The sequence below is a fragment of the Myroides sp. 1354 genome, assembly GCF_030324495.1.
Classification (GTDB): domain Bacteria; phylum Bacteroidota; class Bacteroidia; order Flavobacteriales; family Flavobacteriaceae; genus Flavobacterium.
In genome coordinates, this window is record NZ_JACAGN010000020.1 from 1 (window position 1) to 43,942 (window position 43,942).

36 protein-coding genes and 1 tRNA gene are annotated in these 43,942 nt (G+C 36.3%); 20 read left to right on the forward strand and 17 right to left on the reverse strand.

Features of this window, described 5'->3' with window-relative positions:
• From HX004_RS15770 to HX004_RS15780, 3 genes are all read left to right on the forward strand, one after another.
• A partial coding sequence (locus HX004_RS15770; RefSeq protein ID WP_286443604.1) for a coiled-coil domain-containing protein occupies positions 1–1,749 on the forward strand: 1,749 nt, incomplete at its 5' end.
• A 19-nt stretch (positions 1,750–1,768) separates the two neighbouring features.
• A complete protein-coding gene (locus tag HX004_RS15775; protein ID WP_353620017.1) occupies positions 1,769–4,183 on the forward strand; it encodes a phage tail-like protein in 2,415 nt (804 codons plus the stop codon).
• A gap of 430 nt (positions 4,184–4,613) precedes the next feature.
• Positions 4,614–4,823, forward strand: coding sequence for a hypothetical protein (locus tag HX004_RS15780; RefSeq protein WP_286443607.1), 210 nt, complete (start codon positions 4,614–4,616; stop codon positions 4,821–4,823).
• 93 nt (positions 4,824–4,916) lie between these two features.
• Here the strand turns inward: HX004_RS15780 and HX004_RS15785 are convergent, their stop codons facing one another.
• Positions 4,917–6,365, reverse strand: coding sequence for a glyceraldehyde-3-phosphate dehydrogenase (locus tag HX004_RS15785; protein WP_286443608.1), 1,449 nt, complete (start codon positions 6,363–6,365; stop codon positions 4,917–4,919).
• Positions 6,366–6,459: 94 nt separating this feature from the next.
• The gene (locus HX004_RS15790) at positions 6,460–7,848 is read right to left on the reverse strand and encodes a trypsin-like peptidase domain-containing protein (RefSeq protein ID WP_286443610.1); all 1,389 of its coding nucleotides are present in this window, start codon (positions 7,846–7,848) and stop codon (positions 6,460–6,462) included.
• Positions 7,849–8,154: 306 nt separating this feature from the next.
• On the opposite strand from HX004_RS15790, the gene dapF reads away from it, so the two are divergent.
• From dapF to mltG, 3 genes are read left to right on the forward strand one after another with little or no spacing between them, the layout of a single operon-like run.
• Positions 8,155–8,934, forward strand: a complete 780-nt coding sequence (dapF, locus tag HX004_RS15795; RefSeq protein WP_286443612.1) for a diaminopimelate epimerase — start codon at positions 8,155–8,157, stop codon at positions 8,932–8,934.
• Positions 8,935–8,936: 2 nt separating this feature from the next.
• The gene (locus tag HX004_RS15800; protein WP_286443614.1) at positions 8,937–9,461 is read left to right on the forward strand and encodes a GNAT family N-acetyltransferase; all 525 of its coding nucleotides are present in this window, start codon (positions 8,937–8,939) and stop codon (positions 9,459–9,461) included.
• Positions 9,462–9,467: 6 nt separating this feature from the next.
• Entirely contained in the window at positions 9,468–10,505 is a 1,038-nt protein-coding gene (mltG, locus tag HX004_RS15805; protein WP_286443616.1) for an endolytic transglycosylase MltG, read from the forward strand.
• A gap of 355 nt (positions 10,506–10,860) precedes the next feature.
• Here the strand turns inward: mltG and HX004_RS15810 are convergent, their stop codons facing one another.
• Together HX004_RS15810 and HX004_RS15815 are read right to left on the reverse strand one after the other, a co-directional pair.
• On the reverse strand, positions 10,861–11,484 hold the full coding sequence (locus HX004_RS15810; RefSeq protein ID WP_286443618.1) for a chloramphenicol acetyltransferase: 624 nt from the start codon (positions 11,482–11,484) through the stop codon (positions 10,861–10,863).
• A 5-nt stretch (positions 11,485–11,489) separates the two neighbouring features.
• Positions 11,490–12,185 carry an HAD family hydrolase gene (locus HX004_RS15815; protein ID WP_286443620.1) on the reverse strand — a complete coding sequence of 232 codons (696 nt, stop codon included), beginning with the start codon at positions 12,183–12,185 and terminating at the stop codon, positions 11,490–11,492.
• A gap of 76 nt (positions 12,186–12,261) precedes the next feature.
• On the opposite strand from HX004_RS15815, the gene HX004_RS15820 reads away from it, so the two are divergent.
• Positions 12,262–12,840, forward strand: a complete 579-nt coding sequence (locus tag HX004_RS15820; protein WP_286443622.1) for a Crp/Fnr family transcriptional regulator — start codon at positions 12,262–12,264, stop codon at positions 12,838–12,840.
• A gap of 153 nt (positions 12,841–12,993) precedes the next feature.
• On the opposite strand, the gene HX004_RS15825 is transcribed toward HX004_RS15820, so the two are convergent.
• Positions 12,994–14,589, reverse strand: a complete 1,596-nt coding sequence (locus HX004_RS15825) for a peptide chain release factor 3 (RefSeq protein WP_286443624.1) — start codon at positions 14,587–14,589, stop codon at positions 12,994–12,996.
• Between the two features lie 342 nt (positions 14,590–14,931).
• On the opposite strand from HX004_RS15825, the gene HX004_RS15830 reads away from it, so the two are divergent.
• From HX004_RS15830 to HX004_RS15840, 3 genes are all read left to right on the forward strand, one after another.
• On the forward strand, positions 14,932–15,807 hold the full coding sequence (locus tag HX004_RS15830) for a hypothetical protein (protein ID WP_286443626.1): 876 nt from the start codon (positions 14,932–14,934) through the stop codon (positions 15,805–15,807).
• Complete coding sequence (locus HX004_RS15835; RefSeq protein ID WP_286443628.1) at positions 15,791–17,164, forward strand: peptidylprolyl isomerase; 1,374 nt, start codon at positions 15,791–15,793, stop codon at positions 17,162–17,164. The genes HX004_RS15830 and HX004_RS15835 overlap by 17 nt, the downstream gene beginning before the upstream one ends.
• A 552-nt stretch (positions 17,165–17,716) precedes the next feature.
• The gene (locus tag HX004_RS15840) at positions 17,717–20,479 is read left to right on the forward strand and encodes a bifunctional aconitate hydratase 2/2-methylisocitrate dehydratase (protein WP_286443630.1); all 2,763 of its coding nucleotides are present in this window, start codon (positions 17,717–17,719) and stop codon (positions 20,477–20,479) included.
• Positions 20,480–20,623: 144 nt separating this feature from the next.
• On the opposite strand, the gene HX004_RS15845 is transcribed toward HX004_RS15840, so the two are convergent.
• Positions 20,624–20,980 carry a four helix bundle protein gene (locus HX004_RS15845; protein ID WP_286443632.1) on the reverse strand — a complete coding sequence of 119 codons (357 nt, stop codon included), beginning with the start codon at positions 20,978–20,980 and terminating at the stop codon, positions 20,624–20,626.
• 143 nt (positions 20,981–21,123) lie between these two features.
• Complete coding sequence (locus tag HX004_RS15850; RefSeq protein WP_286443679.1) at positions 21,124–21,474, reverse strand: four helix bundle protein; 351 nt, start codon at positions 21,472–21,474, stop codon at positions 21,124–21,126.
• Between the two features lie 177 nt (positions 21,475–21,651).
• Between HX004_RS15850 and HX004_RS15855 the strand changes: the two genes are divergently transcribed.
• On the forward strand, positions 21,652–23,913 hold the full coding sequence (locus HX004_RS15855) for an aconitate hydratase (protein ID WP_286443635.1): 2,262 nt from the start codon (positions 21,652–21,654) through the stop codon (positions 23,911–23,913).
• A gap of 282 nt (positions 23,914–24,195) precedes the next feature.
• Here the strand turns inward: HX004_RS15855 and HX004_RS15860 are convergent, their stop codons facing one another.
• On the reverse strand, positions 24,196–25,089 hold the full coding sequence (locus HX004_RS15860) for a LysR substrate-binding domain-containing protein (RefSeq protein ID WP_286443636.1): 894 nt from the start codon (positions 25,087–25,089) through the stop codon (positions 24,196–24,198).
• 94 nt (positions 25,090–25,183) lie between these two features.
• On the opposite strand from HX004_RS15860, the gene HX004_RS15865 reads away from it, so the two are divergent.
• The 3 genes from HX004_RS15865 (at position 25,184) to HX004_RS15875 (ending at position 28,489) form a co-directional block, all read left to right on the forward strand.
• Complete coding sequence (locus HX004_RS15865) at positions 25,184–26,404, forward strand: MFS transporter (protein ID WP_286443637.1); 1,221 nt, start codon at positions 25,184–25,186, stop codon at positions 26,402–26,404.
• 76 nt (positions 26,405–26,480) lie between these two features.
• Positions 26,481–27,797 (forward strand): solute carrier family 23 protein, encoded by a 1,317-nt coding sequence (locus tag HX004_RS15870; protein WP_286443639.1) that lies wholly within the window; start codon positions 26,481–26,483, stop codon positions 27,795–27,797.
• 113 nt (positions 27,798–27,910) lie between these two features.
• Positions 27,911–28,489: a TlpA family protein disulfide reductase gene (locus HX004_RS15875; protein ID WP_286443641.1), complete on the forward strand. Its 579-nt coding sequence runs from the start codon at positions 27,911–27,913 to the stop codon at positions 28,487–28,489.
• A gap of 64 nt (positions 28,490–28,553) precedes the next feature.
• Here HX004_RS15875 and HX004_RS15880 read toward each other — a convergent pair whose 3' ends face one another.
• Together HX004_RS15880 and HX004_RS15885 are read right to left on the reverse strand one after the other, a co-directional pair.
• Positions 28,554–29,177: an HD domain-containing protein gene (locus HX004_RS15880; RefSeq protein WP_286443643.1), complete on the reverse strand. Its 624-nt coding sequence runs from the start codon at positions 29,175–29,177 to the stop codon at positions 28,554–28,556.
• 68 nt (positions 29,178–29,245) lie between these two features.
• A complete protein-coding gene (locus HX004_RS15885) occupies positions 29,246–29,623 on the reverse strand; it encodes a VOC family protein (RefSeq protein ID WP_286443645.1) in 378 nt (125 codons plus the stop codon).
• Between the two features lie 159 nt (positions 29,624–29,782).
• Between HX004_RS15885 and HX004_RS15890 the strand changes: the two genes are divergently transcribed.
• Entirely contained in the window at positions 29,783–30,022 is a 240-nt protein-coding gene (locus HX004_RS15890) for a hypothetical protein (RefSeq protein ID WP_286443646.1), read from the forward strand.
• A 36-nt stretch (positions 30,023–30,058) separates the two neighbouring features.
• On the opposite strand, the gene HX004_RS15895 is transcribed toward HX004_RS15890, so the two are convergent.
• Positions 30,059–30,454, reverse strand: a complete 396-nt coding sequence (locus tag HX004_RS15895; protein ID WP_286443647.1) for a hypothetical protein — start codon at positions 30,452–30,454, stop codon at positions 30,059–30,061.
• A gap of 277 nt (positions 30,455–30,731) precedes the next feature.
• Here HX004_RS15895 and HX004_RS15900 point away from each other — a divergent pair, with 277 nt between their 5' ends.
• The 3 genes from HX004_RS15900 to HX004_RS15910 all read left to right on the forward strand — a co-directional run bounded on the left by HX004_RS15900 (position 30,732) and on the right by HX004_RS15910 (position 33,682).
• Positions 30,732–31,580, forward strand: coding sequence for a helix-turn-helix domain-containing protein (locus HX004_RS15900; protein WP_286443648.1), 849 nt, complete (start codon positions 30,732–30,734; stop codon positions 31,578–31,580).
• Positions 31,581–31,643: 63 nt separating this feature from the next.
• Positions 31,644–32,819, forward strand: coding sequence for a multidrug effflux MFS transporter (locus tag HX004_RS15905; RefSeq protein ID WP_286443650.1), 1,176 nt, complete (start codon positions 31,644–31,646; stop codon positions 32,817–32,819).
• Positions 32,820–33,034: 215 nt separating this feature from the next.
• The gene (locus HX004_RS15910) at positions 33,035–33,682 is read left to right on the forward strand and encodes a hypothetical protein (RefSeq protein WP_286443652.1); all 648 of its coding nucleotides are present in this window, start codon (positions 33,035–33,037) and stop codon (positions 33,680–33,682) included.
• 57 nt (positions 33,683–33,739) lie between these two features.
• On the opposite strand, the gene HX004_RS15915 is transcribed toward HX004_RS15910, so the two are convergent.
• Positions 33,740–34,111 (reverse strand): hypothetical protein, encoded by a 372-nt coding sequence (locus HX004_RS15915; RefSeq protein ID WP_286443653.1) that lies wholly within the window; start codon positions 34,109–34,111, stop codon positions 33,740–33,742.
• Between the two features lie 219 nt (positions 34,112–34,330).
• On the opposite strand from HX004_RS15915, the gene HX004_RS15920 reads away from it, so the two are divergent.
• The gene (locus HX004_RS15920) at positions 34,331–34,555 is read left to right on the forward strand and encodes a CDGSH iron-sulfur domain-containing protein (RefSeq protein ID WP_158962895.1); all 225 of its coding nucleotides are present in this window, start codon (positions 34,331–34,333) and stop codon (positions 34,553–34,555) included.
• A 128-nt stretch (positions 34,556–34,683) separates the two neighbouring features.
• Here HX004_RS15920 and HX004_RS15925 read toward each other — a convergent pair.
• From HX004_RS15925 to HX004_RS15945, 5 genes are all read right to left on the reverse strand, one after another.
• Positions 34,684–34,757 (reverse strand) — tRNA-Arg (locus HX004_RS15925).
• 197 nt (positions 34,758–34,954) lie between these two features.
• Positions 34,955–36,865 carry an efflux RND transporter periplasmic adaptor subunit gene (locus HX004_RS15930; protein ID WP_286443654.1) on the reverse strand — a complete coding sequence of 637 codons (1,911 nt, stop codon included), beginning with the start codon at positions 36,863–36,865 and terminating at the stop codon, positions 34,955–34,957.
• Positions 36,866–36,875: 10 nt separating this feature from the next.
• Positions 36,876–38,330 (reverse strand): TolC family protein, encoded by a 1,455-nt coding sequence (locus tag HX004_RS15935; RefSeq protein ID WP_286443655.1) that lies wholly within the window; start codon positions 38,328–38,330, stop codon positions 36,876–36,878.
• Positions 38,323–42,168, reverse strand: a complete 3,846-nt coding sequence (locus HX004_RS15940) for an efflux RND transporter permease subunit (RefSeq protein ID WP_286443657.1) — start codon at positions 42,166–42,168, stop codon at positions 38,323–38,325. The genes HX004_RS15935 and HX004_RS15940 overlap by 8 nt, the downstream gene beginning before the upstream one ends.
• Positions 42,169–42,439: 271 nt before the next feature.
• Positions 42,440–42,868: a hypothetical protein gene (locus HX004_RS15945; protein ID WP_286443658.1), complete on the reverse strand. Its 429-nt coding sequence runs from the start codon at positions 42,866–42,868 to the stop codon at positions 42,440–42,442.
• 151 nt (positions 42,869–43,019) lie between these two features.
• Between HX004_RS15945 and HX004_RS15950 the strand changes: the two genes are divergently transcribed.
• Entirely contained in the window at positions 43,020–43,730 is a 711-nt protein-coding gene (locus HX004_RS15950; RefSeq protein ID WP_286443659.1) for a class I SAM-dependent methyltransferase, read from the forward strand.
• Positions 43,731–43,942: the final 212 nt, after the last annotated feature.

Here is a 43,942-nt window from a genome sequence, read left to right on the forward strand (position 1 = left end):
ACAGCAGTAACAGTTGATATTCCTGCTTTAGTTGGAGCGAATGAAACGGTAACAACATTAGTAAAAGACGTATCAGGTAACGGTAAATACACTTATACCAATGAGGCTAATGCAACAGTAGTCATCGATATTCCAGCAGACGTTATTCAAAACTTTGAGACAATCATTGGAGATACTAATGTAGAGACTCTTTTGAAACAGTTTATTACTGTTAATGGAGGAGGAGTTCAATTTGATGGAAATGCATTTACTTATTTAGATGCTTCAGGAGATCCTGTAACCGTTACGGTTGAAAGCCTTGTCAAAGATCATGAAACGGTAACTACTTTAGCAAATACAAATGGTGTTTTAACCTATACCAACGAAGCCAATACAGCAGTAACAGTTGATATTCCTGCTTTAGTTGGAGCGAATGAAACGGTAACAACATTAGTAAAAGACGTATCAGGTAACGGTAAATACACTTATACCAATGAGGCTAATGCAACAGTAATCATCGATATTCCAGAAGACGTTATTCAAAACTTTGAGACAATTATAGAAAACACCAATGTAGAGACTCTTTTGAAGCAGTTTATTACGGTGAATGGTTATGTTAAGTTTGATGGGGATAATTTTACCTATATTGATGAAAATGGAGATGTTGTAATGGTAAGTGTTGAAAGCCTTGTCAAAGACCATGAAACGGTAACTACTTTAGCAAATACAAATGGTGTCTTAACTTATACCAACGAAGCCAATACAGCAGTAACAGTTGATATTCCTGCTTTAGTTGGAGCGAATGAAACGGTAACAACCTTAGCAAATGCAAATGGAGTTCTTACCTATACCAATGAGGTTAATGTACCAGTAGTAGTAGATATTCCTGCTTTAGTTAAGTCTAGTGAAACGTTAACGGTTCTTGAAAATATAGTAACGCAAGAAAGCGAGGAGAGTGGAGAGATTGTTGATATTTATACGCTAACCTACAAAGATGAAGCTGGAGATTTACATCCAATTGATATTAAAGTATTAGTGAAAGGAACAGAGACAGTAACTACCTTGGTTTATGATCCTATAGCACACATTTTAACTTATACCAATGAAAAAGGAGAAAAGACAGATCTAAAATTAACGGATTTAGTTGGTGATGGAGAGTCTTTAACCAAGTTGGAATTTGATGCAAATACAAATTCCCTATTGTATACAGATGAGGATCAGATTATTCATACACTCGACTTAGAGTCTATCAACAAACATCCGTGGTATGATTCAGCTACACAAAAAGTAGCTACTTCTAATACGGCTAATATTTATACCAAAGGATGGGTGGGTATTGGATTTACAGAACCTTCTGATGCACCAGGTGAAAAGTTAAGAGTAAATGGTAGTATTACTGCGGTCAATAGTTATTATGCAGATTATGTATTTGAAAATTATTTTGATGGATATTCTGCACTGAAATACGATTATAAGTTCAAAACGTTAGATGTGGTTGAAGATTTTATTAAAGAGAATCGTCACTTACCTGGTATTACACCTATTCATGAATTGAAAAGAACAGAAGAGGGGTATGCAATTAACGTTTCAGAATTATCAGTTCAGCTTTTAGAAAAAACAGAAGAGTTGTACTTACATATGATCGATCAAAATAAGGAATTGGAAGAAAAAGAAGCTAGGATTAAAGAATTGGAGCAGGCAAATCAGGACATTTTGCAAAAAGTTGAACGATTAGAACTCATGCTTCAGAAATTCATGCAAAAGAACTAACTTTTTAAAACTATTAATTATGCATAATAATCATACAAAATATAAGGGAATGAAATACATATTTTCCTTAATGCTGATACTCTTTTTAGGAGTTTTCTCGGGTACTGCTCAGAATCACATGACCAAAATTAAAGATGGTACAATGTCAGGAACTAGTGCTACACCAAATTCCGGTGTCATATTAGAATTGGAAAGTGCAAATAAAGGATTTTTAGCGCCTCGTTTAACAACTCAACAACGCGATGCAATTGCTGTTGCAAATCGCACAGATGGTTTATTTATTTACAATAAAACAACGGGCTGTTTTAATTATTGGAGTACCGCCCAAGACACTTGGTTGAGTATATGTGGAACCCCACCACCAGCTGTATTTGAAATTACAGCGTTACAATGTGACGCATTAACTGTAAACGGAACCTTTAAACAGGGGAGTTATCTAACGTCTTCTAATTATTTGACAGTGCCCGTTACCGTTACACAAGCAGGTACTTATGAGGTTGTCGCAACAACTAATAATGGATATTATTTTACAACCAAAGGAACTTTTCCTTCATCAGGTAATTATACTCTTATTTTAGAAGGGTTAGGAACGCCTAATATGGGATACAATGCTGGCGAAGATGGAGATTTGTTAACAATCTCATTGAACAGTAAAGCAAGTACGTGTATAAATAAACATGTTTTTGTTGAAAATGCAAACGTAAGTTATACAATTGAATGTAGTGATACTGTCGTTCACGATATCTATATGATTGGACAAGCCCTGACAAATTCTCACAAAATGACGTTAATTGTGGATGTACAAACTGTTGGATATTGGAGCATTGCAACCAATACAAGCAATGGATATTCATTTAGAGGGTCGGGTACTTTTAATACTACAGGGGTTCATACGATTGATCTATTAGGAACGGGAACACCAGTTGCTTCAGGAGTGAATTTATTTAGTTTTACAACGAATTCAGATTCGGCTACAAGAGCAACATGTTCAGGAATTGAAGTAAATGTATTGCCAATTAAGTATGCTGTTAATTGTACGCAAGCAATTGTTGCTGGGGGGTACAAACAAGATGAAGCTATGACAGCTTCTAATACAGTAACACTGAAAGTAAACGTACAAGCAACAGGAGAAACTACTATTCGCACAAATACGGTTGGAGGAATTTACTTTACTTCAGGACCGTTATCTTTTGATACACTTGGAGACAGAGATGTCGTATTAACTGCTGTTGGAACACCAACAACTCCAGGTATAAATACCTTTACTCTAGATGCAGTAGCGGGTATGATTGCTACTTGTTCATTTGATGTTACAGTAACGGGACAACCTGTAGCCTATAGTTTGACTTGTTCATCTATCGTTTTAGGAGGGACTTATGCGCCAAATGTTGCCATGACAGCTGCTAATAAAATGACAATTAGTGTTAATGTACAATACCCTGGAGCTTATTCAATTACAACAAATGAAGTAAATGGAGTGACTTTTTCTGCTGTGGGTAACTTTACGCTAACAGGAGTACAAGAGGTAACTCTTGTTGCATCAGGAATGGGCGTATCAGGTGGAACTCACCGCTATACTATTACAACAAATAGTGCTTTAGGAGCCAATACGTGTAACAAAAATGTCGATTTCTTGTATCGAAAAATGAACGTCTTAGGTTTAGGTGGAGGTGCATATCAACCAGCATCAGCCTCTGGTAGCGAATCTTCTAAAGCAATTCTTCAAACAGGAGGTAATTTTGGACCGAATGGAAAAGTACAAGTAGATGGTATTAATATTGTGGAAGGAGCTTATAACCAAGGTAATACGCTTAGAAATCTAATCAATAACAATAAAATTGACATAATTGTTATTGGTTATAATTATACGCCAAATGCAGCTTCTATCACAATATTAAATGATTTTGTGAAGAATAAAAAAGGAGTATTGATTCATTCTCAAGAAAATGATGCGAATGGTGCAAGAGATTTAATTAATGCTATTGCTTATTCTGCAGCTACTGCTGTATCAGGCACAGGAACAACTTATGTGAATCCTAATGAAAGTATTGATGATCCTATTTTGAATGGACCATTTGGAGATGCACGTAGTAAACATGGAGGAAGTGATGTAAATAACTCTTATTACGTGACAGGATTCTCTAGTTCATATACTAGTTTATCTAGTCAGAATGGAACACCATCGCGTTCTTGGTTGTTGAAACATAATTCATTAGGATATGTTTATATTGGAGATGCAGGATGGACTGCAGGAAGTGCTTCTAATAACTCTACTACAATTTGGCCAGCAGCTATTACTGCAGGAGGTACACCAATTACCAAAAACTACAACGCAGGTATTACAGTTTACAATAGTATTATGTATGCCAATACAATTGCTTGGGCTATAAAATATGTACAAGAAAATATCAATGTAGATTATGTAGTGCCATAATAAATAAATTAGAGTAAAAATGAATAAAAAAGAGGGTGTTCTATTGGAATACCCTCTTTTTTTGTAAGATATTCCGTCCCGAAATAGCGATACTTCTTAGAAAAATGGAAAAGATTACATAAGGGATATTTCAAAATATAAAAGAACCTATGCTCTAATTTAAGAAAGAGAAGATTGAATTCCTGTAAAGAAGAAAAGATGAAAGAACTAGATTGATGGAAAGGAAATATCGTTTGTTATATTTCGATAAAAGTTAGGATTAGGTAAAAATAGTGTAAGCAAAAAGAGGATAAACGTCTTGTATTCGGGTTTTTTCTGTTTTGATAATGTCTTTAGTTTAAAAAAATGTAAAAAATGATATCAAATTTGTTTTTTATTTGTTAATAGGTTATTTTTGATTGTTGTTTAATGTGAAAAAGAAATAAATACAATGGAAAACAGATTGATGTTTGATTACACCAAGAGAATATTAGAAAATGTAAGTTTTGATTCTGATTTATTTGTAAAGGAATTTAATAAAGCTTTACTCCAAATGGTGCCTTATGATGTTGATCGCTTAGAGCAATGGGTTGAGAAGTACGTCTTAGATAAACCCATCTTACATCAAAAATTAAGTCAGATAGAAATGCAAGAAGTATAAGAAGTTATTATTCATACAAAAGTAGGTTTTAGTTACAGTTAGTTAAAAAAAAAGAGAGCATATTTGCTCTCTTTTTTGTTCTATCATCTACTATTAATAATAAGTATAACGTCTTACTTGTGCAATGTATTTCGCTAAGCGAATTACTTGGTGGCTATAACCATATTCGTTGTCATACCAAACATATAATACAACGTTTTTACCATCAGCAGAAACAATCGTTGCTTTGCTATCGAAGATAGAAGGAGCCGATGTTCCAACGATATCTGAGGATACTAATTCGTTGTTTAATGAATATTTGATTTGCTCAACTAAGTCACCATTTAAAGCTGCTTTGCGCATTACTTCGTTTAATGCATCAATTGAAGTTTCTTTTTCAATCTCTAAGTTTAATACGACTAAAGATCCGTTTGGAACGGGTACGCGAATAGCATTTGAAGTTAATTTACCAGCTAAAGAAGGCAATGCTTTTGCAACAGCACTTCCTGCTCCAGTTTCAGTAATTACCATGTTTAAAGCTGCTGCTCTACCACGACGGTATTTTTTATGCATATTGTCAACCAAGTTTTGGTCGTTTGTATAAGCATGAATAGTTTCTAAGTGTCCTTTTACTACACCAAAGTTATCTTCCATAACTTTTAAGATCGGTGTAATTGCATTTGTTGTACAAGAAGCTGCAGACCAAATATTTACTTCCGCAGGGTTGTATTCTGTGTGGTTTACTCCGTGTACGATATTAGGAATTCCTTTTCCAGGTGCTGTTAATAATACTTTTGAAGCTCCTTTTGAAGATAAATGGCGTTTTAACGCTTCCTCTGTAGTGAATGCTCCTGTATTGTCAATGATTAATGCGTTGTCAATATCATAAGCAGTATAGTCAATCTCTTCAGGAGTGCTAGCAGAAATCATGTGAACCGTTGTTCCGTTGATGATTAATGCATTGTTTGCAGGGTCTGCAATAACAGAACCTTCGAAGTCACCGTGTACTGAATCGTATTTCAATAAAGAAGCTCTTTTCTCTAATAATACTGCATCATTTTTATCACGTGTTACAATCGCTCTTAGACGCATTTGTTGTCCTTTTCCAATTTTGTTCATTAACTCACGAGCCAATAAACGACCAATACGACCAAAACCGTAAAGCACTACATCTTTAGGAACAATTTCTCCTGTGTTTTTAGCATCTTTTAATTTGCTTACAACAAAACCTAACGCATTGCTATGCTTGTTGTCTTCTAAATGATATTCATAAGTTAGACGACCAATGTCAATTCTTGAAGGTGGAAGATCAGCTTGTTGAATCGCTTTTGCTATTTCAACCGTATCAAAAATGTTAATTGGTTTCTCAACAAACTTAGCAGCATATTCATGTAAATTGATGATATCACTAACGCTACGGTCAATCAATTGATTGCGGAACATCAATAATTCAATAGATTTATCAAACCATAAATCACTTACGATTTTGATAAACTCTACACATGCTTTTCTTCTGTCTGCTTGAAAAGCCAATTCCTTTTCGTATAAACTTGTATCTTTCATATTGTGTTAGATTGTGTTGTATAAAATTAGTGCAAAAGTCCACTTTTTTTATGAATAAAACAAAAGTTAAATTTTGAATTAAACCATCCAGTTTTTATAAGTAAACCTTAATTAGTTCACCCTTAGGAGATAAAATATCCAATTTGATGCGCTGATTTTCATGGAATTGACTAAATAACGCTTTGGCCTGATCTATTGTGTTTATTTTTTGACCGTTGACCGCAAGTAAAATTGCATCCACTAATTCTGCTTGGTAGGGAAGGAATTTTGTATTGGTAATTGCCGTAATCTTTACACCGTAATTTACTTTGTATTGGGTTCGTTCCTCCAGTGTTACATCCTCAAATTCGATACCGTTAAAAGCAAAAGTAGGGGCTTGAGCCGCTATTAAACGAATTTCTTTTTGTTGAATGGCTTTGTTACTATTGATGGTAAGACTGACTTTATCACCAGGGCGTTTGGTGTTCAAAATATTTTTAATATCTACAAATGAAGTAATGCTTTTTCCATTGATTGCAGTGATGATATCGCCTTGTTTTAGTTGTACTTTTTCAGCGTCTGAGCCTGGAACGACTTCCTGAATGTAAAAACCTTGTTTGATGTTTAAGTTGAGTTTTTGAACCCAATTGGCATTCAGCTCAAAACCAGAAACTCCCAAGGCTCCTTGTTGAACATTGCCATATTCTAAGAAATCTTCTACAATTTTCTTTGTTACGTTAGAGGGAACGGCAAATGCGTATCCTACATAAGAACCTGTATTAGAGGAAATCATGGTGTTGATACCAATTAATTCCCCTTGTACATTGACCAAAGCTCCCCCGCTATTTCCAGGATTCACCGCAGCGTCCGTTTGGATAAACGATTGAATGCCTGTTTCAGATAAGTTTCTCGCCTTAGCAGAAATAATACCTGCGGTAACAGTAGAGGTTAAGTTATACGGATTTCCTACAGCTAAAACCCATTCTCCTAATTGAATAGCATCTGAATCTCCAAAAGTTAGAAATGGCAGTTTTTCTGGCGCATCAATTTTAAGTAAGGCCAAATCCATTTGCTTTTCAGTTCCAATTAATCGCGCTTTATAGGTTTGGTTGTTGTTCAGCGTAATTTCTAATTCCGAGGCATTGGCAATGACGTGATTATTTGTCACAATATACCCATCTTCGGAAATGATCACCCCAGAACCCGTTCCTACTTGAGTTTGAGTTCCTCCTTTATATCCGTAGAAAAACTCCAATAAAGGATTGGTACGCGTGGTGATATAACTCAAGTTTTTAACGTGAACAACTGCATTAACCGTATTTTCTGCCGCTGCTGTAAAATCAACAGGATTGCTTGATGGCAAGCGATGCAAAGACGGAGAGGATTCTTGTAGTTCAACTTTCTCTTTTGCTGCCAAGCGTTTGTCAAGGTAATATGTATAGCCTATTAATGTAATACCTGCTGTAAGGAGACAGGTGAAAAAAGTAGTTAAAAATTTTTTCATAATAGAACAATTAAAAATGTGATACTAGTAAAAATAAAAAAGGTTGGAGGGAATTAAAAAGTGTTTAACCAATGGTTAACAATGAACTCCTCTTGACTTTTTTGATTGAAGTGAAAATTAGCTATTTTGAGTCTGATTAAAGGCCTTTTTAAGTTGCATAGGAGAGCTACGGAATGAAAAAATGGCAATAAGCAGACTCAAAAAGAACATTTTTTTAACCAATTAGAGAAAGTCAAGAGGAGTTCAATGTGTCAAATGAAGGGGATTATTCGTAAATTTGATTCCGAACACAGAAAAAAAATGTATATGTTGTCATTTTGGAAATACCAAGGAACAGGAAATGACTTTGTCATGCTAGATAACCGTCAGAAGACGTTTGATGCCTCAAATGAAGAAGCGATTGCTTATCTATGTGATCGTCGATTTGGAATAGGAGCCGATGGATTAATTCTAGTGGAAGAGGATGAACAGGCAGATTTTAAGATGGTATATTTCAATTCGGATGGCAAAGAAAGTACCATGTGTGGAAATGGGGGGCGTTGTATTGTTGCTTTTGCGAAGCAGTTGGGCATCATTCAGAATGAGTGCCATTTTAATGCAGTAGATGGATTGCATTATGCGACGATTGATACAGAGGGAATAGTGGCCTTACAGATGATTGATGTCAAGCAAATTAAGAATAAAGCAAAAGGAATTTTTCTCAATACGGGGTCACCCCATCATGTTGAAATTGTACGTGATTTAGCTTATTTTGATGTGTATAAGAAAGGGAGACAGATTCGCACAAGCGAAATGTATGCACCAAAGGGAACCAATGTCAACTTTGTGGAACAAGAAGGTCCGAATCACTTTAGAATTCGCACCTTTGAAAGAGGAGTGGAAGATGAAACGCTTTCTTGTGGTACGGGAGCAACAGCAGTAGCTTTGGCTATGCATAGTCTGGGAAAAGTAGATAACAATGAAGTAAAAATAGAAGTAGAGGGAGGAGAACTTTCGGTTCGGTTTGACTACGTCAATAACACCTATCAACAGGTATTTTTGAAAGGACCAGCTACCTTAGTTTTTCAAGGATTGATCAGTTTGTAAGTATGATTAGATTAGAAAGTGAAACTATTTATCTTCGCGCTTTAGAACCCGAAGATTTAGAATTTATTTATCAGATAGAAAATGATTTGAGTTTATGGGAGGTGAGTAATACACAAACCCCATACAGTCGATTCTTGATTCATCAATATCTAGAAAATGCTCATCTCGATATTTACGAAGCGAAGCAATTGCGTTTGGTGATTTGTTCTAAAGAAACGAATGCTACATGGGGATTGATTGATTTGTTTGATTTTGATCCTAAAAATGGACGCGCAGGAGTAGGTATTGTCATTCAATATGATGAAAATAGAGCACAAGGGATTGGTTCTCAGGCTCTGGAATTAGTGATAAATTATAGTAGAGAATTTTTATATTTAAACCAACTTTATGCTAATATTGCATCCGATAATCAAGCGAGTATTCGGCTGTTTTCAAAATATGATTTTAGAGAAATCGGAATAAAAAAAGCGTGGACTCGAGTGGGGCAAACGTATAAAGATGAAATAATGTACCAGTTAATATTTTAAAAGAAGATGAAGTTAAAAAATATATTAATCGCACTTTCTGTAGTAGGTGCTTTTGCTTTTTTAGGTTATTTATATGTATGGTATCAAAAAGCCTTTTCTCCCAACTTGAAAAACTGGGACGAAAAAGAATTTTTTTACATTCAAACCTCAGATAATTTTTTGGATGTCTTACAAACGTTACGTCCCTATTTAAACAACCCAGAGGGCTTTGAAGAAATTGCAAGCCAGAGAAGTTACGACAGTAACTTAATTGCAGGTCGTTTCAAATTGACTAATGGTATGGATAGTTATAGCTTAATTGAAGCCTTGAGAAAAAATGTTCCTGTTCGATTAACGTTCAACAACCAAGAGCGCATTGAAAATTTAGCAGGAAGAATTGCCTCTCAAGTAGAAGCAGACAGTATTGCAATGATGGAGGTTTTTTATGATCCTCAATTTTTGGAAGAAAATGGCTTTACCAAAGAAAGTGTTTTGGTCGGTTTTTTACCAGAAACGTATGAATTCTATTGGACAGTTACACCGATGAAGATGCGCAACAGAATGCACAAAGAATATTTGAAATTCTGGAATGAAGAAAGAAAAGAAAAAGCAGCAGCTCTCGGATTAACACCTGTTGAAGTGGCTATTTTAGCTTCTATTGTTCAGAAAGAAACAAGTAAAAATGACGAAAAATCAAAAGTTGCAGGAGTGTATTTAAACCGCATGCGTATTGGAATGCCTTTGCAAGCCGATCCAACGGTTGTTTATGCAAAGAAATTGTATACGAATGATTTTGATCAAGTGATTAAAAGAGTGTATCTCAAAGATACAGAGATAGCCTCTCCTTATAATACGTATCAAAATGTGGGACTTCCTCCAGGTCCAATTTTTATGCCAGATAAAGGAACAATTGATGCTGTATTAAATGCAGAAAAACACGATTATATTTATTTCTGCGCCAGTGTTGACCGTATGGGATATCACGAGTTTGCAGAAACATTAGCACAACACAACCAAAACAGTAGAAAATACAGTGCTTGGTTGAATCAATCGGGAATTAGATAGTAAGCGGTTTGCGGTTTACAGTTTACAGTATATATGCAGTTATACGAAAACCATCCTTTGTAGGGATGGTTTTTTGTATGTTGTATGTTGTATGTTGTATGTTGTTTGTTGTTTGTTGTATGTTGTTTGTTGTATGTTGTATGTTGATGAGACAAGTTTTGTACGGACTTATCATGAAGGCATGGTAGACTCATGTCGGAGAAAATCCATCTATAGTTTATCGTTGGTTCTTGCAAGCTTGATTAGAGTGATCGGTAGATTTTTACTCGAAAAGATAAGAACGGTCTTTAAACGAAAATTTCAATATCTCATCGTCTCACCGAACAACCAACAACCAACGACAACCAACGACAACCTATTCATTCATTAACCGTTGAAATTCCTCAACAAATAATCCCACGTGGTAGCCATCAACTAAGGCATGATGGGCGTGAATCGAAACGGGCATACTTAGTATTCCTAGGTTCTCAGTTACCTTTCCAAAGGAAATTTTCGGTGAACTATCGGGAAAAGAAAAACTTCTTGCATGGGAAAGAGAGGTGAAATTTAACCAAGGAACAGCCGAAAAGTGAATGACATTTTCACCTGTGATTGCAGGTAATAATTCCGTTGATTCTTGTGTGTTTTTAATTTCCTTTTGGGCGTGTTGAATGAAAAGAGATTCCTCTTGATGGTAATTCATATAAGCAAAACCAAAAGTACCATTGGGTCTGTTTATCGTTGGTGAGGCGTGAATTTCATCGTATAGGTATACTTTTTTATCTTCAATTCGATAGCGAAAGTTTTCTACATAATTTGCCGCTTGTAAAGCGCGGTATAAATAGTATAAGAAGAAGGATTGTCCTTTTTCTTTTGCTTGCGTATAAGCCTGAGTAGAGTCAATAGCTACGGTTACGCCAAAAAAAGGTTCGTCAAAAGTAGAAAAGAAGGCAAATTGTTCTTTTCTATTCCATGTTTCTATGTCGATTAAATGTTTCATAAAGCCTATAAAAAAAGTAATAACTCGTCCAAAGTTTGTAAGGTAATCAATTTGTCAGATTGTATAGGTGCATCTTGCTGTTCATGAGACCAGGTTACAGTATAAGGAATATAAGCAGCATGACTTTCTAAATCTAAAACGGGCAGAATATCGGATTTCATCGAGTTACCTACCATAAAAAAATGATTAGGCGGACAGGATAAACGATGTAATAACTGTTGATAATCTGCCGTTTGTTTATCACTCATAATTTCAATGTGATGAAAATAATCACCCAGCGCAGAGTTTTTAATCTTTCTTTGCTGATCGAGTAGATCTCCTTTTGTCGCAAGAATCAAATTGTATTTGTCATGTAGTGTTTGTAGCGTTTGTTCAACACCTGGCAGGAGCTCAATGGGACGTTGGATTAACTCATGACCTAAGTCGATGATTTTTGATATAATTAGTGGGGACACTTGATGATGACTCACGCGATGAGCCGTTTCTATCATACATAAAATGAAACCTTTGATGCCAAAGCCATACAAAGGTAAATTCTTAACTTCAGTGTGATATAATTCCTTAGTCAGTTGTTCTGCTGTTTGATACTCTTCTAAGAGCTTGGTGAATTGCTGTTCCGCTTCTTGAAAATAAGGTTCATTCACCCACAAAGTATCATCAGCGTCAAAGGCAATGGTCGTTATTTTATTTTGTAGTCGCATGTTTGTATTTTTGCAATTTATGCGGTAAATTTCTATAAATAAAAATAAACAAAAGGGACAATTGTCTCAAAGTCCTATGATACGAACCAACGAAACCTTTTTACATTATATAGACGAATTATATCATCAACAAGCTTATTCTCATGAATCGATTGCAATTGTGACGTATGCTCCTGGTGATTATTTGTTTTTTCAAAATGAAAATGCCTCTACTATTGTCTTAATTAAAAGTGGAGTGACTAAAGTTTTTTTTGAAGAAGAAAATGAAAAAGAATACATCGTAGAGTTTTTAGGAAAGGGAGAGGTTATCGGTGATATTGAATATATTCGAAAGATTGATGGGTTGTGCAATGTGCAAGCACTAGATACCGTAGAAGCTTATGTGTTGTCCTATTCTTTTTTTGAAGCACTTTTACAGCGAGATACTACTCTGAATGCCTTGTTATTGGATGCCTTTGCTGCTCGCATTGTCAATACAGCACGTAGAGCCTCTTATCAGCAGTTGTATACCATAGAATACAGCTTGCATCAATTAGTAGAAATGCAGAAAAAACAAGCCCTGACTTTATCGAAAGAAGATATGGCTGCTTATTTGGGAATTTCGGTTCGAAGCTTAAATCGCAGCTTGAAACAGCTGAAAGAGGAGGGGGTGTAAGAAGGTGAGGTGGTGAGAAGGTGAGATCTTAATAGGGGTGGGGTTAATCCTTTTTACAAAAAACGAACCTCACAAACCTCACTAAAAAATAAAAGAGGATGTAAAAAACATCCTCTTCTTATTTGAACAATACTTGCGTATCTATATAACTAATTATTTATTAATCTCTTCTGAAGTAAATCCTAGTTTTACTGTAGGGAATTTACTCTGTGTCATTTGAACGGAGAATTCACTATCCGCTAAGAAAACCAATTGTCCGGATTTATCTATTGCTAAGAATTTCTGTTTGATGCGTTTAAATTCTTTGAATTCTTCATTTTTCGGATCTTCTGGTCGCACCCAACAAGCTTTATAGGCAGGGAAATTCTCGTACGTACATTTAGCTCCGTATTCGTGTTCTAAACGATATTGAATTACTTCATATTGTAAAGCTCCAACAGTTCCGATTACTTTACGACCATTCATCTCTAAGGTAAATAACTGAGCAACTCCTTCATCCATCAATTGGTCAATTCCTTTTTCCAATTGTTTCGATTTCATTGGATCGGCATTGTTGATATATCTAAAGTGCTCCGGAGAGAAACTAGGAATTCCTTTAAAACTCATAATTTCTCCTTCTGTCAGTGTATCTCCAATTTTGAAATTTCCTGTATCGTGTAATCCTACGATATCACCCGCATAAGAAATGTCAACAATTTCTTTTTTCTCTGCAAAGAAGGCATTCGGACTTGAGAATTTTAATTTTTTATTTTGACGCACGTGTAAATAAGGCGTATTTCGTTCAAAAGTTCCCGATACAATTTTAATAAAAGCCAAACGGTCTCTGTGTTTTGGATCCATATTCGCGTGAATTTTGAAGACAAAACCACTGAATCCTTTTTCTGTAGGTTCAACCACTCTCGTATCCGATTCTTTGGCTCTTGGAGAGGGAGCAATTTGAATAAAACAATCCAACAATTCTCTAACCCCAAAGTTGTTTAAAGCAGAACCAAAAAATACAGGTTGTAGTTGTCCCTTAATATAAGCTTCACGATCAAAATCAGGATAAATTTCGTGAATGATTTCTAATTCTTCTCTTAATTTATTGGCTGGTTTATTCCCAATCAATTGGTCCAATTCTTCCGATTCTAAGTTAGAAACATTAATAACATCATCAATGTTTTTTCTACTATCGTCTGTAAATAAGTTGATGTTTTTCTCCCAAATGTTGTAGATTCCTTTAAAATCATATCCCATTCCAATAGGATAGCTCAACGGAGTAACTTTCAATTGAAGTTTTTGCTCTACTTCGTCCATTAAGTCGAAAGCATCACGTCCCTCACGGTCTAATTTGTTGATGAAAACAATCATTGGAATGTTGCGCATGCGACATACTTCCACTAATTTTTCCGTTTGTTCCTCAACCCCTTTGGCTACGTCAATTACGACAATTACACTATCAACGGCTGTTAGGGTACGAAAGGTATCTTCCGCAAAATCCTTGTGACCCGGTGTATCTAAGATGTTGATTTTTTTGTCTTTATAATTAAAGGCTAATACAGATGTAGCAACCGAGATTCCCCTTTGGCGCTCAATCTCCATGAAATCGGATGTAGCTCCTTTTTTAATCTTATTATTTTTTACTGCACCTGCTTCTTGAATTGCCCCTCCAAAAAGTAGCAATTTCTCTGTTAAGGTTGTCTTACCAGCATCGGGGTGAGCAATTACACCAAATGTTCTTCTGCGTTCTATTTCTGTTAAAAAACTCATCTCTAAAAAAATTAGGTTGCAAAAATACTCATTATTTGCTGAAAATAATAATTATGAAGCGCAATCGTTTTTTTAAAGAAGGGATTAGTTAAAAGAAATTGCAGGATAAGGGAATCAAATTAAGAAATGAGTCCCAAAGAATAGTAGGGATTCAACTTGAAAAAACTAAATAGAATGTTAATCCTTAAGGTAAATAAATGAGGTATTAGTAATATTGTTAATTCCGTTTTTTAACTTGTTTATTTAAACGTATTTTGATTCGTATTTTTAAAAATAAATTCATTTATGGCTTATAAATGTTATTTTTGTTAGCGAATAAGAAATATAAAGAAAGTATAGATCATGAAGTATAGAGAAATAAGATACATCAAATACAGCGTTGTTCTACTAGCGATGCTTTTGGGCTATACTAGTTGTGACAAACAAAAAAAACTCGATGGAGATAAATATGTTGCACGTGTGGATAATAAGTATTTGGAACGTACTGCATTGCAAAATATCGTTCCTCCACAAAGTACAGCGAAAGACAGTTTGGCTATGGTGGAATTGTACATCAATAAATGGGCAACGAAACAGTTGTTAATGGATGCTGCTGAATTTAATTTGTCCGATGAGAAGAAAAGAGAAATTGATGAGTTAGTAGCCAATTTTAAATCGGAGTTGTTGATCAAAGGTTATCTCGAAAAGCTAGTACAGCAATCAATCGATACGGTTGTTCGCGCCAATGACCTTAAAGAATACTACGAGCAAGTGAAGAAAGGATTTAGAGTAGATGATATGTTGGTTAAACTAGCCTATGTCAATATTTTAAATTCCAATACGCATTTTAATAGGATCAAGAATGGATTTAATGGGGGTAAGGATGTGAAATATGAACTGTTGGATCAGTTGTCATTGCAAATGAAATCTTATGTCTTAAATGATTCACTTTGGGTAAATGTATCTCAAATTTACGAGAAACTACCTTTTATTAATTCAGAAAATAGAGAACAATATTTAAAAAATAATACCTATTTCGAGGTTAAGGATGAAAATAGTACGTACTTTGTGCGTATAAATCAAGTATTGAGAAAAGGAGATGTCGTTCCTTATTCATATTTAGAACCCTCTTTGCGATTAATGGTTTTAAATGATCGAAAAATGGAATTATTAAAACAGATAGAAGAAGATATTTTAAAAGATGCAAAAAAAGATAAAAATTATGAAATTTATCAGTAAGAAGGTGATGTTTGCACTAGGGCTATCATGTGTAATGATAGGCGGTTTGCAAGCACAAAATCCAGCGGGAAAGAGAAAAATTGACGGTGTAGTTGGGGTAGTTGGAGATTATGTAATCTTAGAATCAGAAATTGATAAAACTTTGTTGGAGCTAAAAGCACAGCGCATTCCTATTGATAATTTGTCAAAATGTGATTTATTTGAGCGTTTATTAGAAGATAAATTATATGCCCATCAAGCCGTTCAAGACAGTATTGAGGTTAATGATGCTGAAGTAACGGGATTTATGAATGATCAAATCAACCGAATGGTTGAAGAAGTAGGTGGGATTGACCGTATTTTAGGATTTTACAACAAAAAAACAGAAGAAGAATTTAGAGAGTACTTCTTTGATATTGTGAAGCAGAATAAACTAACTCAAGCAATGCAGAAACACATTGTAGAGAAAGTAACAATTACTCCCGAAGAGGTAAGACAATTCTTTAAGGCTATTCCTGAAGATGAAAGACCTACTATAGGAGATGAGGTTGAAATTGCAGAAATTATGGTGAAACCTGAAATTTCAAAAGAGCAAAAACAAAAAGTTATCGATCGCTTAAACGAAATGCGTCGGGATGTATTAGAAAATGGTGCAAGTTTCTTTAGTAAAGCAGTGCTGTTTACAGATGACAAAGGTTCAGCTGCTAATGGAGGATTTTATTCCATCACGAAAAAGGATCCCTTCGCCAAAGAGTTTAAAGAGGTTGCTTTTAGTTTAGCTGAAGGAGAAATATCTGCACCTTTTGAAACAGAATTCGGATTTCACATCATCTATTTAGAGAAAATTAGAGGTCAACATTTAGATGTTCGCCATATTTTATTGGTTCCTAAACCTACACAACAGGCCTTAGATGATGCCAAAGCAAAACTAGAGGGAATTCGCGAGAAAATTGTAAATAATGAAATTACATTTGCCGAAGCAGCAGCAGCATCTTCGGATGATAAGGATACCAAACAAAACGGAGGTGTGCTAAGAGACCCAATGACTATGGATCCTCGTTTTGATTTGAATAAAATGGAAGATAGAGAGTTGTACTTCTTAGTAAATTCATTGAAAGAAAAAGAAATTTCTCCAGTTGCGTTAAAAACGGATTATAGAGATCAAAAAAGCTATCGCATTGTGACTATCAACAAAAAGATTCCTTCACATAAAATCGACTTTGTTGACGATTATACGAAGGTAAAAAACATGGCTTTGAACAAAAAGCAAGAAGGTGAACTTCAAAAATGGATCACAAAGAAGATAAATGATGCCTATATTAACATTCAAGGGGAATATAGAGACTGCAAATTCCATAATAATTGGCTCAAAAAATAAGAAAATAATAATCTAAACGATTGAAAACGACATTTTAGCAATAGACTAAAATGTCGTTTTTTTATTAAATAAGAATGAAAAATTGAAATATCTTAAAATTATAAGGTAAAAAATAATTTATTTCAGATTAATTGAGGTAAAAAGCTAAAAGTATTGTTGTTTTTGCATCAAAGTAGAATGTTTATAAATAATAATTTTTGGATTTGAGGGAAATATTAAAAACTTTTGAAAATTAATTAGATTGATTAAATTTGCGACGACAAAAAATAAAATACAAGTCCAATTCTCTCTTTGAGCAGTAGACAATTGGTTTTAAATTTTATGCAAAATAGAGGGGATACATGTTTTAGTAAAATAAGATCAACTAGAATTTTGATTACACCTTTGTTTAAAGCGAATTAAGGAGTATTCTACCGTCGCTTGATAAAATTATAATCAACGAATGAGGGATTAAGGAAAATACAATTGAAAAAATAACTAATACAAAATAATCAGTTATGGGAGAGAGAAAATCTTTGATTTTCAATAACCTGTAAGTAACAGATCTGAATTATGAGCTTTTATATCGATTACATCAACGAGATTGAAGAAAGAAAAAATCAAGGACTTAACCCTAAGCCAATTGATGGAGCTGAGCTATTAAGTGAAATTATAGCACAGATTAAAGATACTGAGAACGAGCACCGCGCTGAATCTCTTAAACTTTTTATTTATAATGTTTTACCTGGTACGACTAGTGCTGCAGGCGTTAAAGCTAAATTTTTAAAGGAAATCATCTTAGGTGAAGTTGTAGTGAGTGAGATTACTCCTGCTTTTGCTTTTGAATTATTATCACACATGAAGGGTGGACCTTCGATTGAAGTGTTGTTAGATTTAGCCTTAGGAAATGATGTAGCGATTGCTCAAGAAGCAGCTAAAGTATTGAAAACACAAGTATACTTGTACGAAGCAGATACAGATCGTTTGAAAGAAGCTTTCTTAAGTGGAAATGCTGTAGCAAAAGACATCGTAGAAAGTTATGCAAAAGCGGAGTTCTTTACGAAACTTCCAGAGGTAGATGAAAAAATCGAAGTAGTAACTTTCATCGCAGGTGAAGGAGATATTTCTACCGATTTATTATCGCCAGGAAACCAAGCACACTCTCGTGCTGACCGTGAATTACACGGGTTGTGTATGATTAGTACAGAAGCACAACAACAAATCAAAGCTTTACAAGAATTACATCCCGGTAAAAAAGTGATGTTAATTGCTGAAAAAGGAACGATGGGTGTTGGATCTTCGAGAATGTCAGGAGTAAATAACGTGGCTCTTTGGACAGGTAAACAAGCAAGTCCTTATGTTCCATTTGTAAATATAGCTCCAATTGTTGCGGGTACAAACGGAATTTCTCCAATTTTCTTAACAACAGTGGACGTAACTGGAGGTATCGGTATTGACCTTAAAAACTGGGTGAAAAAAACAGATGCTAATGGGGAAGTAGTTCGCAATGACAAAGGAGAACCTGTATTAGAAGAAGTTTACTCAGTAGCTACAGGTACGGTATTGACAATTAACACAAAAGCAAAAAAATTATACAACGGAGACCAAGAGTTAATCGATATTTCGAAAGCTTTAACTCCACAAAAAATGGAATTTATCAAAGCAGGTGGTTCTTATGCTATCGTATTTGGTAAAAAAATCCAAACATTTGCGGCAAAATTATTGGGAATGGATGCTCCTGTAGTTTTTGCTCCTTCTAAAGAAATTTCAGTGGAAGGACAAGGATTAACAGCAGTAGAGAAAATCTTCAATAGAAATGCTGTAGGGGTAACAAAAGGAAAAGTATTACATGCAGGTTCTGACGTTCGCGTAGAAGTGAATATCGTTGGATCTCAAGATACAACGGGATTGATGACTGCTCAAGAGTTAGAAGCAATGGCAGCAACTGTTATTTCTCCTATCGTTGATGGAGCTTATCAATCAGGATGTCACACAGCATCAGTTTGGGACAAAAAAGCACAAGCAAATATCCCGAAATTGATGAAATTCATGAACGATTTCGGTTTAATTACGGCACGTGACCCTAAAGGAGAATACCACTCTATGACAGACGTTATCCACAAAGTATTGAACGATATTACTGTGGACGAATGGGCGATCATTATCGGAGGAGATTCACATACGAGAATGTCTAAAGGGGTTGCTTTTGGAGCGGATTCAGGAACTGTAGCTTTAGCTTTAGCAACAGGAGAGGCTTCTATGCCAATTCCAGAGTCAGTAAAAGTAACATTCAAAGGAAACATGAAAGAACACATGGATTTCCGTGATGTTGTTCACGCGACTCAATCGCAAATGTTGAAACAATTTGGTGGAGAAAACGTATTCCAAGGTAGAATTATCGAAGTTCACATCGGTACGTTATTGGCTGACCAAGCATTTACATTCACAGACTGGACAGCTGAAATGAAAGCTAAAGCGTCTATCTGTATCTCTCAAGATGATACCCTAATCGAATCATTGGAAATCGCGAAGAGCCGTATCCAAATCATGATTGATAAAGGAATGGACAACAAAAACCAAGTGTTACAAGGATTAATCAATAAAGCAAACAAACGTATCGAAGAAATTAGAACAGGCGACAAACCTGCTTTAATGCCAGATGCGAATGCTAAATATTATGCTGAGGTTGTCGTTGATCTTGATATCATCGAAGAACCAATGATTGCCGATCCAGACGTAAATAACGATGACGTTTCTAAACGCTATACACACGATACGATTAGAGAGCTTTCTTTCTATGGAGGTGATAAAAAAGTAGATTTAGGATTCGTAGGTTCATGTATGGTTCACAAAGATGACTTGAAAATCGTTTCTCAAATGTTGAAAAACATCGAAAAACAAACAGGTTCAGTGAAATTTAATGCACCTCTAGTTGTTGCAGCTCCAACATATAACATTATTGATGAGTTAAAAGCAGAAGGAGATTGGGAATATTTACAAAAATATTCTGGTTTCGAATTCAGTGACCTTTTACCTAAAAACAACGCACGTACAGAATACGAGAACATCATGTATTTAGAGCGTCCTGGTTGTAACTTATGTATGGGTAACCAAGAGAAAGCAGCAAAAGGAGATACCGTAATGGCTACATCAACGCGTTTATTCCAAGGACGTGTGGTAGAAGATTCAGAACGCAAAAAAGGAGAATCTTTACTAGCTTCTACACCAGTAGTTGTTCTTTCTGCTATCTTAGGTCGTGTTCCTACAATGGAAGAATACAAAGCTTCTGTAGAAGGAATCAACTTAACGAAATTTAAACCGATTTCAACGAAATAATTTTTAAAAAGCCCTTTTTTGAAGGGCTTTTTTTTTGGAAAGGAGAAAGAGGAAAGGAGAAAGAGGAAAGGAGAAAAGGGTAAATTATCAATTAATCGAGAATTCACTCTTTTCCCTTTTCTTCTTTCCTCTCTCTAAAAAAAGCTATTTCATTTTAGTTCTAATTGATTTAATTAACCCCAATAACATCCTACGAATACTAATTATAGTAACAAAATATCTTTCTTCTATTTGGCAAAAACCTAAATCCAATGCTAGGAATAGTTGTGTTTCTATTTCAGCAAGACTTCCTAATGCAATATGAAGAAATTGAAGTAGCTCTTTGCTACTTTGTCTTGCACAACCTTCCGCTATATTTGATGGGACAGATACAGCACTTCTCCTGAGTTGATTGGTTAGACCATATAATTCTTCTTGAGGAAAAGAACGAGTTAATTGATAAATCTCAGAAACAAAAAATCGACTCATTTTCCATACTTCTAAATCTCTGTGTGTTTGCATAATTTTTTTATAGATGTAGAGCAAATTTTAAACCAAAAACTAAAAAGGAAAGAAGATAGAAGATAAAATCTAAAAAAAAGAGTCACTCCTTTAATCGAGAATTCACCCTTTTCCCTTTTCTTCTCTCCTCTCTCTAGAAAAAGCTATTTCATTTTAGTTCTAATTGATTTAATTAACCCCAATAACATCCTACGAATACTAATTATAGTAACAAAATATCTTTCTTCTATTTGGCAAAAACCTAAATCCAATGCTAGGAATAGTTGTGTTTCTATTTCAGCAAGACTTCCTAATGCAATATGAAGAAATTGAGGTAGCTCTTTGCTACTTTGTCTTGTACAACCTTCCGCTATATTTGATGGGACAGATACAGCACTTCTCCTTAGTTGATTGGTTAGACCATATAATTCTTCTTGAGGAAAGGAACGAGTTAATTGATAAATCTCAGAAACAAAAAAGGAAAGAGGAGAGAAGATAGAAGAGAAGACAAAAATCTAAAAAAAAAGAGTCACTCCTTTAATCGGGAATTCACCCTTTTCCTCTTTCCCCTCTCTTCTCTCCAACAAAATAGAATCATTTTAAATATTTGCTTTTAACATTTTCATAATTTTTATCTGTACGAAAAGCGGTAAATTGTGTTATAAATCAAACATTTAAAAAGAATTGTTATTATGGCTTTTGATATTGAAATGATTAAAAAAGTGTATGAAAAGATGCCAGATCGCGTAGCGAAAGCACGTGAATTAGTGGGACGTCCTTTGACACTTACAGAGAAAATTTTGTACACACATTTATGGGAGGGAATGCCTTCGCAAACATTTACAAGAGGAAATGACTATGTAGATTTTGCACCAGATCGCGTGGCTTGTCAAGATGCAACGGCACAGATGGCTTTGTTGCAGTTTATGCATGCTGGAAAAGAAAAGGTAGCCGTTCCAACCACAGTACACTGTGATCACTTGATTCAAGCAAAAGTAGGAGCAGCAACGGATTTAAAAGTTGCAGAAACCCAATCGTCAGAAGTGTTTAATTTCTTATCTTCAGTATCAAATAAATACGGCATTGGATTCTGGAAACCAGGAGCTGGAATTATTCACCAAATTGTTTTAGAGAATTACGCTTTCCCTGGAGGTTTGATGATTGGAACCGATTCACATACGGTAAATGCAGGTGGACTGGGAATGTTAGCTATTGGAGTTGGTGGAGCAGATGCTGTAGATGTAATGTCGGGAATGGCCTGGGAATTGAAGTTTCCTAAACTGATTGGAGTGAAGTTAACCGGAAAATTAAACGGATGGACAGCACCCAAAGATGTCATCTTAAAAGTAGCAGATATCCTAACTGTAAAAGGAGGAACAGGAGCTATTGTGGAGTATTTTGGAGAAGGAGCCTTATCCATGTCTTGTACTGGTAAGGGAACCATTTGTAATATGGGAGCTGAAATTGGAGCTACAACTTCTACTTTTGGCTATGACGATTCAATGCGCCGTTATTTAGCCGCTACAGGACGTCAAGACGTAGTAGATGCAGCAGATAAAGTAGCAGAACACTTAACAGCAGATGCGGAAGTATACGCTAATCCAGAAAAATATTTCGATCAATTAATTGAGATCAACTTATCCGAATTAGAACCACATATCAACGGACCTTTCACACCAGATAGAGGAACACCTGTATCAAAAATGAGAGAAGATGCAGAGAAAAATGGATGGCCATTAAAAGTAGAGTGGGGATTAATCGGATCGTGTACCAACTCTTCTTATGAAGATATGTCAAGAGCAGCGTCTATCGTAGAACAAGCCGTTAAACAAGGAATTACACCAAAGGCGGAGTTTGGAATTAACCCAGGATCGGAGCAAATTCGCTATACAATCGAAAGAGATGGTATCATCGAGACTTTCGAAAAAATGGGAACCAAAGTATTTACCAATGCTTGTGGACCTTGTATTGGACAATGGGATCGTGCAGGAGCTGATAAAGAGGAGAAAAATACCATCGTACACTCGTTCAACCGTAATTTCTCTAAACGCGCAGATGGAAATCCAAATACCCATGCTTTCGTAACTTCTCCCGAAATGGTAGCGGCTTTAGCTATTGCTGGAGATTTAGGATTTAATCCAATCACGGATACCTTAATTAACGACGAAGGGCAAGAAGTAAAATTACTTCCTCCTACAGGAGATGAATTGCCAAAACGCGGGTTTGATGTTGATGATCCAGGCTATCAAGCGCCAGCAGAAGACGGTTCAAATGTAGAAGTAATCGTTTCTCCAACATCGAGTCGCCTTCAGTTGCTAGAACCTTTTGCTCCTTGGAACGGACAAAATATCACAGGAGCTAAATTGCTAATTAAAGCCTTTGGGAAATGTACAACAGATCACATCTCTATGGCAGGTCCATGGTTGCGTTTCCGCGGTCACTTAGACAATATTTCAGACAATATGTTGATTGGAGCTGAAAATGCATTCAATCACTTAACGAATAAAGTAAAAAACCAGTTGACAGGTGCTTATGATGCAGTGCCAGCGGTGCAGCGTGCGTATAAAGCAGCTGGAATCCCTTCCATTGTGGTAGGAGACCAAAACTACGGAGAAGGGTCTTCACGTGAACATGCAGCAATGGAACCACGTCATTTAGGAGTTACTGCAGTATTGGTGAAATCATTTGCCCGTATTCACGAAACAAACTTGAAAAAACAAGGGATGTTAGCGCTTACTTTTGCTAATGAGGCGGATTACGACAAAGTACAAGAAGATGATACCATCAACTTCCTAGACTTAACTGAATTTGCTCCAGGGAAACAATTACACCTTGAATTCGTTCATGCGGATGGATCGAAAGATGTAATTGCTGCTAATCATACGTACAATGCGAGTCAAGTGAATTGGTTTAAAGCAGGATCGGCTTTGAATCTAATCGCAGCTGGTAAATAGCGGAGTGGAGAGAAGAAAGAAGAGAGGGGTGATTTTCGATTTAAACCCGTTTCTACTTAATAAAACACAAAGGACGAGTTATACTCGTCCTTTGTGTTTTAGAGGATAGAGGTTTGTAGGGGCACAGGGGGCCTGTGCCTAATAAAACGAAGTCGTTTTTTTCCTTTCTTCTCTTTTTTATGAATTTGTATGTTGTGAATGCCTGATTTTTTTTAAAAATGAGAGTCTTTGTTTTAATCGAGAATTTCACTCCTCTCTTCTCTCTTCTCTCTTCTCTCTTCCTTATAACTGATTATACTCCTCCTTATCTTCTGCTTTTAATAAATCAATAAAATACGTAGCCGCTTTTTTCTGGTAGCTGTCTTTTAAACGCAAGGTAACCGCTTCTCGTCTCATGTTTTTATCGCGAATGGGAATAGCACATAAATCTTTTTCTCCGTGAACTGTGGCTAGAGTTAGAATCGTTTCAAAAGCGCCTGTACGTACTAAATCTACAATGGTAGCGGTATAATTCACTTCGACTGTGATATTGGGATGTATTTTATACTTTTCAAATTGACGGTCCAAAAAATCACGTGTACTAAATCCTTTTACAGGAAGTGCTAGTGTAAGTTGTTCCACTTCTTTAAAATTAATACTCGTTTTGGTTGCTAGTGGACTATGTGCAGAAACAATTACCGACATATCCGAGCTCATGATGGGTTCGTGAATGAGTTCATCACTGTGTTTGCCTTCGTAAAAGGTTAAAGCAAAATCAATTTCTTGTTTGAGTAGAGCGTCGATTAATTCCGTTGTGGTGCCAAAAGTTACCTGAAGTTTAATTTGTGGAAATTGCTCAATGAAGTTTTTAAATGCATTGATAACGATGGATTTTAATCCCCATGTTAGACCGATACTTAAGGTCCCAGTATTCACTTGTTTTAAATCGTCCAAAATTAGCTTGCCGTCATTTGACGCTTGAATACTCTTTTCTGCATAAGTAGCAAAGAGTTCGCCTGCTTCTGTAATGGACACCCGTTTGCCAATTCGATCAAACAAGGGAATCCCTAATTCCTCTTCTAATTGTTTAATTTGTTGAGATAAAGTACTTTGTGTAATATACAGTTCTCTCGCTGCTTCTGTGAAATTGAGCAGTTCTTTGGCCTTTAAAAAATATTTGAGTTGTCTTAGTTCCATAGGTTAATCGGTTTTGTCGATTGATGTTATAGAAAAATACCGTTTTACAAATTTAGAACTTAAGCTTAACTTTACTTCAAATATCAAGAGAAAAATGGCAACAACCACGTATATTGACTTTAGGGAAACAGAAAAAGCAGTCAAGGGCAGTGTGCGATACAAGCGAATTAAATGGGGGATTTTTTTAATTGGAGTATCGGTTTTCGCACAATTGTATAACTACCAACCTCTATTGTCAGAAATTACGCATTTTTTTGCTGTAACTCCAGCAGAAAGTAGCTATTTGGTTTCTGCCTCTACGTTTGGGATGGCGATTGGATTACTCTTATTCGCTTTTATTGCGGATCGTTATCCACGGAAGGACATTATGTTGTTTTCTTTGGTAACTTCTACGTTATTGACTTTGTCTTCCGTCTTTGTGGGGGACTTTTCCCTTTTGATTAATATCAACTTTATTAAGGGGATTTGCATCTCTGGGGTTTCCGCTGTTACCTTAGCCTATTTGGCAGAAGAAATTGATGCTAAATCCATCGGAACAGCCATTAGTTTTTATTTGGCAGGAAATACTTTTGGGGGCATGTTTGGCCGTATTATTGCTGCCTTAGTTAGCGGATGGTATAATTGGCAAGCCTCTGTTTTGACCATTGGAATATTGGCGCTGGGCATTGCAATTCTCTTTTATTTCCTCTTTCCAGAATCCAATTTTTTTGAACCTCAGAAGGTTAAATTCGATAAGAAACTACGCCAAATGCAGCGTATATTTCGCAATAAGAAAATCTTAGCTATGTATGTAGTTGCGATTTGCTTGATGGGAACTTTTGTGAGTATCTACAACTATCTCGGATTTAAGCTAGAAGCCCCCCCTTATAATTTACCGCATTATATTATTGCTTTGATCTTTTTGATGTATGCTTTTGGAATTGTAGGGAATTTGGTAGCAGGTCGATTATCGGATCGCTATGCCGCAAAGAATATCCTCTTGTTGGCTTTGAGCTTATTACTCTTGGGATTAGGGTTGATGTATATTTCTAATTTATTTGTCATCCTCTTGGGCTTGACGATCTTTACGGTTGCTTTTTTCAGTGGGCATACCATTGCGAGTAGAGTAGTCACTCAACTAGGAGGAAAGGCCAAGAGTTCGGCTACGGCTTTGTATTGGTTCTTCTATTATATGGGATCCACGTTAATTGGAAGCTCAACGGGATTTTTTATTAATAAAGATAATTGGGGAGGTTTTTTTATAACACTGATCGCACTAGCCTCTATTGCTCTGCTTTCTACGTATGCTACAACAAGAAGTAGAATGAGGAAGTAAGAAGTATACTACACGATTGTTTCCGTTTTCTGTGAAAATGCTCTATTTTCGTATCTGTTTTCAAATAAATGACAAGATGAACGAAAGTACAGATCAAAAAATTGTATTGGCTATTGATGAAAAACCCAAAGTAGGGCAGTGGTTGTTGTTGAGTATTCAACACCTATTTGCCATGTTTGGAGCAACAGTATTGGTTCCCACACTTACGGGCATGGATCCTGCGATTGCTTTGATTTCAAGTGGAATCGGAACATTGGTTTTTATCGCCATAACGAGAGGAAAAGTACCTTCGTATTTAGGATCTTCTTTCGCCTTTATCAATCCAATTATCGCCATTAAAGCCATGGAGCAGGTGACTACGAATGACGTACCTGTAGGTAGTTTCTTGGTAGGTAGCTTTTTAGTAGGGGTAGTCTATTCGTTAGTGGCTCTTTTAATTGCGAAGGCAGGAACCAATTGGTTAATGAAATTGTTACCTCCTATTGTAGTAGGTCCCGTGATTATGGTGATCGGATTAGGTTTGGCAAGCACAGCTGTGGGGATGATTACCAATAATCCAACAGGTGAATACGATATTACTTATGTAACCATTGGATTAGTGACGTTAGCGATTACGATTATTGCCGCTATTTTTACTAAAGGTTTCTTAAGTGTGATTCCCGTATTAGTGGGAATTATCGGTGGATACGCTTTTTCGGCTAGTATGGGGGTAGTAAATTTTGCTCCTGTGATGGAAGCTTCTTGGTTTCAAGTGCCCAATTTTACGATTCCTTTTGTAGATTATACACCAACCGTAACTTTATATGTGGTTTTTGTTATGTTACCTGTAGCCATTGTGCCTATTGCAGAACATATTGGACACCAATTGGTATTGAGTAAAGTAGTCAATAAAGATTTAATCAATGATCCTGGATTGGATCGTTCGATGTTAGGGGATGGAGTCGCTACGATGTTAGCTTCTTTGATTGGAGGACCTCCTAATACAACTTATGGAGAAAATATTGGCGTATTAGCCATTACCCGTGCTTTTAGTATTTATGTCTTTATTGGAGCAGCTTGTTTTGCCATCCTATTTGGATTCTGTGGAAAAATCACTGCCGTATTAGCAACCATTCCTTCCCCAGTAATGGGAGGAGTTTCCATTCTCTTGTTTGGAATTATTGCCTCTAGTGGTTTGCGTATGCTAGTAGAGAATAAAGTAGATTTTAAAGTAAAACGCAATTTGATTATCTCTTCCGTTATTTTGATCATTGGAATTGGTGGTGCAGCAATCCATATTGGTGATTTAATGTCAATTGAAGGTATGGCATTGGCTTCCATTATTGGCATTATTTTAAATATTGTATTGCCAGGAAGGAAAGAAATTACCTTTGATGATATGTTTAAAGAATAATATTGTGAATATATTAGATAAAAAAGGTTAAAATGTATTAAAAATAAAATTAATATTTTTTATTTGGCGGATAAGGTGTAAATTTTATATATTTATGCTAAATTAATTTACTTATGTTTAATAAAGGAGAAAGAAAGAAAAAAGGATGGGTAGGTAATCTTATTTTTATCCTTATTCTTTTTGTGTTGTTATTCACTCCATTGGGGACGACGTTTAAGGTGTGGATGAATCAACTACTAGCCATGAGCCCCAGTTTAGAGAAGCAAGAAGACTTTGAGCAGGTAAGCTTGGACGGTTGGACTTTATTAGATGAAGAGGGACGTGTATTCGATATGACTCAGGTTAAGGGAAAAGTAGTGGTCCTTAATTTTTGGGCTACTTGGTGCCCGCCTTGTATTGCAGAAAAACCTAGTTTTCAGGCCTTATATGACGATTATAAAAATAACGTTGTCTTTTTGTTTGTTACTACAGACGAAGCAGACAAAGTAAAAGCATTCAAAGAAAAACACGGTTATACCTTGCCTTCGTATTTCCAACAAGATGCACCACCTGCAGCCTTGTATTCAACTTCTTTACCCGCTTCTTATGTTATTGATAAGAAAGGAAATATCGTAGTGAGGAAGAATAGAGCAGCAGATTGGAATAGCTCTAAATTTAGAGTAATATTAGATGAATTAATTCAAGCAAAATAACAAAAAAGTCTCTGAGAAACCAGAGGCTTTTTTATTTAAACTGGAATGGATACTATCCTTTTTCTTATAATAGATTAATTTCTCTTGCCAGATTTAGTCGAGCCTGGTCTTCGTACTTTCCCTTGAAATAATCCGTTTTAAAAATTTGGGGAAAGTTTAAAAAATGAGTAAGTACTTTTTTTCTTCCTGCATAGTATAAAGAGTCGGGATAAATCGCATATTCTTTTCTAATATCTTGACTATAGGTATAATATTGATCCCAATCCTTCCCTAAAATTGAGAGATCCGCATCAAGTAGGTAGTTGGTATCTGTATGTATAGATTTTTGATGCTGTTTGGTGGCTATAATTTGATTGTATACCAGTAGAATATCAGATTTAGGTACGTGAATTTTAGATAATCGATCTTGGGCTATTAATGCGCTTTGTTCCTCGTTATCTTGAGCACTTGCTTGATAGATGATATCGTGATAAAATACTGCGAAGAGCAGCAGTTCCCAATTGTAAATTTCTCCTTGTATAGGACTTAATTCATCAATCATATTTTGAAGATGTGTGAAGTTGTGATAGTAGCGATCAGCTGCCTCATAGTGTAATGCAATTTCTGACCAATAGGATTGCACTTGATTTTGCTCAACTGAATAGTACTTGAGCAAGTGTTGAAATTGAAGTTGAAGTGATGTTTCCATTTTATTGTGTTGCGATCAGTATAGGGATACAAAGAAAAATAACAGTGAAACTATAGGATAGAGTGCTTTTAAATATTATGCCCAATACGCCAAAGCACGCCTGATGGGTCAATCAATATAAAATCACGCATCTTCCATTCTCGATTTTCGGGAGCGGTTATTTTACAGTCAAAAGTTTCGCATAGGTTTAAAGATTGGATGTGATGATACCAATCATCTGCATTTTCTACTTGTAGATGAAGCATTGTATTTTCAGCTAATTCTCGATTGTAAAAATGCTGTAAGAAAAATTTGGTATCTCTTAAAGCAAATAGACAAAGCTGATCGTCTTGCCACAAGATTTCAAATCCCAAAGCGCTATAAAATGCGAGGGAAATTTGAAAATCCTTTGCAGGAATAAAACTCTTTAATTCAATTGTTTTTAAGTTGAAAATAATGTCAGTCATTCGTTTTAAAATTTGAAAATAAAGATAGTTTTTTTTTGTAATTAAGGAGGAAAGGGGCAATGTATTTTATAGAGGGACAACTAAAGAGAAGGAGGTCTTGTTTGTTTATCTAATTAATTTTTAGTAACTTACGAGTTGTATTATTTAAATTTTATAAATATGACCTCAAATGAGATTTTTGAGCTAGATACCGCTAGCATTTGCGAATTAGTAGGAAAAAGATTTAGCATTTCGTATAAAGAAGAGCGCAACGGAAAAATAAAATCTGTTCAAAGGGATAGAAAACTCATTGCATTAGATTATACGGACAAACAACAAGTGAATCACTATATTTTTAGTGATGGCAGGCAACATTTTAAAGTGCCTCATTCCCACTTAGTAACAATGACTCAACTGTAAATAAAAAGGCTCGAATTAACGAGCCTTTTTCTATAATTAACGAAATGTTTTAAATGGGATAGTTTCTCTATCTCCTACTCTAATAGGATCACCTATACCAATATAGCTAGAATATTCGATGTCGAGTACTCTTACATTGGGATAGAAACGTTGGAGTTCTCCATATTGACAAATCTGATCTGAAACTTGCTGAACAATAGTGTACAAAATACCTGTAGGTGGTGTGCCATAAATGGTTTGGTATATTTCTACGGTAAACTTTTTGTACTTTGGATTCCTGTGATCTGTAATTTGTTGCCCATTGCTATCACATGTGTAAAATTCATATCGAAACCAACCTGATATATCGGGTTTACCAGGATCTGCAGGTTCATACTGTGCAAAAGCACTAAAAGACAGTAATAATGTCAGAATTAAAAATAATTTTTTCATAATCATAATAAATAAAATTGGTTACTTCAATATAATTAAAATAACTTATTTTGATAGTTTTGTATTTGATTATTAACTATTTAGGATGTTTTTGTGTACTTGTTGTTAAAATTGTTCCTGTCCTATTGATGTGAAAAAGTAGAAGTACTGCAGGTGGAGCAATATTGATTCGACATAGCACATTTTTCTTTAGTAAAAACTTATCTTTGTCAATATTCATACACGATAATTCAAGCGAAAGGCAGATCGGGTGTCGTTTATTAATCTTAAAGTACAGATGAAAACAAAAAGAAAATTTGTTCAAGTCCAACAATATGATAAAAGCATTCCCATTGAGTTTTATCGAATTGAGGAGAGTGTTGATTTGTTCGAGTTTGAAGGACATTATCAATACGACTTCTATCAAATTTATTGGTTTGTATCGATTGATTTACCCCAAAAGCACGAAATAGATTTTATTTCTTATCCAATCAACCCACAAGAAATTTGGATTATTTATCCCGGACAAGTACATCATTTTGATCCGCGATTTAGCAAGGGATACTGCTTGGTCATCGATAAACATTATTTTAATAGTGTGCTTTTTAAAGAAGCGAAACAAAAGTTTTTTACGGGACACAATCAGTTGAAATTTGAAGTTACAACAGCAGAAATCCAACGTTTAGAATATTTACATTTACTCATCGAGATTGAATTTAATACCTTTAAAAGACCTGCTGTCTTAGAACAATATTTACAGTTGTGTATTGTTCATTTACAAGATTTACCGCGCATAGAAGAGCCACATATAGTTTTAGATGAACGCTTACACAAACTATTGCAACTCATAGAAGAACACTATATCACCCAGCGAAAAAATGAGTTTTATGCGGATCAAGTGTCGCTCTCTGTTAAGCGAATGAATGAAATTTTATTTCACGCTATAGGTAAGACATTAAAACAACAACTGCAAGAACGACTGTTGTTGGAAGCCAAGCGATTAGTTGGGTATAGTCAAGACAATATTCAAATGATTGCCGATACGCTGAATTTTTCGGAAGTGTCTTATTTCAATCGTTTTTTCAAGAAACTTACCCATCAAACGCCTAAGGAATTTCGCGAACAGGTGAAAAAAGTCCAAGAATAAGTCTTATTTAGATAAGGAGGTATCTTTTCGCTCGAAGTACTTTTGCATCTTTAGAAAAATAGTATGAGTAAGTTAAAGAAACAGCAGTTTATCGTTGTATTTATCTTGGCCCTTTTATCAGCATTAGAGCCTTTTAGCATTGATTTGTATCTACCTGGGTTTTTAAAAATCTCTCAGTATTATCAAACGGATTTAAAAGCCGTTCAGTTTTCTATTTCAACTTTTTTAGCGGGATTTGCCGTTGGACAATTATTCTGGGGAATCATCTCGGACAAGTATGGTCGCAAGTGGCCAACCATCGCTTCGCTATTGTTGTTTATCGCAGCAACTATTGCCTGTATTTACGCAACTAGTATTGAGCAATTTTGGATGGCTCGCTTTTTTCAAGCTTTTGCAGGTTGTGCAGGTGTGGTCATCGCCCGTGCCATTGTCAATGAGTATTTTGAGCAAGAGGATACCATGCAGATATTTTCACTCTTAGCTATTATTGCGGGTGTAGCACCTATCATCGGCCCAGTGGCTGGAAATTTTTTGGTGTCTCATTTTGAATGGCAATCAACCTTTGTCACTTTATTTGTTTTAGGTGTGATTTCTTTAATACTCGTCCTTTTCTTTTTACCTGAAACCAAAGTAAAAACAGCAATCACTGCTCCCAAACGCAATCTCATTCAAGATTTTAAAGCGGTCTTTAAAGTGAAAACCTTTTTGAAATACACCCTCATTGGTAGTGTAACTTACAGTATTTTGATGGTTTATTTGGCGAATGCCCCTTATTTAATCATGGAGTATGGTCAATTGTCATCTGCAACGTTTAGTTATATTTTTGCATTTAATGCCGTAGGATTAATGATAGGAGCATGGATTTCCAATAGCTTTACTCGTTGGTGGTCTATTCGTCAAATTATTTGCTATACCACCCTCATAGGACTTGTTTGTAGTGTGGTGTTCTTGGGATTTTGTATTACCCAACAACCTATTGAATGGCTGCTGGTTCCGTTGTTTTTTATTATTCTAACGTTAGGGGTATTATTCCCTACTACAACGAAATTAGCACTGGAACCTTTTCATGAAAATAGTGGATCGGCTTCTGCTTTACTTGGTTCCCTTCAGTTGATGTTGACGTTCCTAATCTCAGCCATGACCAATCTTATCCCACTCGACTTATTGATTTTGACTGGAATTGCTTTGTTTGTGTGTCATATCTTGTATTTGGTTTGCTACTGGATCAAAGAGGAATAGGGGGATGGTTTACGGTTGACAGTTTACGGCTCACGGAAGATTTAGTAGAGAAAGCGGTTCAGATTTTTATTTAATGGTGCAAAAAACGAGTAGGAGGAAACCTAGTAACTTACTCAAAACTTGTTTACCTTACTCCAAAGATCATCTCGAAATTAGTATCTTTAGAAAGAAGAATAAATTTCATTTAAATCAAATCCTTACCAACCCAGTCACTAATGAGAAAATACTACATTCCTGGGATGATTACCATGTTGTTACTTCCTCTACTTGGCTATTGGTATATTCAAAAAACAATCCCTACTCGTGATTATAGAGCGATAGAGGTGGATTTGGAAGATGCAAGTTTTTATGATTGTTTTGGAGGTGGACCATTTAAAGGTGTAGTGTTTGAAACCTTAGAATTTACAGGTGATTCAATACAAGATGAAAAGCTCTTACAGCAAGCAGAAGATAAAATAGAGGCGATTCTGTCGCATGACGAAAAGAAGAAAGGTTTAGCGTTTACTTTCGAAACAGTTTCCTATTCTACTTATATTAATATATTAAGTATTTTAGATAAGCATAAACGAAATGTTTTCGTTTATCGGGATAGTATTAAGTTTTCTAATGATCAAAATTTAATTGATCTTCAATTAAATAAGGAGGATTTTAAAGAAATGATTAAGAAATTAGAAGAAGAGCATGAAGTAATGAATGCAAAAGAAGACAAAGTTGCTTTAGTATTACATCGAATGGGCAATTATAAATACGTTATTGGAATGGGGTTTCTACTCCTTGTTTATTGTTGTTTTTATGACGTGTATCGCTTGAGGAGATGGGAGGATAAAAAGAAAAAGGTTTTTGTGAAGAGGAAATATACTTGAATCAATGACGATGGTACTAAATAATACAATAGGGTGTCTTTTGGACACCCTATTGTATTATTTAGGAGAAACAGGCAGGGTTGTATAGGTATCACATACGTCATCTGACATCAGACTCGGCATAAAGGGGATACGCACTAACGTTCCTGTTTGTGTTTGGCGATTGTAATGGAACATTCCTTCGTAAGAAGCGACAACCTCGTCATACCAAATGAGAGATTTACTAGGGGTACAACTTTTATGGTGTGTGCCAATTTGAGTGGAACTGACTTGAACTCCGTTGTTGAATGTGTCTGCGTAAATTAATATTTCATAGCAATTTACCCGTTCTAATCGTTGCTCTTCTTTTTCTTTTTTGTCGATTTCTCCAGTGTTAGCAAAAGCTCCAAAAGAAAAGGCTAAAGCTAGCCCAACGCATAATTTTTTCATTGTGATATAGTTTAAAATTGGTTCTTTTAAAGATAGACTAAGATAAAATGGTAAAAAAACAAACTTCTGTTTCTTAACAATTTAGGTAGTTTTTCTCTTCCTATTAGAGGGGAACTTTTGCTTTCTCGCTAAAAAGGAATGTTTCTAAATAGAAATGCAGTTGTATGGGATTTGATTTAATAGTCTAGTTTTGTGGTAAACTAAATAACAACAATAAAGATGTCAAAAACAAAACTCACAATTAACAATAATGGATCAGTCAAAGTAGAAGGTGATTTCGAAATTGTAGATAAAGATGGAAATGTATACGGATTAGAAGGTAGAACTGTACTTTCAATCTGTCGTTGTGGACTTTCACAAAATAAACCGTTTTGCGATGGAGCACACAAAGGACATTTTGAACATGAAGCGGTTGCATTTAATCTTCCTCCAAAGAAGGTATAGTCACTTCAGTCTATTGATTGAGAAAGAGTTTTCTGTTTAAAGGCTATATTTTTAATCGATAGAATAAAACAAAATAGCAAAGCGACACAAAAAAAAAAAAGCCTCAACAAATGTTGAGGCTTTTTTTGTGATCCAATCAGGATTCGAACCTGAGACCTACTGCTTAGAAGGCAGTTGCTCTATCCAGCTGAGCTATTGGACCATTAAATCATCAAGTGATTTAAACCATCAAAATAAAAAAGTATTATACTTTCTTATTTTGATGGTGCAAATATATTCTATTTTTTATAGAAACACCAAGGATAATCGCATAAAAATGAAAATAATAAAATAACTGATTGACAATTAGAAATTTGTATCCTTTATTTTTAGGCGATTCTCCTTGGATTCTAGATGAGATTAGCGCTCATATTGACAACAACCGTGTAAACTGTTGTAGGTTTTGTCTGAAGCTTTGTCCAAAGCGGTGTCATGTCCAGCTGCGGCAATGACTTTGCTAATTTTCTTTTGATCCGTTTTTGCCGGATCGAAGTTGAGGTGTAGCATCTTTGCGTTGACATCCCAATTGGCTGTAGTAACGCCGGGCACACTCTTAGCCGCTGTTTCGATGCGCTCTTTACACAATCCACAGTTTCCCTTCACAGGAAGCATGGCATGTCCTTGCTGCTTGTTTTTACCCAGTGGTTTAGCTGTGCTGGTAGAAGGTTGATCGTGTTTGGCGTGATTATCGTGATTCATTGGTTGGGTAGATTTTGCTAGATCTCTGCTGTACAAACAACAAGACGGTAATGCATCATAGGCTTTGTCTGCAGCCTTGTCTAGCTCCGTATCATGACCTGCCGCAGCAATGGCTTTACTCACTTGCTGTTGATTGGTTTTCGACTTATCGAAGTTGAGGTGTAGCATTTTGTCCTTCGGACTCCAAGTAGCACTGCTTACACCTGCTACGCTTTTCGCCGCTTTTTCAATACGCGCTTTACACATCTCACAATTCCCTGAAACAGTAAACATCACATGTCCTTCTTCTCCATGAGCAGTAGGTGTTGGCTTGTCGTTGTTCATCATGCTTGGCTTTCCTTCCAATTGTGCACTGGAATCCACTGTAAATACACCGCGAGTGACAATCTCTTCTCCATCTTCTAAGCCTGAGGTTACCACATAATTATCCCCTAAAGAAGGGCCCAAGACAATCTCTCTCATCTTAAAAGCAGGTGTACTAGTATTTGGTTGTTTGACGTAAATCACAGAGCGTTTACCCGTCCATAAAACCGCTGATTTCGGAATGGTGATTTGTTGACCATGGCTTCCCTTAATAGGTGCTTGGATCGTTGCAGTGGCATACATTTCTGGTTTTAACGCCTGATCTCTATTATCTGCTTCCACGCGAATTTTTGCTGTGCGAGAGGTTGCATCAATAATGGGATTGATGAAAGATACTTTTCCCTGGTACACTTTTCCAGGAATACTTTGAAGCGTATAGCTCAACACATCCCCTTCTTTGATGAAAGGTAAATCGGCTTCATAGGCTTCAAAAACCGCCCATAGTTTATTCATATTTGAAATACTATACAATACAGAGCCTTGGTTGATGTAATCCCCTTGATTGACGTTTTTAGCCGTTACAATACCACTGGTATTCGCACTAATACTTACATAAGGGGAAACCTTTCCCGTTGATAGAATCTTGTTGATTTGAGCCTCTGACATTTTCCACAATTTCAACTTCTCTTTCGCTGCATCAAGTAACATCGGTTGAAAGTCCGTTAATTTCTTTGCTTCCAACAATTCTTGTTGGGCATTGAGGAGATCTGGAGAATAAATGGTGGCAATCAATTGTCCTTGTTTGACTGATTCCCCAGTGAAATTGATAAACAGCTTTTCAATACGGCCATTGACATGGGACGTTTGGGATTGTTGTAAGCGCTCATCCACTTGAATCGTTCCATAGAGTTGGAGGTCTTTGATGGCTTCTTGACGACCGACCACTGTGGTTTGAATATTAGCCAAAGCCACGGCTTCTTTCGACATTTGAATGGCATCATCATCAAGGGTATCATCCCCACCATCAGCTGATTTTAGTGGAATTAAATCCATCGCACACAAGGGACATTTTCCAGGTTTATCCATTCTAATTTGAGGGTGCATCGAGCAGGTCCAAATGACTGCCGCTTCTTCAGTAGGCGCAGGCTCGCCATTGTGTTCGTGGGTGGCCGATCCTCCAAATACCAACCAGCCCAAAAGAAGTCCAACCAGTAAAATAGCTCCGTATTTTACTGCGTTATTTTTTACTATATCGTTTAATTTACTCATGATTTCTGTCTTATAAATCGTTAGGTGTAGCTGTAATATTTTCAATAGAAGCTACTAGTGTATTGTAATTGGCAATGGCTTCCGCCTTTTTAAGCTGATAGTCCAACAACTGACGCTGTACTTGGATAACATTCGTTAAATCGCTTTTACCCGTTACAAATTCCTTAACGATGAGGTTAAAGGTGGTTTCTGCCAACGTGGTTTGTTTTTCAAGTAATACAATGGTGCGTTCTGCATCTTCCACTTGATTTTTAAAGCTGTAATACGAGGCAAGCAAGGTGTTATAGGTGTCTTTGTATTTTTCCTCACTGGATTTCCACCATTTTTTGCCTTCTTCTTGTTGGGCTTTGTATTTTTTTCTGAAGATAGGAAGGGAGAGCGTAACCATGGGCATAATCATATCTTTTCCATTCATATCCCCCATAGCAAGCATAGGGTCATTGGTTTTGCCAATAATCATATATTGTACGCCGAGTCCTATCATGGGGTAACTCATTTTTTTGTCCATTTCCGATTTAGCGCGATACGCTAATCCTTCCTCTGTCAGCATGGCTAACATAGGATTATTAGCTTCAATCATTGTTTGTGCCTCCTCATCCGTTAAGAAAAAAGGCACTTTCTCAATCACTTGGGGTACTGTTACAGCCGTTTGAACCTCTTGGTCGAGTAAGGCATTAAATTTGACTTTCTCTGCCTTAATTTGAGCTTGTAAGCTTTCGATGGTGTTTTCAATTTCGATGGTTTCCAAGCGAATGCGCAATACATCAGACATACCTGAACCACTTCCGCCACTTCCCATGCCACTCATGGCATTACTGCTGGATGGAGTAGAGGTAGGTGTATTCGCATTTGCTGTTGCGGCACCGCCCATACTCATGCCTCCCATGCTACCGCTACTTGTACTCGTGGGAGCGGTTGGTGTATTGGTGATTATGCTGTTGGAAGCTGTTGCGCCAGAAGGAGCTGAAAATTTCTTGATGGCTAATTGTTCCAGTTGTTCTAAAAGCGCTTTATTCTGTTGGGCATTGTTTACCTGTAGTTGTAATTTTTGTAGTACATACCATTGGGTATGCACTTGTAAAATGACCATTTCTCTTGCTTCTCTATATTGTTGCATTTGCATACTCGCCATGTGATTGGCTTCTTTTTTGGCGGATTTCTTTGTGCCAAACCAAGGAAGCATTTGCATAAGGGTAAGATCACCAATTTGTCTTCCTCCAACAATATCCATGGGTTTGGTATAGAAACCCATCGATAATTCAGGGTCTTCAAAAGCACCTGCTTGTGGTATTTTATCAAGAAAAGCCTCATAGGCTAAACGCTGTGATTTTAATCCAGGGTTTTGTTCTAAAGCCAATTGTGTATAATAGGCAAGTGAATCTACTTGCTTTTCTTGTGCCCACATCGTTGTTACAGTGGTGAATAACCCTGCAAGAACGAAAAGTATAGCATATCTCTTATTCATTTTCAATGGATTTTTCGTTTGACTTCTGTTCTTTTTTAATGGCCCATTCTCTCCACCAGCATTGGAATACTGGGACGACAAACATCGTCATCGATTGGATGAGCATTCCTCCAAAAGTGGGAATCGCCATGGGAATCATAATTTCCGCTCCTTTACCAGTAGAAGTCATGACGGGTAGTAAGGCGATTAAAGCCGTTGCTGTAGTCATAGCTGCTGGTCGAACACGTTTGAGTCCAGCGTAAACAACCGCTTCTCGGATATCGTGTTTGGTTTTAGGATCTCTCGCTTCAAAGGTATCGTGTATATACGTCCCCATTAATACCCCATCATTGGTTGCTAGACCGAAGAGGGCGATAAAACCAACCCAAACGGCAATACTCAGATTGATGCTGTGCATTTGGAATAAATCGCGCATATTCATATCACCAATGGAGAAATTCATAAACCACGGTTGACCATACAACCACAACAAGATGAACCCACCTGCAAAAGCTACAAATACACCAGAGAAGTGAATCAACGATGCCGTGATAGTTTTAAACTGAAAGTATAAAATCAATAAAATCGCCAATAAACTCATCGGAACCACAAAGAGCAAGCGCTGTGCGGCACGTTCTTGTTGTTCGTAATTCCCTGCGAAAGTATAGGTTACTCCTTTGGGTAAGGTCAATTCACCCGATTCGAGTTTCGTTTTTAAGATTTGATCTGCTTCTCGAACTACATCTACTTCGGCTTTTCCGCTGATTTTGTCGAAAATAACATAGCCTAGTAAGAAGGTGTTCTCACTTTGAATCATTTGTGAACCTTTGGCATAGGTAATGTCCGCTACATCGCTAAGTGGAATTTGTACTCCTGTAGCAGTTGGAATTAACAACTTGCCTAAAGCATCGGGATTATCTCGTAATTCTCTCGGATAACGCAAGCGTACAGGGAAGCGTTCACGGCCTTCAACCGTGGTCGTCAATTGCATTCCTCCAACAGCAGCGCCTAATACCTCTTGTAAATCAGCAACCGTAATGCCATAGCGTGCCATATTGTTTCGATTCAGGTGAATCTCTACATAGGGTGCTCCAACCGCGCGATCGTAGAAAACGGTAGACGACATAATAGAGGGAATATCTTTTAAGGCTGTCTCTAAGGCTTTTCCTCCTTCTTCAATCGATTCTAAATCCGGACCTGAAACTTTTAATCCCATAGGAGCACGCATTCCCGTTGACAACATGACCAAACGAGCTTCAATTGGTTGTAACTTGGGAGCTGAGGTTAATCCAGGTATATGAGAGACGTTGACAATTTGTTGCCAAATATCAGCTGCATTTTTAATTTCTGGACGCCATTGTCTAAAGAATTTCCCTTTTTTATCGGGAATTAAACTGTCTCTTGGAATCTGACGATAGCCATTGGCTACATTATATGTTGCACCATTGACTAATTCAAAATCCCCGTTTTTAGCTACTTTAAATCGCTCTCGATGTCCATCTTCATCTAAGAAGTATTCGGGCTTATAATTAATCGTATTTTCAAACATCTGCGTAGGAGCAGGGTCAAGGGCAGAATTGACACGTCCCCATTTTCCAATAGTAAGCTCTACTTCCGGAATATTTTGAATGCGTTTATCTAAGGTTTGAATATAGGTGAGGTTTTGTTCAATTCCCGTATGAGGCATACTTGTTGGCATCAACAAGAAAGAACCTTCGTTTAAACTCGGCATAAATTCTTCACCTATACCAGGAAATGCTTGGGATGATTTTTGCCAAAAGGCAGTTTCTCTAAAGGATTTCCAACCGACTGTTTCAAATCCTTTGGCAACAAATCCAAACGAAGTGTTGAAGCCCAACCAAACAAGCATACCGAAAACAACCGTAACAATGGGAATGGTCATAAATTTCCAGCGATTAGCGAGTGCCCAACGCAAGATTTGTTCGTAGTAAATGACCAATAACCATAGTACCCCCAAGATTACGCCAATGGCTAAGATTACGAATACAAAGTTTAATCCTATACTAGCTTGTGTACCTAAAGGCAGCCATTCAATGGCAAGGTAATATACGGCAATACACAAGGTAATCCCCACATTGATGTAGTTGGCGGTTTTTTCATTGCGCCATTTCGGGGTATAAAGATTATTAATTCCAACCAAAGTTAAGGCAAGCGCTGTGAAAACTCCCGTGTAAATCCACAAGGCAATTCCCAAAATGCACAGCACATAGTTGGCTATTTTACGCACTTTTGCTTTGTCTATTTTAATTGAATAGATGTAATAGGCTAAGGTTGGAAGGATGATAATCCCCAACAAAAAAGCAGAAACTAGAGCAAAGGTTTTGGTGTAGGCTAAGGGTTTAAAAAGTTTCCCTTCTTGAGCTTCCATGGCAAAAACAGGTAAGAAACTGATAATAGTCGTTAGCATAGCAGTTGACAAAGCACCAGAAACTTCAGAAACTGCCTTAACGATGAGGTTGACAAAGGCCTGACCTCTGCTTTCTACTCCGCGTTCCCGTTCTTCTTCCATATGTCGGATAATGCTTTCTACAAAGACGACTCCAACATCCACCATAACGCCGATGGCAATGGCAATTCCCGACAAGGCTACAATATTAGCTTCAATCCCCATGTATTTCATGATAATGAAGGTCGCTAATACCCCAATCGGTAAAATACTCGAAATAATAACCGAAGCCCTAAGGTTGATAACGAGTACAATAACGACAATAATACAGATTAATATTTCATGAGCAAGAGCGGTTTCTAGTGTGCCGATGGTTTCTTTAATTAAACCTGAACGGTCGTAAAAAGGAACGACAGTTACTTTGGAAATTGTACCATCTGCCAATGTTTTTTGAGGAAGACCAGCTTCCATTTCTTTTATTTTTCCTTTTACGTTGTCAATGACTTCCATGGGATTGGCTCCATAGCGAGCAACAACAACGCCACCAACGGCTTCAATTCCTTCTTTGTCCAAACCACCTCTACGCGTAGCAGGGCCTAAGTTGACAAAAGCAACGTCTTTTATTTTGACAGGAACATTGTTTCGAACGGTTATAACGGCATCTTCTAAGTCTTGAATACTCTTGATATAACCCAAACCGCGAACAAGGTATTCCGCCTTGTTGATTTCAATGGTTTCAGCACCAATATCCAGATTGCTTTTTTGAATGGCACTCATAATATCCATGATGGAAACGTTATACGCACGCATGGCATCCGGTTTGACTTCTACTTGGTATTCTTTGACATACCCCCCAATAGAAGCTACTTCTGATACGCCTTCTGCTGCTGCTAAGCTGTATTTGGCGTAAAAATCTTGGATGGTGCGCAATTCATCTGGATCCCAGCCTCCTGTGGGTTCACCTGTTTGAGGATTTCTACCTTCTAAAGTGTACCAGAAGACCTGACCTAAAGCTGTTGCATCAGGACCTAAAGTAGGGATAGCACCTTCGGGTAACGTTCCTGCAGGTAAGGAGTTTAATTTTTCTAAAATACGCGATCTACTCCAGTAGAATTCCACGTCTTCTTCGAAAATAATGTAAATGAAGGACATACCGAACATCGAACTACTTCGAATGGTTTTTACCCCAGGAACCCCTAGTAGAGAGGTGGTTAAGGGATACGTAATCTGTTCTTGTATGTCTTTGGGTGAACGCCCCATCCATTCTGTCGCGACAATTTGTTGGTTTTCACCAATATCGGGAATGGCATCTACGGGAACGGGATCACTTGGCAATAGATTTTGATGCCAATTAAATGGGGCTGTGATTAATCCCCATACGATAACGATAATTAAGATTAACATCGTAATTAATCGATTATGTAAGAAATACTTAATGATTTTATTAAGCATATGGATGTCTTTAAAGTGTTAATAATACGCTATAGGAAACACCGAGAATATCGCACCATAGGGAAGACCTTAGGCGATTTTAGCAATCTTTTTAGTTAAAGATACTAAAAAAGTAAGTACAAATGATTGAATATAAATCAGTTGTATGCTCCGTTTTTAGTGAAAACTAAACAGAATCAGTGTTTCGAAAAAGGGATGAAATAATCTGAGTTAGCGTGGAAAAGGGAAAAGAGTTCCCATGGAAATTGACACTAACAGAGATATAGCAGTATCATATACGATAAATACAAATGTAGGAAAGCCGGTCGACGGAATTAAATTTAAAACCATCACCAGTAAAAGGGATAGAATAAGAAGCAGTAAAATCTACAGATTGAAGATCGGTCAAGTAGTTGGAATTAAACCATTTTACTTGAATTGCTGCTCTTTTTTCTTTGGTTTTTGGTGTTGCTTCAGTTTGCTCAATTTGCAAATCAGATTGAACCGTGTGAATACGAGCCATTGGCGAACAACAGATCATATCGGCCATATTGGTATGACTGTCCATACCTTCTGCAGCACAACAAGGCATCACATCTTCTTCCATCTCCATACAACCAGCCATAACTGTACTCATGTCGTTGCAATTCCAACTAATGATTGGATTGGCCGTAACAAGTACAGATAAAGAAAGTAATATTATGGATAAAAATTTCTTCATTAATTGGAATGAATGATTAAAAGTAGTGATACACCTAGTAGCAAAGATATCATTTTTTTGTCTAATAGAAATAATAAGTGGTTTACTTTCTTTTGATTAGGTTTTTTTTTATTTATTCAGTTAATTCGTTTTGTTTTTTAATTCAATAAAAATGAAAGAAAATATTTATAGTGAAGTTTACATACAAGGACTTTTTAATCGAATGAGTAGTTCATATGAACGAGTGAATTATTTATCGTCCTTTGGATTTTCTTTGCGTTGGAGGAAGCAGTTTTTAAAACCCATGAAGCTAACAACTGAAAACGCTCAGCTTATTGATTTAATGACAGGAATGGGAGAAACATGGGGAGCGATTCACCAAGCTTTTCCTAAAGCTAAACTTACTGCATTAGATTTTTCAGAAGGAATGTTACAGTATGCGCAAACTAAAAATAAAAAGAAATTTAATGCACAAGTAGAAGTGACGCTGCAAAATGTATTAAGTAACGATTTACCTTCTGATTTTTATGATGGAGTAACTTGTGCCTTTGGATTGAAAACGCTAAATGAAGAACAAATTCAAATTTTAGCTCAACAAGTAAAGAGAATTTTGAAACCCGGAGGTCAATTTTCTTTTATAGAAGTTTCTGAACCGAATAATGTTATTTTGAAATTTTTATATTCTTTTTATTTGAGTAAGATTATTCCTTTACTGGGAAAAATGTTATTTGGAGGTGTAAGAGAATACAAAATGCTTTGGGAATATACCAATCGATTTAAAAACGCAAAACAAGTCGAGGCTACTTTTCAAGCCGTCGGATTAAAAACAACATATCAATCCTATTTTTTTGGCTGTGCCACAGGCGTGTATGGGGAAAAGTAAATTAGTTAGGTTATCAGTTATCAGATAACGGTTTACTTTTTATTTAAGGATATATTTTCTTTAATCGCTTAATTGATTAATCGGTTAAACTATCTAACCTTCCTAACCCCTTAAAGCTTATCAATAAACTTTCTGATTTAAGGATATATTTTCTTTAATCGCTTAATTGATTAATCGGTTAAACTATCTAACCTTCCTAACCCCTTAAAGCT

What these genes read in the sequence shown, in the direction of transcription:
- HX004_RS15840 (WP_286443630.1), top strand. Translation starts at nt 17,717, where the DNA reads ATGAGCTTTTATATCGATTACATCAACGAGATTGAAGAAAGAAAAAAT.
- HX004_RS15820 (WP_286443622.1), top strand. Translation starts at nt 12,262, where the DNA reads ATGATACGAACCAACGAAACCTTTTTACATTATATAGACGAATTATAT.
- HX004_RS15940 (WP_286443657.1), bottom strand. Translation starts at nt 42,168, where the DNA reads ATGCTTAATAAAATCATTAAGTATTTCTTACATAATCGATTAATTACG.
- HX004_RS15845 (WP_286443632.1), bottom strand. Translation starts at nt 20,980, where the DNA reads ATGCAAACACACAGAGATTTAGAAGTATGGAAAATGAGTCGATTTTTT.
- HX004_RS15830 (WP_286443626.1), top strand. Translation starts at nt 14,932, where the DNA reads ATGAAGTATAGAGAAATAAGATACATCAAATACAGCGTTGTTCTACTA.
- HX004_RS15930 (WP_286443654.1), bottom strand. Translation starts at nt 36,865, where the DNA reads ATGAGTAAATTAAACGATATAGTAAAAAATAACGCAGTAAAATACGGA.
- HX004_RS15800 (WP_286443614.1), top strand. Translation starts at nt 8,937, where the DNA reads ATGATTAGATTAGAAAGTGAAACTATTTATCTTCGCGCTTTAGAACCC.
- HX004_RS15945 (WP_286443658.1), bottom strand. Translation starts at nt 42,868, where the DNA reads ATGAAGAAATTTTTATCCATAATATTACTTTCTTTATCTGTACTTGTT.
- HX004_RS15790 (WP_286443610.1), bottom strand. Translation starts at nt 7,848, where the DNA reads ATGAAAAAATTTTTAACTACTTTTTTCACCTGTCTCCTTACAGCAGGT.
- HX004_RS15880 (WP_286443643.1), bottom strand. Translation starts at nt 29,177, where the DNA reads ATGGAAACATCACTTCAACTTCAATTTCAACACTTGCTCAAGTACTAT.
- HX004_RS15815 (WP_286443620.1), bottom strand. Translation starts at nt 12,185, where the DNA reads ATGCGACTACAAAATAAAATAACGACCATTGCCTTTGACGCTGATGAT.
- HX004_RS15775 (WP_353620017.1), top strand. Translation starts at nt 1,769, where the DNA reads ATGCATAATAATCATACAAAATATAAGGGAATGAAATACATATTTTCC.
- HX004_RS15920 (WP_158962895.1), top strand. Translation starts at nt 34,331, where the DNA reads ATGTCAAAAACAAAACTCACAATTAACAATAATGGATCAGTCAAAGTA.
- HX004_RS15890 (WP_286443646.1), top strand. Translation starts at nt 29,783, where the DNA reads ATGACCTCAAATGAGATTTTTGAGCTAGATACCGCTAGCATTTGCGAA.
- HX004_RS15950 (WP_286443659.1), top strand. Translation starts at nt 43,020, where the DNA reads ATGAAAGAAAATATTTATAGTGAAGTTTACATACAAGGACTTTTTAAT.
- HX004_RS15885 (WP_286443645.1), bottom strand. Translation starts at nt 29,623, where the DNA reads ATGACTGACATTATTTTCAACTTAAAAACAATTGAATTAAAGAGTTTT.
- HX004_RS15785 (WP_286443608.1), bottom strand. Translation starts at nt 6,365, where the DNA reads ATGAAAGATACAAGTTTATACGAAAAGGAATTGGCTTTTCAAGCAGAC.
- HX004_RS15905 (WP_286443650.1), top strand. Translation starts at nt 31,644, where the DNA reads ATGAGTAAGTTAAAGAAACAGCAGTTTATCGTTGTATTTATCTTGGCC.
- HX004_RS15870 (WP_286443639.1), top strand. Translation starts at nt 26,481, where the DNA reads ATGAACGAAAGTACAGATCAAAAAATTGTATTGGCTATTGATGAAAAA.
- dapF (WP_286443612.1), top strand. Translation starts at nt 8,155, where the DNA reads ATGTTGTCATTTTGGAAATACCAAGGAACAGGAAATGACTTTGTCATG.
- HX004_RS15915 (WP_286443653.1), bottom strand. Translation starts at nt 34,111, where the DNA reads ATGAAAAAATTATGCGTTGGGCTAGCTTTAGCCTTTTCTTTTGGAGCT.
- HX004_RS15855 (WP_286443635.1), top strand. Translation starts at nt 21,652, where the DNA reads ATGGCTTTTGATATTGAAATGATTAAAAAAGTGTATGAAAAGATGCCA.
- HX004_RS15865 (WP_286443637.1), top strand. Translation starts at nt 25,184, where the DNA reads ATGGCAACAACCACGTATATTGACTTTAGGGAAACAGAAAAAGCAGTC.
- HX004_RS15900 (WP_286443648.1), top strand. Translation starts at nt 30,732, where the DNA reads ATGAAAACAAAAAGAAAATTTGTTCAAGTCCAACAATATGATAAAAGC.
- HX004_RS15910 (WP_286443652.1), top strand. Translation starts at nt 33,035, where the DNA reads ATGAGAAAATACTACATTCCTGGGATGATTACCATGTTGTTACTTCCT.
- HX004_RS15935 (WP_286443655.1), bottom strand. Translation starts at nt 38,330, where the DNA reads ATGAATAAGAGATATGCTATACTTTTCGTTCTTGCAGGGTTATTCACC.
- HX004_RS15825 (WP_286443624.1), bottom strand. Translation starts at nt 14,589, where the DNA reads ATGAGTTTTTTAACAGAAATAGAACGCAGAAGAACATTTGGTGTAATT.
- HX004_RS15780 (WP_286443607.1), top strand. Translation starts at nt 4,614, where the DNA reads ATGGAAAACAGATTGATGTTTGATTACACCAAGAGAATATTAGAAAAT.
- HX004_RS15835 (WP_286443628.1), top strand. Translation starts at nt 15,791, where the DNA reads ATGAAATTTATCAGTAAGAAGGTGATGTTTGCACTAGGGCTATCATGT.
- mltG (WP_286443616.1), top strand. Translation starts at nt 9,468, where the DNA reads ATGAAGTTAAAAAATATATTAATCGCACTTTCTGTAGTAGGTGCTTTT.
- HX004_RS15860 (WP_286443636.1), bottom strand. Translation starts at nt 25,089, where the DNA reads ATGGAACTAAGACAACTCAAATATTTTTTAAAGGCCAAAGAACTGCTC.
- HX004_RS15875 (WP_286443641.1), top strand. Translation starts at nt 27,911, where the DNA reads ATGTTTAATAAAGGAGAAAGAAAGAAAAAAGGATGGGTAGGTAATCTT.
- HX004_RS15895 (WP_286443647.1), bottom strand. Translation starts at nt 30,454, where the DNA reads ATGAAAAAATTATTTTTAATTCTGACATTATTACTGTCTTTTAGTGCT.
- HX004_RS15810 (WP_286443618.1), bottom strand. Translation starts at nt 11,484, where the DNA reads ATGAAACATTTAATCGACATAGAAACATGGAATAGAAAAGAACAATTT.